Annotated in this window: 41 protein-coding genes and 1 pseudogene (1 of these 42 running past the window's edge); 24 read left to right on the plus strand and 18 right to left on the minus strand. The window is 62.5% G+C overall.

What is annotated here, in order from left to right; genetic code table 11:
* Positions 1 to 61: the 3' end of a TfoX/Sxy family protein gene (locus QRN51_RS21110; RefSeq protein WP_284991767.1), read on the plus strand. The gene continues 305 nt to the left of window position 1, outside the view; only the last 61 of its 366 coding nucleotides appear in the window; the start codon falls outside the window, past its left edge; its stop codon occupies positions 59 to 61.
* Positions 62 to 86: 25 nt separating this feature from the next.
* Here QRN51_RS21110 and QRN51_RS21115 read toward each other — a convergent pair whose 3' ends face one another.
* Together QRN51_RS21115 and QRN51_RS21120 are read right to left on the minus strand one after the other, a co-directional pair.
* Entirely contained in the window at positions 87 to 275 is a 189-nt protein-coding gene (locus tag QRN51_RS21115) for a YegP family protein (protein ID WP_059388065.1), read from the minus strand.
* Between the two features lie 455 nt (positions 276 to 730).
* The gene (locus QRN51_RS21120) at positions 731 to 1,999 is read right to left on the minus strand and encodes a multidrug effflux MFS transporter (protein WP_284991768.1); all 1,269 of its coding nucleotides are present in this window, start codon (positions 1,997 to 1,999) and stop codon (positions 731 to 733) included.
* A 145-nt stretch (positions 2,000 to 2,144) separates the two neighbouring features.
* Here QRN51_RS21120 and QRN51_RS21125 point away from each other — a divergent pair, with 145 nt between their 5' ends.
* From QRN51_RS21125 to QRN51_RS23500, 16 genes and pseudogenes are all read left to right on the plus strand, one after another.
* Positions 2,145 to 3,053, plus strand: a complete 909-nt coding sequence (locus QRN51_RS21125) for a helix-turn-helix transcriptional regulator (protein WP_284991769.1) — start codon at positions 2,145 to 2,147, stop codon at positions 3,051 to 3,053.
* Between the two features lie 186 nt (positions 3,054 to 3,239).
* Positions 3,240 to 3,974 carry a GAF and ANTAR domain-containing protein gene (locus QRN51_RS21130; RefSeq protein ID WP_284991770.1) on the plus strand — a complete coding sequence of 245 codons (735 nt, stop codon included), beginning with the start codon at positions 3,240 to 3,242 and terminating at the stop codon, positions 3,972 to 3,974.
* Positions 3,967 to 4,248 (plus strand): hypothetical protein, encoded by a 282-nt coding sequence (locus tag QRN51_RS21135; protein ID WP_284991771.1) that lies wholly within the window; start codon positions 3,967 to 3,969, stop codon positions 4,246 to 4,248. The genes QRN51_RS21130 and QRN51_RS21135 overlap by 8 nt, the downstream gene beginning before the upstream one ends.
* Positions 4,245 to 5,024: a GAF and ANTAR domain-containing protein gene (locus QRN51_RS21140; protein WP_284991772.1), complete on the plus strand. Its 780-nt coding sequence runs from the start codon at positions 4,245 to 4,247 to the stop codon at positions 5,022 to 5,024. Before QRN51_RS21135 ends, QRN51_RS21140 begins: the two co-directional genes overlap by 4 nt.
* A gap of 115 nt (positions 5,025 to 5,139) precedes the next feature.
* The gene (locus QRN51_RS21145) at positions 5,140 to 5,859 is read left to right on the plus strand and encodes a GAF and ANTAR domain-containing protein (RefSeq protein WP_284991773.1); all 720 of its coding nucleotides are present in this window, start codon (positions 5,140 to 5,142) and stop codon (positions 5,857 to 5,859) included.
* Positions 5,860 to 5,868: 9 nt separating this feature from the next.
* Entirely contained in the window at positions 5,869 to 6,201 is a 333-nt protein-coding gene (locus tag QRN51_RS21150; RefSeq protein WP_284991774.1) for a hypothetical protein, read from the plus strand.
* Between the two features lie 1,007 nt (positions 6,202 to 7,208).
* The gene (locus tag QRN51_RS21155; protein ID WP_284991775.1) at positions 7,209 to 7,979 is read left to right on the plus strand and encodes a hypothetical protein; all 771 of its coding nucleotides are present in this window, start codon (positions 7,209 to 7,211) and stop codon (positions 7,977 to 7,979) included.
* 1,240 nt (positions 7,980 to 9,219) lie between these two features.
* Entirely contained in the window at positions 9,220 to 9,810 is a 591-nt protein-coding gene (locus tag QRN51_RS21160; RefSeq protein ID WP_284991776.1) for a hypothetical protein, read from the plus strand.
* Between the two features lie 722 nt (positions 9,811 to 10,532).
* Positions 10,533 to 10,733, plus strand: coding sequence for a hypothetical protein (locus QRN51_RS21165; RefSeq protein ID WP_284991777.1), 201 nt, complete (start codon positions 10,533 to 10,535; stop codon positions 10,731 to 10,733).
* A 388-nt stretch (positions 10,734 to 11,121) separates the two neighbouring features.
* Entirely contained in the window at positions 11,122 to 12,231 is a 1,110-nt protein-coding gene (locus QRN51_RS21170; RefSeq protein WP_284991778.1) for a DNA cytosine methyltransferase, read from the plus strand.
* Positions 12,232 to 12,859: 628 nt separating this feature from the next.
* Positions 12,860 to 17,581: a DEAD/DEAH box helicase gene (locus QRN51_RS21175; protein ID WP_284991779.1), complete on the plus strand. Its 4,722-nt coding sequence runs from the start codon at positions 12,860 to 12,862 to the stop codon at positions 17,579 to 17,581.
* Positions 17,578 to 19,191 (plus strand): NERD domain-containing protein, encoded by a 1,614-nt coding sequence (locus QRN51_RS21180; protein WP_284991780.1) that lies wholly within the window; start codon positions 17,578 to 17,580, stop codon positions 19,189 to 19,191. The genes QRN51_RS21175 and QRN51_RS21180 overlap by 4 nt, the downstream gene beginning before the upstream one ends.
* The gene (locus QRN51_RS21185; RefSeq protein WP_284991805.1) at positions 19,184 to 22,321 is read left to right on the plus strand and encodes a helicase-related protein; all 3,138 of its coding nucleotides are present in this window, start codon (positions 19,184 to 19,186) and stop codon (positions 22,319 to 22,321) included. Before QRN51_RS21180 ends, QRN51_RS21185 begins: the two co-directional genes overlap by 8 nt.
* Positions 22,318 to 24,150, plus strand: coding sequence for a DrmB family protein (gene drmB, locus QRN51_RS21190; protein WP_284991781.1), 1,833 nt, complete (start codon positions 22,318 to 22,320; stop codon positions 24,148 to 24,150). Before QRN51_RS21185 ends, drmB begins: the two co-directional genes overlap by 4 nt.
* A gap of 500 nt (positions 24,151 to 24,650) precedes the next feature.
* The gene (locus tag QRN51_RS21195; protein ID WP_284991782.1) at positions 24,651 to 25,538 is read left to right on the plus strand and encodes a NaeI family type II restriction endonuclease; all 888 of its coding nucleotides are present in this window, start codon (positions 24,651 to 24,653) and stop codon (positions 25,536 to 25,538) included.
* A pseudogene (locus QRN51_RS23500) lies at positions 25,528 to 25,944 on the plus strand (hypothetical protein); the annotation flags it as partial. The gene QRN51_RS21195 and the pseudogene QRN51_RS23500, both read left to right, overlap by 11 nt.
* Positions 25,945 to 25,972: 28 nt before the next feature.
* Here QRN51_RS23500 and QRN51_RS21205 read toward each other — a convergent pair.
* Entirely contained in the window at positions 25,973 to 26,908 is a 936-nt protein-coding gene (locus QRN51_RS21205) for a 2-hydroxyacid dehydrogenase (RefSeq protein ID WP_284991783.1), read from the minus strand.
* Positions 26,909 to 27,139: 231 nt separating this feature from the next.
* Here QRN51_RS21205 and QRN51_RS21210 point away from each other — a divergent pair, with 231 nt between their 5' ends.
* From QRN51_RS21210 to QRN51_RS21220, 3 genes are all read left to right on the plus strand, one after another.
* Positions 27,140 to 27,298, plus strand: coding sequence for a hypothetical protein (locus QRN51_RS21210; protein ID WP_284991784.1), 159 nt, complete (start codon positions 27,140 to 27,142; stop codon positions 27,296 to 27,298).
* Positions 27,295 to 27,681 carry a hypothetical protein gene (locus tag QRN51_RS21215; RefSeq protein ID WP_284991785.1) on the plus strand — a complete coding sequence of 129 codons (387 nt, stop codon included), beginning with the start codon at positions 27,295 to 27,297 and terminating at the stop codon, positions 27,679 to 27,681. The genes QRN51_RS21210 and QRN51_RS21215 overlap by 4 nt, the downstream gene beginning before the upstream one ends.
* A gap of 128 nt (positions 27,682 to 27,809) precedes the next feature.
* Positions 27,810 to 28,784: an aldo/keto reductase gene (locus QRN51_RS21220; protein WP_284991786.1), complete on the plus strand. Its 975-nt coding sequence runs from the start codon at positions 27,810 to 27,812 to the stop codon at positions 28,782 to 28,784.
* A gap of 87 nt (positions 28,785 to 28,871) precedes the next feature.
* Here QRN51_RS21220 and QRN51_RS21225 read toward each other — a convergent pair whose 3' ends face one another.
* The 3 genes from QRN51_RS21225 to QRN51_RS21235 form a co-directional block, all read right to left on the minus strand.
* Entirely contained in the window at positions 28,872 to 29,978 is a 1,107-nt protein-coding gene (locus QRN51_RS21225; protein ID WP_284991787.1) for an ABC transporter substrate-binding protein, read from the minus strand.
* A gap of 66 nt (positions 29,979 to 30,044) precedes the next feature.
* The gene (locus QRN51_RS21230) at positions 30,045 to 30,899 is read right to left on the minus strand and encodes an ABC transporter permease (RefSeq protein WP_284991788.1); all 855 of its coding nucleotides are present in this window, start codon (positions 30,897 to 30,899) and stop codon (positions 30,045 to 30,047) included.
* A 26-nt stretch (positions 30,900 to 30,925) separates the two neighbouring features.
* Positions 30,926 to 31,783 (minus strand): ABC transporter ATP-binding protein, encoded by an 858-nt coding sequence (locus QRN51_RS21235; RefSeq protein WP_284991789.1) that lies wholly within the window; start codon positions 31,781 to 31,783, stop codon positions 30,926 to 30,928.
* A 216-nt stretch (positions 31,784 to 31,999) separates the two neighbouring features.
* Here QRN51_RS21235 and QRN51_RS21240 point away from each other — a divergent pair, with 216 nt between their 5' ends.
* Positions 32,000 to 32,665, plus strand: coding sequence for a response regulator (locus QRN51_RS21240; RefSeq protein ID WP_284991790.1), 666 nt, complete (start codon positions 32,000 to 32,002; stop codon positions 32,663 to 32,665).
* A gap of 82 nt (positions 32,666 to 32,747) precedes the next feature.
* Here QRN51_RS21240 and QRN51_RS21245 read toward each other — a convergent pair whose 3' ends face one another.
* From QRN51_RS21245 to QRN51_RS21255, 3 genes are all read right to left on the minus strand, one after another.
* Positions 32,748 to 33,566: a hypothetical protein gene (locus QRN51_RS21245; protein WP_284991791.1), complete on the minus strand. Its 819-nt coding sequence runs from the start codon at positions 33,564 to 33,566 to the stop codon at positions 32,748 to 32,750.
* Between the two features lie 157 nt (positions 33,567 to 33,723).
* Entirely contained in the window at positions 33,724 to 34,287 is a 564-nt protein-coding gene (locus QRN51_RS21250) for a YceI family protein (RefSeq protein ID WP_284991792.1), read from the minus strand.
* 103 nt (positions 34,288 to 34,390) lie between these two features.
* Positions 34,391 to 34,930 carry a flavodoxin domain-containing protein gene (locus tag QRN51_RS21255; RefSeq protein WP_284991793.1) on the minus strand — a complete coding sequence of 180 codons (540 nt, stop codon included), beginning with the start codon at positions 34,928 to 34,930 and terminating at the stop codon, positions 34,391 to 34,393.
* A gap of 108 nt (positions 34,931 to 35,038) precedes the next feature.
* On the opposite strand from QRN51_RS21255, the gene QRN51_RS21260 reads away from it, so the two are divergent.
* Complete coding sequence (locus QRN51_RS21260; protein ID WP_284991794.1) at positions 35,039 to 36,382, plus strand: DUF2254 domain-containing protein; 1,344 nt, start codon at positions 35,039 to 35,041, stop codon at positions 36,380 to 36,382.
* A gap of 13 nt (positions 36,383 to 36,395) precedes the next feature.
* On the opposite strand, the gene QRN51_RS21265 is transcribed toward QRN51_RS21260, so the two are convergent.
* From QRN51_RS21265 to QRN51_RS21295, 7 genes are all read right to left on the minus strand, one after another.
* The gene (locus tag QRN51_RS21265) at positions 36,396 to 37,787 is read right to left on the minus strand and encodes an amino acid permease (RefSeq protein WP_284991795.1); all 1,392 of its coding nucleotides are present in this window, start codon (positions 37,785 to 37,787) and stop codon (positions 36,396 to 36,398) included.
* A 117-nt stretch (positions 37,788 to 37,904) separates the two neighbouring features.
* Positions 37,905 to 38,321, minus strand: a complete 417-nt coding sequence (locus QRN51_RS21270; protein ID WP_059388081.1) for an ester cyclase — start codon at positions 38,319 to 38,321, stop codon at positions 37,905 to 37,907.
* A gap of 45 nt (positions 38,322 to 38,366) precedes the next feature.
* Positions 38,367 to 39,197 (minus strand): DUF2182 domain-containing protein, encoded by an 831-nt coding sequence (locus tag QRN51_RS21275; RefSeq protein ID WP_284991796.1) that lies wholly within the window; start codon positions 39,195 to 39,197, stop codon positions 38,367 to 38,369.
* Entirely contained in the window at positions 39,194 to 39,811 is a 618-nt protein-coding gene (locus QRN51_RS21280; protein ID WP_284991797.1) for a DUF1326 domain-containing protein, read from the minus strand. Before QRN51_RS21280 ends, QRN51_RS21275 begins: the two co-directional genes overlap by 4 nt.
* Before the next feature lie 235 nt (positions 39,812 to 40,046).
* Positions 40,047 to 41,414 (minus strand): MFS transporter, encoded by a 1,368-nt coding sequence (locus tag QRN51_RS21285; protein ID WP_284991798.1) that lies wholly within the window; start codon positions 41,412 to 41,414, stop codon positions 40,047 to 40,049.
* A 69-nt stretch (positions 41,415 to 41,483) separates the two neighbouring features.
* Positions 41,484 to 42,401, minus strand: a complete 918-nt coding sequence (locus QRN51_RS21290) for a glycoside hydrolase family 25 domain-containing protein (protein ID WP_284991799.1) — start codon at positions 42,399 to 42,401, stop codon at positions 41,484 to 41,486.
* Positions 42,402 to 42,631: 230 nt separating this feature from the next.
* Positions 42,632 to 43,180: a TetR/AcrR family transcriptional regulator gene (locus tag QRN51_RS21295; RefSeq protein ID WP_059388091.1), complete on the minus strand. Its 549-nt coding sequence runs from the start codon at positions 43,178 to 43,180 to the stop codon at positions 42,632 to 42,634.
* A 117-nt stretch (positions 43,181 to 43,297) separates the two neighbouring features.
* On the opposite strand from QRN51_RS21295, the gene QRN51_RS21300 reads away from it, so the two are divergent.
* Positions 43,298 to 44,707, plus strand: coding sequence for an MFS transporter (locus QRN51_RS21300; RefSeq protein WP_284991800.1), 1,410 nt, complete (start codon positions 43,298 to 43,300; stop codon positions 44,705 to 44,707).
* Positions 44,708 to 44,714: 7 nt separating this feature from the next.
* Here QRN51_RS21300 and QRN51_RS21305 read toward each other — a convergent pair whose 3' ends face one another.
* Entirely contained in the window at positions 44,715 to 45,218 is a 504-nt protein-coding gene (locus QRN51_RS21305) for a mycothiol transferase (protein ID WP_284991801.1), read from the minus strand.
* 30 nt (positions 45,219 to 45,248) lie between these two features.
* Positions 45,249 to 45,776 (minus strand): AAA family ATPase, encoded by a 528-nt coding sequence (locus QRN51_RS21310; RefSeq protein WP_284991802.1) that lies wholly within the window; start codon positions 45,774 to 45,776, stop codon positions 45,249 to 45,251.
* A 131-nt stretch (positions 45,777 to 45,907) separates the two neighbouring features.
* Between QRN51_RS21310 and QRN51_RS21315 the strand changes: the two genes are divergently transcribed.
* A complete protein-coding gene (locus QRN51_RS21315; RefSeq protein ID WP_284991803.1) occupies positions 45,908 to 46,231 on the plus strand; it encodes a hypothetical protein in 324 nt (107 codons plus the stop codon).
* Positions 46,232 to 46,253: the final 22 nt, after the last annotated feature.

A 46,253-nucleotide genomic window follows, 5' to 3' on the forward strand; every position in this document is an offset into this window, starting at 1 on the left:
GTTCGCTTACGTTGCGACTCTCCCGCCGAAAGCCGCGAAGCCGCGTTCGGCGAAGAAGTAACTGCCGCGGAGGCGGCGCTCAAAGCTCAGAACCGGGACGTGTGGTCTTCGATCAGTCCGCTTGCCGCAATCTCACGGAAGGTATAGATCCCCCGGACTGCGGCGGCCGTGTCCCGGAATGGTGACGAGACCGCAAGCTCTTTCCCGAACTCGTCAACCAGCCTGACCCTGCAGCTGCCCCCGTTGTCAGTGAACACTTCAAAGTGTCCCGCCATCAGAGAAGTTCTCCCCGACGGCGTACAGGAGCAAGCTTGGGCAGTCCGGGATGCCGAGAAGCCGGGCTGCTGTTAAGCGGTTGATGATGTCCCGATTCGCGTCGCCGCTCCAGTTCGCCCGTCACGAGGTCAAGCAACGCCTGCGCTGGTTCGGAGAGCCTGTGGGTTGCCGCCGTGTGGGCTATTTCGTCGCAGTGAAGAAGCACAAGACGGATGCGTTCCAATTCGCGCGAGGGCACGGATGGCCATTGCCGAAAGAGTTGTTGAAGCGCACTGTGCCTGGGTAGGTGGTTCCGCCAAGATTCATCGGAGGTGTCTCGCGTCCAGGATCCCCGGCGCCGTGCAGCGGGAACATGGGGGTGACTGGGTTGAATAGGTGCCATGACTGACCTCCTCGTACTAAATCGAGAAAGCCAGCTGCTTGACCCCTACCAGCATAAGTGACCCAGGTCATATCAACCAATTTCGGCTTGCTTGGAATCGCGTGGGGCTGGTGAACGCCCCGCGGGCGTGCTGGGCCGGGCCACGATGAGGAGGCCGACGAGGGACAGCAGGGCCCCGACGATCATGATGGCTGCCATCGGGACGGCTGTGTCCGTGCCGCCCAACCCTGCGATCGGCGCGATGATGCCGGCTGTGGTCCATTGCACCAGGCCAAGGACGGCGGAACTCGTGCCCGGGTGCGCCGGTACTTCGGCCGAGGCAAGGGCACCGCCGTTGGTATTGATCAGTCCCTGGGCCACCATGAGCGCGAAGAAGCTGCCCATTGCCACGAGTAGAGGAGTGCCCCACCAGAGGGCCCCGGCAAGCATGACGATGCCGGCGGCGAGCGCGATGGCCTGTCCTACGAGGATGACCCGTCGGGTGGGTACCCGGCCCGCCAGCCGCGCCGAGACGAGGGCGGCGATGGTCATCCCGCCGGCGTTCGCGGCGAAGACGATGGAGTACGCCACCGGGGAGAGTCCGTTCATGTTCTGCAGGATGAACGCGGACGTGGCGACGTAGGCGAACAAGGCGATGAATGCCGAAGATGCCACCAGGACGTGTCCAACGAACCGGCGGTTCGCCAGGACAGTGCGCGCCGCGTGCCCGAATTCACGCAGTCCGCCCGCGTGACGTTTCCCGGGCGGCAGGGATTCCGGCACGACGAACAGCGCACAAAGGGTCATCAGGACACCAAGTGCCGCCAGCGTCCAGAAGGTCATCCGCCACCCGGTCAGCTGCAGGATCACCGCGCCCAGCAGAGGGCTGATGATCGGTGCCACGCCCCCAATCCCCATCACGACGTTGAGCACCCGGACCAGCTGCGGGCCGTGGGCCAGGTCCACGATGACGGCGCGGCCGATCACCATGGCCCATCCCCCGCCAAAGCCCTGCAGGAACCGGGCAACCATCATGAATCCGATGCTCGGGGCCAGGGCGCAGCCAACCGTCGCGATGGTCATGAGTATCGTGCCCGCCACAAGCGGCAGGCGTCGGCCGCGTTGGTCGCTGAACGGACCCCCGACCAGTTGCCCGAGTCCCATCCCGGCAAAGAACGTCGTCAGGGTCAGCTGCACGGATGACGCCGAGGTGCCGAACTCTTCTGACACGCGTGGGAACGCCGGGACGTACATGTCGGTGGCGAGGGGTGCGACTGCAGTCAAGAAGATGACAGTGGCGACTAGTGCTGCCGGGACGGTCCCTGCCGTCGCAGCCCGTGTGGTTGTCGGCGTCGTGCTCACGGGCATACGCTGGTGCTCCATTTCATCGAATGCTTGACCTTCGATTTCCATGAAACCCTCGATGCGCAGGCGTAGCGAGGGCCCTGCCGAAACGGGTTATGGCAGAACCTCCCAACCGTTCGTGGTTACGTCGTACCGTTTCCATATGGATAACCGAGCCGAGGTACGAGAGTTTCTGGTCTCCCGCAGAGGACGCATCACCCCCGAGCAGGCGGGCATCGAGCCCATCGGCGGCCGGCGCCGAGTGGCGGGTCTCCGAAGGGAAGAAGTCGCCCGTCTCGCCGGGGTCAGCATCGACTACTACACCCGCCTCGAGCGTGGAAACCTCACCGGGGTCTCGGACAGCGTCCTCGACTCAATCGCTCGGGCTCTGGAGCTTGACCGCGCCGAACACGACCACCTCTACGACCTGGCACGTGCGGCCGGTCCCGCTGCGCGGAAACCCGCGAGCCCACCGGCGTCGGCCGTGCGGCCCGTGATGCAGTATCTGCTCGACGCCATCACCGGCGCCCCGGCCTTTATCGGCAACAACCGCATGGACATCGTTGCCGCCAACGCCCTCGGCTATGCCCTCTACTCCGAGATGTATCGTGGCCCGGCACGCCCCGCGAACCACTCGCGCTTCATCTTCCTGGACCCCCGCGCCCACAACTTCTACCCCGACTGGGACCGTGCAGCGAACGTCAACGTCGCGATTCTGCGCCGCGACGCGGGCCGCAACCCCCATGACAAGGACATTGCAGCACTCGTCGGCGAACTCTCCATGCGCAGCGACGAATTCCGCGCGCGCTGGGCAGCACACAACGTCCGCCGCCACTACTCGGGCACCAAGTTCTTCAACCACCCCGTGGTCGGGCTCCTGGAACTGACCTACCAGGCCATGGAACTCGAAGACGACCCAGGCCACACCCTCACGGTTTACCCCGCCATTCCCGGCAGCCCCTCCGAAGAAGCCCTCAAGCTCCTCGCCTCCTGGGCGGCCACCGAAAACTTCGCCCAGTCCCCCAACCCCACGCTGGACCTTAGAGCCAGCACCATCAAAGGTGAGGTCTGAGCCTTCTCCGCCCGCGTCCACGGGCTCTCGTGTCTTAAGTTCCCACGAGGGCGTAGTGTCGAATTAGGAGATTTCGGGATGGTCGTTCGGGTCCGGGGATTGAATATCAGGGCTGTGCGGCGCGCGAGCGGGCACGGCTGCAGGCCTGGGTCGAAGATCCCGGGCGCCCCTTGGAATCGAGGCCGCATGGCCAACAACAACGCAGTACCCACCACGGAACAATTGCAGGATCTACTGCTTGAAAGCCCGGGATTCACCGAATTTCTCCTAGGTTTGGCTACCATCTCAGCGTCGTTGTTGGACGGCAGGGAACCTCTCTTGTGCGCTATTACCGTCGAACGGGATGCCGGCCCTTCGACGGTGGCGAGCAGTACCGCTGCGGCGCAGCGCTTGGACGAGAAGCAATACGCGTTCGACGACGGCCCTTGCCTTACGGCCTTGCGTCACCAACATCGCGTGCTGATTGACGACCTGCAGGCCGACGACCGTTGGGCACAGTACGCCCACCAGGTGGATGGCGAAGGTATTCGCTCTGTCCTCGCAGTGCCTATCCAAACGGACTCTTCCTCACGCGCAGCTTTGAATTGCTACGCCTATGCGCCCGGGACCTTTAATCCGGCCATCGTCGCCCGCGTGTTGGAGCATGCGGAGACAATTTCGAAAACGCTGAGGTTGGCGCTGCGGCTTCACGTCCCGGAGCCATACCCTGAACATTTGCGCTCGGCCCTCCAATCGCGGGCCGTGGTGGACGCGGCGCTGTCCTTGATCATGCTCCAGAACCGTTGTGGGCGGGACCGCGCCATGGAACTCCTTCAGCTTGCTGCGCGGAACAACAACCGGCGTCTTCATGACATCGCCACCGATATCCTGAAAGCCTCAGGCCCCCTCGATTGGACTTCCACTGGTGCGTCCCATGAATAATCGTGAGGGGTCGGGATTGCGTCATCCTGAGTGGGCATCCGCGCAACGGAGAAGCGCCGCCGAATGGTACCGTGACGGCCGCACGGCCTTGGCTGGGGTGTGGGCCTACTTTTACGGGATTGGGGGCGATGTGGATGAAATGGCTGTGGACGCGTACCTTCATGAGCTCGGCGAGCTCCCCCCATCGCAAATGAACCTTCTGGCCTTGGCAATGCGGGAACTGGACACAGAGGCGATGCGGGAACTGGATTCGGAAAGGATGGCGGACACATGAATAGTGCGGAGCGGGGGCCCACCCGCACTGCGTCGGCCGGCTTGGCTGCCTACCCGAACCAGGATCTTGGCGTGACCCTCCAGGATCTTGTTTTGGAGAGCGTCGACCTGGACGAATTCCTTGCTGAGCTAGCGACCCTTGCAGCGGCCGCGCTGACAACTGCCTCCAACGCCGTCTCGTGCGGCGTCACCGTTGTGACAAGGAAAAAGGGCGTCACCACGGGCAGCAGCGATGAAAGAGTGGGCGCTCTCGATGAACTGCAGATTGAGTTCGGCGACGGGCCGTGCCTCACGGCGCTTCGGCACAATTCGGTGGTTCTTGTCGTCGATAGCCGCCACGAAAGCCGTTGGATCGACTACATGGAGGCTGTTTGGCGGAACGGCGTTGGAGCCATCCTGGCAGTGCCGCTTGATCTGGACGGTGAAACCGAGGCCGTCATGAACCTCTATTCGACCACCCCGCACGGGTTTACAGGACCGGACATTACGGCCGCGGAGGAATTCGCCGAGGGTGCAGCAACGTCCCTTCGCCTGGCTTTGAAGATCTCCCAGTTGCGTAACGCCAAGGACGATCTCACTGCAGCCATGCAGTCCCGCTCGACGATCGATACCGCCGTCGGGATTGTCATGGCGCAGAACCGATGCGGCCGCGACACGGCCTTCAAGGTCTTGACCAGGGCGTCGAACAGCCGGAACGTCAAACTCCGGGACATTGCCGCTCATGTCATTGCCTACGTGTCGGGCGAGACGGATCCAGAAGCTTACTTCGACGAATAGCCAAAGCGCTGGGAATGGTGCGGACTAAGCTAGGAACAGCGCACCAACTGCCGTGTTGAATTCTCTTCACAGGAACGCTGCGGCTCGATGCACTGGACCTAGATGAATGAGGACTATGGCGCGGAAACTACCGCTGGATGAACTGTCGACCGTTATCGCGCGAATCCAGGGCCTGCTGCTGACGGAAGAGAAAGTGGACCGCGCCGTGCGGTTGCTTGCCCGTGCCATCAAGGACTCCGTGCCCGGAGCGAGCGGCGCGGGGGTCTCCATCCTGGACTCGAGGGGCAGGCTGACCAGCAGTGCATCGACCGACGAGGTGGTCACCCGCGCGGACGCACTCCAATATGAATTGGGCCGGGGGCCGTGCCTGACGGCTTGGGCGATGGAGGAAACGGTGATCGTCCGGGACGTCGAAACTGATCCACGGTGGCCGGACTGGACTGACGCGGTGAAGGGCATGCCTATCCGTGCGGTGGTCAGCACCCCTTTGATCGCCGAGCAAGAATGCATTGGCGCCTTGAAGATCTACTCGGACCGTGCCGGCGCTTTCGACGAGGACGCGGCCCGGGTGCTGGAACTATTCGCCGCCCCGGCAGCGACGCTGCTGGCGAATATCCAGGCCAGCGAAGCGCCACACCGCATCAGCGAAGCCCTGGCGGAGTCCCTCCACAGTCGAGACCTCGTCAACCGCGCCTGCGGCATACTGATGCAGCGCCACTCTTTGACCGTTGACATGGCCCTTGCCGAACTGATGCGCCGGGCCCGGCTGCAGAACAGCACGCTGGGCCAGATCAGTGCCGATCTCGTCGCCGGGATTCCGGCGGCCCTGGACTAAGGCCGGCCCGTGGGCTTCGATCAGCACGAACCACAACAGCAGCGCATGCTGGCCGCTGCCATGAAGTCAGCACAAATCAACGTCGGCGAACTCTGGCTCAAGTACTTCAGCCTGGGCGGCGAAGTTGGCGAGTACGAGGTGGAAGCCTATCTCCAAGGCCTCCTCTCCCTGCCCGTCCTGCAACGCGACCTCCTGGCCATGGCCGCCAACGAACTCATCGACACGTCCCCTCACGGTCGCGCACCCTACTCCGACGAGCTCGGCAGCCCGGATGGCGAGTCTCCGAGGAAGGAACCCGGGTCCGGGACGCAGGAACTGCCGGAGCCTGATTCCGGGGAGTAGGCGGCGGCTCGCGTCGCTCCGGTTTGAGGCGTACGACGGCGGGCGGCAGCTGGGCGGTGGCGTTCAGTCCCTGCGTGGTTCAGTTGCGGAGCGCGACGGTGGTGTGCCGAACACGTAGATACACGTGGACCTAAACACGTAGACGCTGGCTCGGCCAAGGACTCGAATGAAATCCCGCCACGTGTGTTTCATGGTTGAAGCCGCTTGCTGGCGCTCGCAATAATCAGTGACCATGATTTCCTCAGCAATGTTCGCGAGTTGCTTGGGTCACTGTGGATCGGATACCCGGCATAGTATTTGCATTTATCTTTCGTGGCACCTCGGCAATTCACCGTCACAGGGGAGAAAAAGCCGGTCAAAGCCGCTCCCTCTGGGGTCGCGGGGCGTAATCCCAGCGCCATTAGTTAATTCTTCGCAATTGGGAATTGCGGGTTGCCTATTCATGTCCTCGTCTGGCGCGGAATTCGACGCTGAAGAGCTATCTGGCGTCGGGGGCCCAGTGCGGCTGAAGGAAGACGGTCTCGGTGACCGGCAGCTGCACGGAGGTGCCAGTGGGCGGTTGAAAGGGGCGCTGGCAGCCTCCGCCACACGGAGAAGCAGGCGCTGATGAACACGGAGATGGCCGCCTGCCAACACTGAGATTGGCCATTTTCACACTGATTTTTGGCGAAATGACACTGAGATTCGGTACATCGCACACGGAGACGCCCTCAGTCGGGCTTATTTTGCTGTTGATGAAATCTCTAACTCTCTTCCCGGCCACTGCTCCTGATCGTTGCCACCATTTCGTTCGGCAACAATCAGGCCACCTGGGTGCTATCTCTGGCGAGGTCGGCGACGAGTCTTGCGACATGGTTTGTCTACAGGAAGCAAAGTGACCACCTCGAATGCTTCACCACGAATCATCGAGGCCTATCTCCAATTATTTTCGGAAGAGGTGGTGTCAAGGATAGACATCAAATACCAGCGAGTTCAATAACTGTAACTTCTAAAGAAAGACAGTGAACATGAAAAAAGTAAATGGTTCTATCATTCTAACAAATCGGAACGGCATTAATCGACCAAGATTCACTTTTGTTGCCTTGGCGTTGGGGCTTCTGCTTATCAGCGCTGCTCCGACGGCCGTGGCGGCTCCCGTGGGCGATACCGCGGAGGGGTTAGGTAGATCGAATAATCTTACTGCCTCGGACGAAGCCAGAATCCGGGCGTCTTTCAACGAATTCAACGTAGGCACGGCTCAGCAGGACAAGTTGATCAAGAAGTTGCGCGCCGGGCAGCCTCTGGATGCGTTCACGGGTGTCGAACCTGTCCTTGTCGAGGATCGGTCAACCCGCACCAAAGAGATGGTTATCGAGCGGTTTGCTGATGGCTCGTTCAAGGCGCAGAGCGTGGAAAGGCCCTTGGAAGCGGCCTCCGCATCTGTCACACTAAGGGCCGTAATCACGAACTGCAGCTACTCGGGCGGTAGCGGCTATGCCGTTTATAGCGGGTGCAGCATTGCGGCTAACTGGAGCGGAATTATCAACGTTGCGTTTGTTGCCACGTATCAACATGTCAACGGCGGGCCCAGCAGCATCCTGTCCGTCGGAAACTCCACTCAGAATTGCGCGGGCGTGAGTTGTTCGTCCCCGACGGTGTGGATTGGTCGAGGAACTTCCATCGGAACCACACCAGCATGGGCCCAAGCACAATCCAGGGTCCAGGCAGCATGGGGATCGTGGGAAGTTTGGGTACAGCTTCAGGTGCGCCCGTACACAGCAACGGTGTCACAATCATAGTCATGGCCCTATCCGTGATGCTGAACCCAACTGATCCGATTAATCCAGAGGTCAACTCCTGGGCTACTCCTGCTTTTGGCATCGTCTATGTGGCGTTGGTAGTCGTCGCGCTTGCATCGCTTACCGCCTCGAAGGGGATTCCCATTCCTGTCAAAGTAGCGATTGGCGTCGCGATCTTCGTCTTGCCGTTTGTAGGCTCAATAGCCTGGATTATCTACTCACAAGTGCGGCACCGAGGGCTCGGAAGGCCGTACAAAGGATCGTAGATGCCTGGTACCGAGCGGTAGGTCCAAGTACGACCTTGGACCTACCGCTCGTCTTTCCCGGATCGTCAAACTTTGCGTATATGGCGTGCAATCGTCGCCCGACCTCGGCGATTGTTCGGATGGCCGTCTCCATCGCGATAGCTGGGGAGCAAATCGTCCTAGGCTGCGAGCCGTTCTATTCAACCGATGTGTCGATCTCAGCCATTGTGGCCGTAACGACGGCCGAGGACACATCCCTCTCTGACGGATATGGCTTCCGGGTCATGGGCAAGAACACCCGAGGATTGCTGGTTGGTGGGCCTGCAGTCACTTTGGAAACGAACAACCGCCGATGGATCGTCTCAACCGCCCATCCCGATGTGGTCACGTCAGCTATTCGAGATCAAATGACAACAAGGTAAACAACTCCACAATCCAAAGAGACAGGAGCCGTAAAGTGATCACCCCTGAACAATCCCGCCATGTGATGCTTCACGGTTGGAGCGGCTTACTGACGCTTGCAATAGCACTCTTGGGCGTAGCCATGATTTTCATTAGCCCCCTTCGGGAGATGCTTAGACCGCTGTGGACCGGATACCCAGCGATAGCCCTTGGGTACATCTTTCTTGGTGTCCCGGCAATTCACCGTTATCGGTTAAGAAAAGCGGGCCAGCGCCGTTCTATTTAGGGCCGTCGACTGGCAAAGGCGGCAACCTGGCACTCGGAGCACCAGAAACAGCCTGCCCAACCGAGCACGGCCGCCCTTGACTCTGGTGATAACTCCCACCGTGAGGTCTTGTTGCGATCAACTCACCGCGGATGACCGGCGAACGCAGGGAGTTGACTGGCGTGTTCAAGAATCTCCGCCTAAAATGTCCGACCCCGGTCCTAACGTGAGCACAGCAGGCTGCCGAGAGTAAGAGCAGGGGTAATTCAACGCTTTCGCACTCGCGGCCCTGCATTGTCTCCGAATCGCTCAACCCGAAGGACCTATCATGACCGAACCACTCGCACCGTACGCCCAGCCGGCACCGGCCTCCCCCGCGCCCTCGAAGGGCAGCGGCTTCGGCACCGCCGCACTCGTTCTGGGTATTCTCGCCATCGTCTTCTCGATCATTCCGATCGTCGGTTTCGTTGCTTTCCTGCTCGGCCCGCTTGCCATCGTCTTCGGTGTCATTGGGTTGACCCGTAAGTTCTCCAAGAAGGGAACCTCTGCTGCCGGACTTATCTTGGGCGTTCTGTCCGTGATCGTCGCCATCATCGTCACTGCCATCATCGGCGCTGCGGCTCAGAGCGTCAGCGACTCGGTGAACAAGGAACACAAGATCGAATACGTCGTTACCGTCACCGGTAAGGCTCATGTCTCCTACTGGACCGATGGAGGCACCTCCAACGAAGACATTACGGCCAACTGGAAGAAGGACGTCACCGCCAAGGGCTTCAACCTGAGCTCTTTGATCGTCACCGGTGACTACACGAGCCCGACCAATGTCACCTGCGAAATCCTGGTCGACGGTCAGAGCGTGTCAAAGAACAGCGGCTCTGGAACCACTGCCATGGCTTCTTGCAACGGCAGCAGCAAGTAGCACCTGTTTGATCGCAGGATCCGGCGCTCCTTGCCTTAGGTCAGGAGCGCCGTATCTCCGTGTATTGCACTGATTCAACGAATCATGAATGGGATCAACGATCACGGATACACCGTCTGAACCGGACCTTGGTCCCGGGCGATCCGAGCCAGCCGTACTACCCGAATGCCGACCAGGGCGCCGCAGGTCGGCTCACGATCGGACGGCGCGACGCCGGTCGGTTGCCGAAGGGTCTTCGCTCCTGGAAGGTTCAAACAGTCGCCTCGATGGGCCGGTATCGTCGTGCCCGCAGCTCTTTCCGCCGCCGGCGGGGACATCTCGAATTGGCACAGATCGACGGCGACGCGACCCACCGCGCTGATCGTGGTGGACCGCGACGGCGAGAACCAGATCGTGGTGTGCCCGGATGCGATCTCCGGGTTTCCTTGGACGGCGTGTCGTTTGCAGGGCACGAGACGGTGCTGCGCCAGCTCGAGGTCGGGCGGCCGATGGTGCTGGAGGCGGCTCACCGCTCCTCTGGCTTCGTCGTTTTGAACGCGGCCCGGCGGCGGACCTTACGGCGCAGCTGCTGCTGTAACGCCGCGACGTGGTACTCGTCAACGAAAGCGAGTACTCGCTGATCGCCGCCCTGCCGGAGGCGAAGCTGGTGGCAGTGAAGTACGCCAAGGACGGCTCTGCGATGTCCGAACATACCGGAAGGTGGCGAGGCACCTTCGGTTGCGGTGACGGTGGCGAACACGGTGGGTGCCAGCGATGCCATCTGCACCGCCCTGGTCCTGGCGCTGCGGAGCGGGCTCGATTACGCCGACGCCCCGGCGGCGGCCAATGCTTTGGGAGCGGGCGCCATGGGCGATCCCTCTTCGCAGCCGCACCTGGTACACAACATCGAGCGGGTCGGTTCTGTTTCAGGCAGGCCCCGGTGATCTATGCCTTCCGCCCGGAGATGCCCCTAATTATTCCGAGGGCCAGCGCATCACGTTGCCGCGTACCGCCGGCTCTTCCATCCCAGCAAGCTCCTCCGGCAGAAGGTGCTGCATGGTCCCAACTGCCGGCTTCGGCTCGCGCCCCCATAGGCTTTGAATGCCTCCAAGGTGGTCAGATCCATCAACACAATGCTGGCAGCAATGTGCTTGGCCGCAAGCGGCTCACCGTGGCTATCCGGGTCGCCCCAGTAGATGCACCGAACACGCGATTCCTACCACTAGTGCCATGGGTAGGAGAACCACCAGGCTGAAGAGAACTGCTCATGATCGGTTGGAATACCGGGACGCTGGTCCGCCGGTGACCTGTCGACCGATAAGATCGTGTCCCATGACCTTAGTGCAATCGGACCCATCTCCTTCTGACGCTCAAATGGTGGATCTCTTCGCCGGTCCAGGTGGATTGGATGTCGCTGCACGCTGGCTGGGATTGACCGTGGCTGGAATCGAGTGGGACGAAAATGCCTGCGCAACCAGACGGACCGCCGGGCTGGGAACCGTGCAAGGTGACGTACGGGAGCACGGTCCGGCCGAGTTCCCCCATGCGACGATCCTCGCCGGGGGGCCTCCGTGTCAGACGTACACCGTTGCCGGGGCAGGCGCCGGTCGTAAGGCACTGGACCAGGTCCTGTCGTTCATTGCGCGCATGGCCGATGGGGACGACGTCACCACCGAGCTAGCCGCGCTGGATGATGAACGAACCGGGCTGGTGCTGCAGCCGCTGCGATGGGCACTGGAGGCCCATCAGGCGGGGAACGCCTACGAGGTGATCGTCTTGGAGCAGGTGCCGGCGGTCCTGCCCGTCTGGGAGGCCATGGCGAGGGTCCTGGAACCACTGGGCTACCAGACCGTGACCGGCATCCTCCACGCGGAGGAGTACGGGGTTCCGCAGACCCGCCGCCGCGCGATCCTGATCGCGAACCGGGACCGCGTCCCCGTACTTCCAGCCCCAACGCACCAAAGATTCAGAAGAAAAGCAGTGAACGAATCCCCAGACCAACCTGCGTTGCTGCCGTGCCAGAGCATCGGCGAGACCCTGGACCGGGGGGAGCCATTCGTACTGGTCTCCAATTATGGAACCGGTGGGGATCCGAAGGCCCGCGGTCGACGCACTTCCAAAGAACCGGCTTTTACGGTTACAGGGAAAGTCTCCCGAAATCGCCTGTTCTCCGATAAGGGTGAACTCGATCGCCTCAAAGTGTCAGAGGCAGGCCGGCTCCAGACGTTCCCCGTTGACTACCCGTGGGCGGGCAAGGACGTCGCCCAACAGATTGGTAACGCCATTCCTCCCCGTCTCGCGGCTCACGTCCTTGCTGCAGCTCTCGGTCGAGAACTTGCCCCGGAGTTCCTCGACACGATGACAAGAACAAAATGGATCGACACCGACGACGTATTCGCAGACATCATCGACGAAGCCCTAAGCCTCGTGTCGCACGTCTGAGCGTCTCCTCAGTATGAAGATCCTCTTTCCGGATCCGTTTGTCTGGTCTCGTCCGTTGTAAATCAATGGGACTGAGGACAGCGAGTGGTAACCGTGGCGGAGATCAAAACTCAGCAGGAACCGGACGGAGCGGGAAGGAAGGAAGGAAGGAAGGACGCCCGTCGTCGGGTAGACCTGATCCGCGGGAGGGGATCCGGTTGTCGTTCATTCGGTCGGTGTCCAGATCTGGAAGCAGCGCTGTAGGGGGAACGCTCCCGAGTTGCGATTGAGGAAGTCGTTGTTCGCGCGCTGTGGGGCGAATACCCTCTTCACCAAAACACGTGACGGTGTTTGTCGACAGCTATTTCTGGCATTCTTGCCGGCTACAGGGGAAACTGCGGTGGTTCAATTATGACGGTTCGGAGGCTCGAGAAGAATCTGTCACGGGACCGATTCTCATCTGCTGACCACCGGATGGGTGGTCCTGGTTCTGGGAACAAAAGGAGTTGGACCCGGCGCAAAGGTCACCAGGTTCCCAATACCGGTGAGAGCATTGCAGTGGCCACACGGCGAGTGTAAGGGTGGCGGTGCGCTTGAAGTCCGGTCGGCCTCGTTAGGATCGAGGAGCCGACTGGGGAAGGGAACAGCAGTGACGCAGGATTTTATTTGGAGCGAACCGGATCAAGTACTCCTCAACTTCCTTGAGACATGGCGGTCGGTGGTCCCACGCATCTACCGGGAGGACCCGAAGATGCTCGAGGAGCATGTGGGGCAGGAGAACTCGTTCCGTACGAGTGGCTACTCACGTCGTCAGATCACCGAACTAGTCCAGAATGCAGCCGACGCGATTCTCAGGTCGGGAAAAACGGGAAGAATCAAGCTCATCCTGACTGATCGCTACCTTTACTGTGCGAACGACGGCAAAGAGTTCAACCAGGCAGGAATCGACGCGATTACTCATGCTTACCTCAGCGACAAGAGGGGCGAAGAAATCGGTCGGTATGGCAACGGCTTCAAGTCCGTCCTGGCCGTGACCGAAAACCCGCAGGTCTTCAGTCGTTCGGTTAGTTTCCACTTCGGGGCACCTGAGGCTCGTGCAATCCTAACGGAGGTTGGCGCGCGCGGGAACGACCTGCCGATACTGCGCCTACCCACGGTCTTGAATGCGGCGGACGCGATCGCCGAAGATGCCACGCTTCAGGAATTGACGGAATGGGCCAGTACAGTCGTGCGACTTCCGCTTCAACAAAACGTGGAGCTGGAGGATCAGCTGCGCGGTTTCCAGACCCAGTTCCTGATCTTCACGCCCCATGTAGAGAAATTGACGATGATCATACGCCGGAATGGGGGCCAGCAAGAGATCGAGCATTCGTGCCGATCAGTAGGACACTCGTCCTACGAACTGCAAGGCCCCGGGCTCGCTGCCCAGAAGTGGGCGATCTTCAAGAGGGAACACCAACCCTCGCTAGCGGCACGACAAGAGGTGGATGATGCTATCGCCCGGAAGTCGATCCTCGTAACCTGTGCCATGCCTTTAGACACCTCAGGCAGGGAAGGTGAATTCTGGGCCAACTTCCCACTGTCGGACCGAACCTCCGCCGTTGGTATCTTCAACGCACCTTGGGCCTTAAGTGAGGACCGAAGCCACATCTTGACCGAAAAGAAGTACAACGCGGAGATTTTCGACGCCCTGGCTCAGCTGTTCGTTGATGCCTTGCCGGACCTTCGGACGCAGGAGCAACCCGCGCGGCATCTCAGATATCTACCGAGCCGGCCCCAGGAGTACCACTCCCTAGCCGACAAGGCATTGATCTCCCACATCCACCGCAAGGCTTCGGAAGCGGCTTTGATCCCAGACGCCAATGGGCGGCTACTCCACGGATGCGATATCATCGCTCTCCACTACGGGGTCGTATTACCAGAAAGTGCGATGGCCGTGTGGGCTGCTGCTCCACACACACCTGACAATGTACCTCATGTGTCGTGTTACCAAGACGATAAAAGCGGGACTATCAGGGTCCGCCTACGAGAATTGCATCGACGGGCGTTCGCCGACGCCGGAGCGCTCCTGCAACGGGATTTGCCTCCGTCGAGGAACGAGCTCCACCCCTCAACGTGGTTGGGCATGCTTGGCGATGTTGATGAACTTAGGTATTCACAGGCAGCCCTCGGTTTAATTCCCAGCATCGAGTTCGAGAAGGCGCGGGTAAGCTTCTCCGCGGCCCGCATCGTTCCTACTGACAGGGGCCGACGAGTCGCCCTGAACGAGCATGCGAAGGTTTACCTTCCCCCCGAGGGCGGACCAGAGCTACCAAGCTATGAGCTCATTGTTGGCGACATCGCCAAAAACGTCTCCTTCCGCAAGATTCTCGAGAATTTCGGATTCAGGACGCTCGATGCTGAGGTCGTCTTCACCTCAATGCTCTCTAGCATGGGGCCAGATTCCACGGATCGTCAGTGGGAAGACCTTTGGGACCAAGCACTCAACCTCGAACCTCGTCGATTGGCTCTCATACTCAAAAGCTGGAGACATGAGGGCAACATCGTCAAGGTCATCACGCAGGCCTCGACGTGGCGCGATTCTGAGGAGGTCTTCGCTCTTCAGAACCCCGCCGTAGACATCCCGTGGCCGGATCGAGTGCTACTACCTAACTTCCTTGCCAAGGAACTTATTGAGGTGCTCGGCATTGTGACCGGTTTCTCACATTGGTATCCAGTGATCGAGGAGCCTGAGTTCACGCGGTATCGCGTCTGGGCAGTTGAGCATGCCCGGGAGGCAGGCGCCGAGGATAAAGATTCAGCACCGGAAGACTGGTACTTCGCGGAAGAACGAGGGGCCGGCCCCATAGGACTCCTCAAAGATTTGTCCCATGTGAACCCTCAACCTACGGGTGACCTGGTGAAGTTGACTTCCGCCCTGCTTAGGACGAGTACGTCTCGAGAGTGGAATCTTCACAGCCCTGACGGATCCGAGTGCTTCCCGGTACCTGCCCCGCATCTGTGGGCCGTAATGACATGGGGTCTGGCAGACACGTCCTTCGGTGTCGTCCGTCGGGCCTCGCGCGTGGTGTCTCCCCTCCTGCAGCAGTATCTTCCTTGGGTACCCCTTCCCAAGGATTCGCACTTCGGTATCCTGCCGTTGCCTGGGTCGATCGAGGCGATCGACCCAGAAATTCTCGTCGAGGGCATGAAAGCAGGTCGGGGCATGCAGGCCACGGCCGCAGTGACCAGCTCCCTCGTGAGCTTCCTGTCCAAAGCTCTTCCGAGAACGCGCGACGAAAACCGTTGGGCGGGTGAGGTTCCAGCGGTCGTCGGTACTGAGATCGATCTTGTCCCCGCAGGGCAGATCTTCATCGCCTCCCAAGAGGCGCAGGTCCATGTCCTAAAACGATCAAAGAACCCCTACCTCTTCGTCGAGGACGAGACTGTCCGGAACGTCCTTTTCGAGCACGCTGACTTCCAAGACGCCGCGAGCGCCATTCAGTTCGAATTGATTCCCCAGCAGCCTGCCGAGCCGGTGCTGCTCACAGACTGCATTCCGACCGTATATCGTCTGCTTGACCGCAAGGATCGACGGCTTACCATCACGGAATGCTCCGGAATCGTGGCCCGTCAGTTGACGCCGGCTGGTACCCAGGAGCAGCTTCTGATGCGGGCGTTCCACGACGGGACGGTATATGTAACCAGTGATCCTTCCGTGAGGAGGAATGCTCACGACCTGCTTGCCTGGATCAATCAGGAAGTCGGCCTGAGGTTGAGTGCTGCGGACGTTCAGAATGCTGTACAGGCGCTCTTCGACGCTGATTTAGACGAGTTGAGGCAGCGGTCTCGTGCCGCATCCTCCAACGAGGACCGCTTGAAAGTACTGGTGTCGCCGGATCAGCTGAATGCGAAGCTTCCTCCCGGTCTTACAGATACTCTTCGGGCGATGGGAACCCCTGTGCAGGATGGAGATCTGGCAGGGCTGTTCCTCGATTCCTTCGGGACCGACTCTTTGAGTCTTCTGATAGATGAGTTGAGGGCTCTCGGATTGACGCCACCTGACAAGTGGGGAGGTCTCGGCCCTGCTCGCAGGTTCGTAACCGATCTAGGGTTTACGCCGGACTTCGCTGGGACGTCCAAGCCTTCGCGGCCACCGGCGGAGATCGTGATGGGTAAACCTGGACTCGGGGCGTTACATGACTACCAGCAGGAAGCTCTGCGTGAACTCCGTTTCTGTCTTCGTTCCAACCCTGGTAATGCCGACAAGGCCCTTTTGGAATTGCCGACCGGTGCGGGAAAGACCCGCGTCGCTGTGGAGTCGTTGGTCAAGGCGTTCTTGAACAACGATTTCGGGACCATCGGCCCGGTGTTGTGGATCGCGCAGTCCGAGGAACTGTGCGAGCAGGCAATCACAACGTGGAGCGAAGTATGGCGAGAGTTCTCCGATGAGAGATCGTTAAGCATCAACCGATTCTTCGGCACGCATCGACCGCAGGCGCCCGAACTGGAGTTGAGCGTGGTAGTGGCGACCGATGCGATGCTCTACGAGCACATCGGCGACGATTCGTACGACTGGATCTATGCTCCTGTCGCCGTGATCGTCGACGAGGCCCATCGGGCGGCGGACAACAAGATGTACAGGAGGATCTTCCAGAGGCTCGGGGTGGACCTTGGGAACCGCGAGCGTCCACTAATCGGTCTTTCGGCCACACCCTACCGGGGACGGAACCCTGAGGTGACGAGTCTGTTGGCGAAGCGGTTCGGGAACAACCTTGTTCAGACGTTGGGCCCCGATCCCATCAAGGAGCTCCAAGATCGTGAAGTGCTCGCGCGTATCGATCATCAGGTCCTTCCCGGTACCCGTTTGGCCGTCGGCGTGTCGGAAATCGAATTCAACAACTTGTCGCAGGACACGTTGAACCGGGTGGGTGAGGACCAGGAGCGGACGATGGGCATCGTCAATCACATCATGGCGTTGCCGGAGGAGTGGAAGGTTTTGGTGTTCATGCCTTCAGTGCTCTCAGCTCAGGTATTGGCGACGATCTTGAAGAGCAAGAGCGTGCAGGCGGCGTCGGTAAGTGGTCGGAGCTCGCGCGGGGAGAGGGCGAAGGTGATCTCCGACTTCAAGCGCGGCTCCCTTCAGGTCTTGGTCAATTGCGAGCTGCTGACGCAGGGTTTCGATGCACCTCAGATCCGCGCCCTTTACGTTGCCCGGCCGACCTTGAGCGAAAGCCAGTACGTGCAGATGGTCGGTCGTGGACTGCGAGGACCCAAGAACCGCGGATCCGAGCGGTGCCTGGTGGTGAACCTCGAGGACACGATCGAGAACGTCGACGTCGACCTGGCATACCGGGGGTTCACCCAGTACTGGGGGGTCGAGGGGTCATGAGGTTAATCCCACCGACGGAGTACATCGACGCCCAGAGTCATGCGGAGCGCAAGGTCGCGGAACTCCTCACGGCGATCCGATCCAACGAAGAAGGTGTCGCCTATCATTCGGTCCACCTTCCTCGGCACCGCAAACAGGTAATGGGTGAGGCGGACTTCGTGGTGCTGTGGAGGGGGGCGATCCTCGTACTGGAGGTCAAGGGAGGGCGGATCGGGCGGACCGAGGACGGCCTCTGGTACTCCGTGGACCGGCAGGGCACCCAGCACCCTCTTCGGCGCAGCCCATGGGTGCAGGCCAAGGACGCTTCATTCGCGTTGCTCGATATCCTCACCAGGCAGTCGGGTGAGGGCGGGTGGCCGTTCGCCTATGCGGTGGTGACGCCTGACCAGAATCTGACCGCGGACGCGGAATGGGTTCCGCAGCAACACATCGGGTTGGACCGGATGACTCCCGCCGGATTGGAAGGGAGCCTGGACGCGTTGGCTCGTCTGGCCCGTACACCACCGGGTGACTCCGACTACTCCCGGCGCCAGGGTCTACGTCCGATGGCGAACCTCTCGACCGTCTTCACCCTCCTGCGTCGCGAGGTGGACGCCATGCGAACCGTGCCGGACACCGAGATGCTCATCGACCGGAACATCGTAACTATGACCGATGAACAGGTCGACGCGATGCGGTCCTTCGAACGCAATCCACGGGTTCTGGTCCTGGGCGGAGCCGGTACGGGCAAAACCGTAGTGGCGATCGAAGCGGCACGTCGGGCGGTGGCCGACGGCAGTTCGGTGGCTTTCGTCTGCGGCTCCCCCGGCGTTTTGGGGTTCGCGTCGGAATTGTTGAGCGACAGCCAGGTGCGATTGGTACCCTTCGATTCGATTCCCGGCGAAGCCGTCTTCGATGTGGTGGTAGTCGACGAGGCACAGGACCTGCTGAACCTGGAGGACATGAGCAGACTCTCTGATTCTGTCCGCGGCGGGTTGCAGGACGGTCGGTGGTGGATCTTCCTGGACCCGAACAATCAAACTCATCTGAGCGGGGTGTTCGACGATATGGTCTACCACGAGATCCAGGCCGGTGCCATCATCGTCGATCTGACGAAGAACGTCAGGAACGCCCGCACGGTCGTGACTGCGGTGCAGTCCCATCTCGGGGCGGACCTGGGAAGCCCACGCATCGGTGAAGGACCCGACGCATCGATCGTTCAGGCCCGCACACCGGAAGAGGCCCGCCGTCTTCTGGACGGTCGCCTCAGGACTCTCCGAGACCAGGGCGTCAGTCGGAAGAAGATCACCATCATCAGTGCCGCCGCCGACCCCTCGGCGTCAATCCTGGCCGTCGAAGGCCGACCACCGTCGAACTACACCATCGAGAACCAGTCCTACGAGTTCGTCACAGCAGCGAACATCAAAGGTCTGGAGCGGGAGCACGTGATCGTCGTGGACGTCGCGGACCTGGACACGGCCGGGGGTCGGGCCGGATCCTATGTCGCGATGACCCGGCCTCGTTACTCTCTCTACGTCGTCAGTTTTCCCGGCGCCTACCAGATCATGGAACGAAACGCGCAGCAGTACATACAGCAACAGGTAGGAAAGGCCGGTGCCCGCAATGAATGAAGCCGTCGAACGCCAAAAGCGCGTGGTCGAGCACCTCGAACAGCAATACTTGGGCCCAATCGAGGGACCGGAGGAACTACTCAGGAACCGGCCGAACGCCACCTACCTCGTCGGAGTCCTCTACCCCGTCGGTATCGGGGTAGAAGTCGAAGAACCGCAACCCTCCGCCGAGGAGAACACCGGTGAGGCAGAGATCGACGGTACCGAGGAACTCTCCATCGACATGGCGAACGCCTACCAGCCCTCCTCCAGCGCCCTGTCGTTCATCCATGACGGCGAGGCAGTGAAGATCGACCTGGGATACGCCACCTACAGCGAGGAGAAGACCGACACCCACATCGCATGGCGGCGTCAGGGCCACCAGTTCTTCGGCATCCGCTGCGAGCAGCGAGCCGTCGCGGAGCCCCCCGGGGACGGGCGTGTAGCACTGGACGTACGATGGCGGCCTTTCGGCCAGAACAGTTCACTGGTCACCGTTGCCGTCAGCAACACCCGCGTAGCCCCGAAGAATGACGAAGGAGAAGGACAACTACGCACCGAGGACTGCTTGTACCAAGTCGCCATGACCGTACGCTCGATCGGGGGCCGGATCCTTCCCTACAGGTCGGTCGAGGACCTCCGACTGGATCCGGAACAGGAAGAACTCGCGGTGCGCTACCGACACCGTCAGATCTTCGCCGTGGGCCACGGGACATCGGTGCGCTGGGAACATGACGGGACCGGCGGGTGCTCCTCTGTGTCCCTGGACCCCCTACCCCGCCATACCGTTCCAACCGTCGAGGCCAAGACAAGTGACGCCGGTATCCTGCGGCTGGACCGACTCACCCAAATCCAGGACGACACCGCAGACGTCCTCGCGGAACTCAGGACCTTCGTCGACGAATACCGGCTTTGGACCCAGGAACAGCAGGACCAGGCACGAGGATTCGACGAACACCATCGGCCGGCAGCCGGGAGGATCACCGACCGACAACGCGACGCCGTCGACCGTATGCAGGAAGGAATCACCTTACTCGAAGGCTCCTCGAGCGCCAGGGACGCCTTCCGCCTGGCCATGTCCGCCATGCATGAGCAGATGCTCCAATCAGATCGTGCGAAAGCCACCGACTCAGAAGGAAATAAGCCCAGACGCGAGCCGACGTGGCGGCCGTTCCAGTTGGGATTCATCCTCGTCGCCCTCACCAGCACAGCGGATGCCAATCACCCGGACCGGGACCTCGTAGACCTGATCTGGTTCCCCACCGGTGGAGGTAAGACAGAGGCCTATCTCGGGTTGGCGGCCTTCGAGATCTTCCGGCGCCGTCTCGAGCACGGGATCAAAGGAGGCGGTACAGCCGTCATCACCCGCTACACCCTGCGCTTGCTGACGACACAACAGTTTCAACGCGCCGCGACCCTTGTGTGCGCCATGGAACGCCTCCGGGCGAGTGATCCACTCGCGCAGGGCATGGCACCCTTCACCATCGGGCTCTGGGTCGGCAACGCCACAACTCCCGGAACCCAGAAGGAGGCGATCAAACGCCTGGAGCTCACCAGGAGACGGGAGATACCCGACAACCCCTTCCAACTCACCGAATGCCCTTGGTGCGGGCACCGCATGATGCCAGAAGCCAGGTCCGAACAGGCCGGGGACTACGGGGCCGTCCACTCGGCCGGGGACATCTGGCTCCGCTGCCCAGACCGGACCTGTCTCTTCCATGACCGACTTCCCGTCGAAGTCGTCGACGAGAGGATCTACAGGTATCCACCCACTATCCTGCTGGCGACCGTCGACAAATTCGCGCGACTGCCCTTCAAACAGGAGGCAGGGGTCCTGCTCGGCGCTGGCACCACGGCGAACGAACCACCGTCCCTGATCCTCCAGGACGAGATGCATTTACTATCCGGTCCTCTGGGCACCACGGTCGCGATCTACGACGCTGCCGTCCTGGGCATCATCGGGGAGGTCGGCGGACGCCCGAAGATCGTCGCCTCCACCGCGACGATTCGCTCCGCCCAGGACCAGGTGAAAGGCCTCATGGCCCGTAGCGTCCAACTGTTCCCACCGTCGGGGCTCAATGAGGAGGACAGCTACTTCGCCCGCCCAGTGCAGGACCCCAACGCCCCGGGCAGGACCTACATCGGGCTCATGCCTCAGGCCTTCACGCAATCGACCTCGGTAGTGCGTGCGATGGGCGCCATGCTGGAGGCACCCTCGCGGGCCGCCCAGGGAGCACAGGACCTCGAGGGAACCGATGCCTACTGGACGGCCGTGGCCTACCACAACAGCCTGCGCGAACTGGGGCGCACCGTGACCCTCGTCCGCGACGACGTCAACAGTCTCCTGGCCACCCGACGTGGACCCGAAGGCAGGACACGCCAGATTCGCGGTGACGGAATGGTGGAGCTGACCAGCCGCGTGGATGCCGAGGACCTTCCCAAGGCCCTGCGACGATTAGGACGCGGCCTCGACAAAGGCGATGCCGTGGACGTGGTCGCCTGCACGAACATGCTGTCGGTGGGAATCGACGTCCCACGGCTGGCTCTGATGCTCATGAACGGTCAGCCCAAGACCACCTCGGAGTACATCCAAGCCACCAGTCGCGTCGGACGCGGTGACGTCCCGGGCGTCATCGTCACGTTGTACCGAGCCTCGCGCCCGCGCGATCGTTCTCACTACGAGTCGTTCCTCGGTTACCACCAGGCGCTCTACCGCAGTGTGGAACCGACCAGTGTCACCCCCTGGTCCGCCGCGTCCAGACACCGATCCCTAGCAGCAGTCTTGGTAACAATGGTCCGGCACCTTAGCCCGTGGCGCGAGGACTCCCAGGCCGTACTCTTCCGGGCCGATTCCAACGTGGTGCGTAACGTCCGGGCGCTGATCCTGGACGTCGTGGAACGTTCGGACCCGGACGAGTACCAAGCCACGCAGGAGCATCTTGACCGGTTGATCGACCAATGGCGTATCCGCACCTCACCCGACCCCGACACTGGGCAATCGATGCTGCGGTACCAGCCCCTGCGAGCGAAGAACGAAGAGCCTGCCCTGATGCGCGCTTTTGACGAGGACCGGGATGGGTGGGCGGTGATGAATTCGATGCGCAGCGTCGATTCGAACATCAATATGAAGATCATCGGGGAGAAGGCATGAATCCCAAAGCTAAAGCAGGGCAGGACAAGGCACCTGAGATGCGTCAGCTCAGACTGCAGGAGACCATCTACCCGTTCGGAGTCGGCGCCATAGTCGATATCAAAAGCGAATCGTTCATCGGAATGGATACAGGGACGTGGAACGAGAAGACCTGCGAGCCCCTATCCTGCCCGCCATTGGAACGGGCACTGGGGGTCCTGCAGCTGCGTCGGCCCCCGACCGCGGGGGAATACAGTCACAACGCAAATTACGCCCTGCCCTACCGGCGGTTCCCGAAATGGCGCTTCTGTCAGGACTGCACCCTGATGTCCAACCGGATCCATCACAAGAACGGAGCCAGTACCAACAGCTGCTCCAGATGTGCAGGACCGATGGTCCCGATGCGTTTCGTCGCCGTCTGCAACGCTGGAGGCCATGTCCAGGACCTCGACTGGCGGCGGTGGTCCCATTTCGAGTCCTCGAACGACGAGCAACGCCAGTGCAAGGATTTTGAGCACCTGGAACTTCGGACCACGCCGGGGTCAGGCGAAGGCTTGCGCTCGTTGCGGGTCCTGTGTCGCTCCTGTGACGCCTCGAGGCACCTGGGTTCGCTGGGACGCAATACGTCCTTGTCCGAGGAAGGGTACAAGTGCTGGGGCCTGCAGCCGTGGGAACCGCAGGACACCGCCAAAGAATGCACAGAGGAACTGCGGGTTGTCCAACGCGGCTCCACCAGCGTGTACCAGGCGGAGACAGCTTCGGCGATCGACATCCCGGAAGTGGAATCGGCAACGGTGGCGCTGCGGGACAAAGTCCTCCAGAACGACATGTTCAAGGCCGTCTTCGGACAGCAGGCGGGACCATTGCTGGACCATGCAGTCCCCGTCGTTTCCGCCCAAACCGGAGCCCCGGAGCACATGGTCCGTCACTTGCTGACGACCGACCCCGCGGCCGACACCATACAGCTGCAGAGCAACTTGCACTCAGGAGAATGGGCGGCGTTCGACAGGGTCCTGGCCGGGGACATGGAAGTGACGAACCCCGATTTCGACGTGTGCCCTTCCGACTACCCCCAAGAACCGGGCGTGCTGCCGTCCCTGGCCGGATTGGTTTCGGACGTCGGCCTGGTGCGCCGGCTACGGGAGGTACGAGCCTTGCGGGGTTTCCGCCGCTACGAGCAAGAAGACTTCACCCGGGTGGACCTCGGAAGCATCGACGGCCTCAAGTGGTACCCGGCTATCGAGCAGTTTGGGGAAGGCATCTTCCTCCGATTCAACGAGCAGGCCCTCCGTGCATGGGAGGAGGACCCCGCCGTCCAGCGACGGACCCAGCACTGGATCGATCGAGGGGCGAAGCTTGCGAACCGTAGAGGAATCATCGCCGATCTCCACCCCCGCTACGTGCTCCTGCACACCCTGGCACACCTGTTGATGCGGCGATTGGAGTTCCAGAGCGGGTACTCCGCGTCGTCCCTGTCCGAACGTATCTACGCCTCGAACGACGGCCCGGACCCCCAAGGCGGTCTGTTGATCTACACGAGCAGCGGGGATGCCCAGGGCACACTCGGTGGTCTTGTCCGTCTGGGAGAGGCACGGTACTTCTCCCGGCTGCTCCTGGGCGCGGTCGAGGACGCAGACCGGTGCTCCAACAACCCGGTGTGCGCCGAGAGCCGGGGACAAGGTATGAACAGCCTCAACCTGGCCGCCTGCCACGCATGCAGCCTCATCTCCGAAACCTCCTGCGAGCGCAACAACATCTATTTGGATCGTAGGCTCCTTGTGGGCGATGAGTCCGTGCCAGGTTTCTTCCGCACAGTCCTGATGGATGCTCGGGCGAGCATCCAGGGGTGAACCAGAGGGTGGAAAGAGGCGGGTAGCGGTGTTGGGACCTTCAACGACGCCATGAACCTCGAGGACACGAAAGTTAAACACACCACGATAAGACTGAGGGGACGATGATCCCGAATAGTCGACCGACCATCAACTACAGACTACGCCAGGACATGAACATGGTCACGCACAAGACCTACCTTTCGTTCTGGCTCCGTACACGACAGGAATTTCACAATGATTCGTCACCACCGCTTCGACAATGAGCATTTCCGGTGCATGTAAGGTGATGGACGATGACAGCTAACGTCTCTGATGACCCATTCGCTCTATTCGGCGGCCCGCAATGGGAAGCCGAAGGCCAAGGGAGTGCGAAAGACAATGTTGGATCCCGGAGGACACGACGGGCCCGTCCTACATCCCCGGACCCGGGCAAACGACCCGAACCGGCATTGAAGTCGCGCCCCCGCAGGACGACAGCTGTTCCACCTACTCCCTCCCAGGACCCAGAAATTCACCACATGAAGGGCTCGATTCAAGCAGTCGACCCAGATGGGACTGGGTGCGGGCGTGCTATCCGAAATGCTCTGGACCAGGCCTACGACGGTCGGCGGACGGGGCGCTGGGACTTGACCCAGCTGACGAAAGCAGAATCAGCTCATATTGGACCACTCATCGAGGTCTGGCTGCAACGGGTACTCGATCTCGACGACGGCGTCACTACCTCTCTCCAGATCGGCGGGTCCGACGTCGCCTGTATATGGAGTGAGAAGCTCGACGGCTGGACACTCGACCGCTCTGTTCCCGAACAACGTGAATTGCCCTACTTGGTGATATGGGCCAACGAGGAGACCTCACGATTCAGCCTTGGGATCCTTCGCCCCGGCCCTGACTCGCGAGGAGTGGCATCGATAGACCGAGGACGCCCCCGATTGTCCCAGGTCGGGATCGACCAGATTCTATGGGTCTTCGACGGTTGTGCCCTACCGGCCAACGTACTTATGAAACATCCCGAAACGGCGATCGCGGCAGTAAGTCAATCCTCGGGCCAGACAGCCGTCAACATGTTGTTCCGTCAATTACAAGGTGAGCTGGTGCATCATTCCGCTGTGGAGACGGTCGCCCAGCAGATCGACTCCTCGAAGCGGATCCGTGATGCCCGAGCACACCTAAGAAACGAGGGAATCGTCATTCTGGGGCACTATCATCCTCAGCCCGAGATCGCGGCTGCGCTCGGGCTGCCGTCCCCACGAGCGGGAACCTTCGTAAGTCACCGTTTAGCCCCCATGGAAGCCGGCGAGCTCGGAACCGGCGCGGAAATCGACGGGGGTCGGTGGCGTCTTGCCGTCCCAGCTGATCCCGTTACCATGGCACCGGCGCTCCCCGTCCACGGCAAACAAAGAACCTGACGCTGACGAGCACGCCATCAGCCTCTCCCTCACCGTCCTCGGCGCCTCCGGCCTTATCGGCATCTGGATCGCGGTCATCACCGTTGACTCCCGGCATCACCGTTCACTCCTAGTCACGGCAGCGACACCGTCGTCCTCATGACCGTCTGGGGCGCCGACCCAGGTGCGATCGGCATCTACAACCAGGCCGGCATCCTCCGCGCCGGGGGGGGAATACCGGGATGCTGCCAACGGCTTCACCGTCCTGACCGTCCAACTCGGCATCACCATGGGCGCACTCGACGGCTCCGCCGCCCTTGTGATCACGTTGGTCGGCAAGCGGCACGCGTACCCGCCTGAGCCAAAGAATCCGGCCGGTCAGACCACAAACTCAAGGAACTGTGGGCCAGGATTAACCCAGTGGTAGAAACAAAGAGCGGTGGACCTCCTGGCGCCTACTCGCCCACTGACTCCGTACCCAGCACCACGTTCACCGGCGCCTCACCAGCCAACAGCAACGAAATCTGTTTCCGGATCAGCCGGACCATCCGGGGGAACATCGCCGAACTTGCCCCGCCCACGTGGGGCGTGATCAGCACGCCAGGGACCGTCCACAAAGGATGGTCGGCCGGCAGCGGCTCCGGGTCGGTCACGTCCAAAGCAGCCCGCAGCCGTCCCGAAGACGTCTCCCGCAACAAGGCTTCCGTATCCACCACAGGACCCCGCGCCACGTTTATCAACAACGCGCCGTCCGACATGGCGGCGAAGAACCGAGCATCCACGAGCCCGTGGGTGGCCTCAGACAGCGGTACGCTGACCACCACGATCTCGTGCAGCGGCAACTGGTCATACAGAGTGTCGATGCCTAAGATCCGTCTGTGGTCATCCTCGCGTTCTCGGCTTGCCATCCGCGTCACGTGCGTTTCGAACGGCAAGAGCCTGGCTTCAATGGCCTTCCCCACTCCCCCGTAGCCAAGCAGGAGAACCCTACGGTCCGCCAAACTTGGGCGCAGGCCGTTGGCCCATGTTCCAGACGCTTGGTTACGCACAAACTCCGGAATCCCGCGCTGGCTGGCGATCATCATCCCCAAGGCGAGTTCCGCCGTCGACGTCTCATGGACTCCGGCCGCGTTTGCGAAAGCGCAACCCGGCGGCAAGACGTCAGCGACGCCGTCGTACCCTATCGACTGGCTCTGCACGAGCCGGACCGTCACGCCATCCAGCGCCGCGAGCGCGTCTGGCCGGCCCATGTAAGGCGGCACCAGCAGGTCGAAGCCGGCCGCGGGGGCTGGACCAGTCAAGTCCCACATCACGAACTCGACGTCGGCGGAAGGTTCCATGGCGTCTAGGAGTTTCTGGTCGGGCAGGCACACCCGCAGCCGGGCCGTCACCGCGCCACCATCAGATTGACCTTCGCAGCACGCAGCGCAGTTCCGCTCATTTCCCTATTCCTATTCCCGTTGCGGGTCGATTTAGCCAGACGGCATCTCGTGTTCCCACACCAATTTACTTTCCCGCCGCGGTCCTGCGGCCCGTTCGGACATCAGCACCGGTGGGGCCACGTCCGGGACAACGGGTGGGACCCGGGCCTATAGTGTGGGATGACCGGGAAGCAAGCCAGGATGAAGCGTCTGCTGACAACCGCCCTCGGGTGTGCAGTCAGCGCCGCTTTTGCTTCGATCGTCCTGCTGTCGCTCGGCTGGGAAAAACCCAACTCACTTCCCATTTTCTTCATCACTTTGGTGGCCGCTTGGCTTGTTCGCCAGTGGCAACCCGCGTGATTGACCGGCTCAGATTCAAGCTATGGCGACGGCGCGGGTGGACGGAATTCTGGGTTCGCTCGCCCGAACCATTGCCCGGCGGCCTGGCCAACGGCTGGGTGCGGGGCCTGCTTTCCGTACGCGCACCGCTTGTTGACTTCGTGACAAATGAGTCCCGGGACGGATCATGGGTCAATCCAGCTACTTTCCTCGTCAATGGGCGCATCCCCGCGGACCGCGGGCACCTGGAGCTGTCGGATTTCGCGGAAGTCAACTTCGGCCCGGGATTCCGAGTGGTCTCAATCCAGACCACATACGGACCCATCGATGTGGCCGGGTATCCCGAAGCCCTCGACCAACTCGAAGCAGAACTGTTCGGCCAATCCGAGGTTGCCAGTCAGTAGGTAGGCCGCCCTGCCTGCCTCAACGTTGTCCCTCCTCCACCGACGTGCCTATAGTGGCCCTACCCGCACCCCTCCCTGAGCACCGTCCTGCCGTCCAGCACGTTCTGCCACCTACAGGAGAGAACCCCATGGAAAACCGCACGCTTGGTTCATTGACCGTTTCTGCCCTCGGCCTCGGCTGCATGGGCATGAGCGAGTTCTACGGCGAAGGGGATGACCACGAATCCCTCGCCACCATCAACGCCTTCCTCGACGCCGGCGGAAGCCTCTTGGACACCGCCGACATGTATGGGCCCTTCACCAATGAAAAGCTCGTGGGCAAGGCCATCGCCGGCCGCCGTGGCGACGCTGTTGTGGCCACGAAGTTCGGAAACGAGCGGCGCGAGGACGGATCCTTCCTGCGCGTCAACGGCAGACCCGAATACGTCCGCTCCGCCTGCGACGCCAGCCTGCAACGCCTCGGCGTCGACTACATCGACCTCTATTACCAGCACCGTGTGGACAAGACCGTCCCCATCGAAGACACCGTGGGCGCCATGGCCGAACTTGTCCAGGCCGGAAAGGTCCGGCATCTGGGACTCTCGGAGGCAGCACCGGACACCATCCGCCGCGCCCACGCAGTCCATCCCATCACCGCTTTGCAGACTGAGTACTCCCTCTGGGAACGGGAACCCGAAACAAAGGTCTTCCCTGTGTTGGCCGAGCTGGGCATCGGATTCGTTCCGTACAGCCCCCTCGGCCGCGGGTTCCTGACGGGCCAATTGCGCAGCGAGGCCGACTTCGCGGAGAACGACTTCCGCCGCCACTCCCCTCGCTTCCAAGGCGAGAACTTCGAGCGCAACCTGGAACTCGTGGACCGGGTGAAAGAACTCGCAGACCAGAAGCAGTGCACCCCGGGGCAGCTCGCCCTCGCCTGGCTGCTGGCACAGGGCGAGCACATCGTCCCGATCCCGGGCACCAAAAAGCGCGAACGCCTGGCAGAGAACCTGGGGGCCACCGCCGTCGTACTCTCCGAAGAAGACCTGAAGCGCCTTGACGAACTCGCCCCGGCAGGGTCCGCTGCAGGATCCCGCTACCCGAACATGGCCAGCATCGACACCTAAGCCCGAGCGTCCTCAAAGCAGCCAGAAACAAAACAATCGGCCTGCGTGGATTACCACGCAGGCCGATTGTTTGGGAGCTAGAAGAGATTAGCCGTCGTTGCCGGCAGGGGTGGTGGCGGCGGTGTAGCCTTCGAGCTTCAGCGCGGCCTGGGCGTACTTCTGGGTGAACGTGTCCGCGATGTTGACCTTGGAGGTGTCAACGCCGATGGTCTTCTCTTCGTCGAAGATCGTCTTGGGGCCACCTGCAGGCATGATGCCGTCCGGGAGGAACTGACCCTTGTCCTGGTTCAGTGCGGCGACGTACTGGTCCTTGGAGATGGTGCTGTTCTGGACGTAGGACTGGGGCAGCTTATCGGCGATCTCCTGGGCGGAGTGGGTGCTGATCCAGTGCATCGTGTCCACCAGGGCGTTGACTACCTTCTGGGCTGCGTCCTCGTGGGTCTTGACCCAGTCCGACTGGGCCAGGAGGCCGGCCGACGGCAAGGTGCCGCCAAGCGCTGCCTTGGCCCCGTCGGAGGTGGCGAGGTCGATCGCGGAAACGGCGAGGTTCTTGTTCTCGAGGGCGCCCACGGTCGGCTGGGTGGTCATGACGCAGTCAGCGGACCCGCGCTGGATCGCCGCGATTGCGGTTGCTCCGGCGCCGACGGCGATCGTGTGGTAATCGCTCTTCGCGAGCCCGGCCTTTGCAGCGATGAACTGGGTCAGCTCATCGGTCCCCGAGCCGAGGTCGGTGACGCCCACGGTCTTGCCCTTGAGGTCTGCGCCCGTCTTCACGTTCGCCTTGGGGTTGCACATGATGCGTTCGCCCGGTGCGCTCGAGAGCTGCACGAGGTTGATGACGTTCTTGCCCTTGGACTGGAAGTCGACCGTGTGGACGTACCATGCACCGGCCATGTCCACCTGCCCGGATGCCATGGCGTCTTCGGCGCCCACGCCACCCTGGGACTCGGTGGAAAGCTCCATCTTGACGCCGTACTTCTGGTAGAAGCCGAGCTGCTCTGCGAGCTGGTACGGCAGGTAGATCTGCTTGTCGATGCCGCCGACCATGAGCTTCACGGTGGGCATCGAGGCGGTGTCCGCGGCAGCACTGCCGCTTGCCGTGCTGTTGCTGCTTGCGGTGCTGGTGCCGCAGGCCGCGAGGCTCAGGGCGATCACTCCGGCAGCGCCGACGGCGTAGATCTTGTTCTTCATCATGGTTGTGCTTTTCCTTCTATTGTGAGGATTCGAGCGTTGGGTGAGTTGAATGGAAGACGGCGAGCGTCAGATCGCCTGTGCTTCGGAACGGTTTGGTGGCCGCCACTTGAGCAGGGTGTGCTCTAGCAGGGCGATGAGGTATTCCGCGCCGAGCGTGATGACTGCGATGATCACCATGCAGGCGAAGACCGTGTTGGGATCGAAGGTTCCCTGCGCCTGGCTGATGATGAGGCCGATTCCCTGCTGGGCGCCGAGCACTTCAGCAACAAGGGCACCGATGATCGCGAAACCGAACGCCGTGTGCAAGCTGGCGATGATCCAGGTCATTGCCGAGGGGATGGTCACGTGGATCGCAACCTGAAGCGGCGATGCGCCCAGGACGCGGACGTTTCCGACCAGGTTCTGGTCCACTTCACGGACGCCCTGGAAGGCGTTGAAGAAGACGACGAAGAAGACCAGTACCGCCGCGAGGAGCACCTTCGGGAAGACGCCGAGGCCGAACGCCACGATGAAGATCGAGCCGAGGACGATTCTGGGGATCGAGTTCACGATCCGGATGTACGGGCCGACAACTTCCGACAGGTACTTGTTCGAGCCGAGGAGTATTCCGAGCACGACGCCGACCAGCGTTCCGAGCGCGAAGCCGTAGATGGCTTCCTGCATGGTGACCCAGAGGTTCTCCCAGATGGTGCCGAATGCCGTGCCCTTGGTGAAGAGATCCACCAGGCTGTTCCAGATTTCGGACGGCTGGCCGAAGAAGAACTTGTCCACCCAGCCGGCCGTGGTGAACCACTGCCAGCCGCCGATCACGATGACCGCGAGGATGGCGCGGCCGGCCCAAACCCACGTGGTGCGGCGGTTCATGGCACGCCGGGCGGAATTCTTAAGCTCACTCGCTTGTGCTTTTTCTTGCTCTTGCACGGGAGCACCCCTACTGATTGTGGTTGTCATGCTGCTACACCCGCCGATTGCTTGTAGGCGCGGGTAACTTCGTCCTTCAAGGACTCCCAGATTTGGCCCTGCAACTCCAGGAACCGCTCCTCGTGCCGGATCTTCTGGACATCTCCACGCGGCCTGGGCAGGTCGATCTCGAAAACATCCTTGATGGTGCCGGGGCTGCTGGTCATGATGACCACCTTGTCGGCGAGCGCCACTGCCTCGTCGAGGTCGTGCGTGATGAAGAGGACAGAGGGGCGCAGTTCCTCCCAGAGCTGCAGCAGTTCGTTCTGCATGATGGCCTTGGTCTGCACGTCAAGTGCACCGAACGGCTCATCCATCAGGAGGATCCGCGGGTTGTTGATCAGCGCGGCCGCCATCGCGACGCGCTTGCGCATACCGCCGGACAACTGGTGCGGGTAACGGTCCTCGAACCCGGCCAGGCCCACGCGGCGCAGCCAATCCCTTGCGAGCAGCGTGGCTTCCTTCTTGGGTGTCCCGAGCAGGACCGGGCCGATCAGCACGTTTCCGAGAACGGTCTTCCAGGGGAAGAGCGCGTCCGCTTGGAACATGTAGCTGACGCCGTTGGTGATGCCGTCAACGATCTGGTCGTGGACCTTCACCGAGCCGGCACTTGGCCGTTCGAGTCCGGAAACCTGGGCCAGGGTGGTGGACTTGCCGCAGCCCGTCGGTCCGACGATCGCGCAGAACTCGCCGGGTTCGACCCTCAGCGTCACATCGCGGATGGCAGTGAAGGTCTCGTTCTTGGGAGTGAGGTAACGCTTGGTCAACCCGACAATGTCGATGCCCGCGGCGTCGTCAGCCCTCTCTGGGGCCCCGGGCGGCCGGTTGGGGTGGATGGCATTCATTTGCTAAGACCTCTCTGTCTTACGGATCCCTTCCTTGGGAGTCCGACGAATTCGTGATGTGGATCACTGAAACTATGTAAAGCTTAGGAAGCGATCATCAGGCCCAGAAGTCTTCAGTAAGTTGTGCGCCTTAGCCGCAAAAGTGCACGTTTTGTGCGTTTTCTGCTGTCGCCTCACCTACTGGGGAAATGCCCGGGAAAGGAGCCCAAAACGTTGATGAGGACATTGGTGGTTGACGACGATTTCCGGGTCGCCGGAATCCACGCCGCCCGGGTGGCCAGGGTTGACGGTTTCGAATGCGTCGGTCAGGCATACACCGCTGCGGCCGCGCGGGAGGCGATCGAGCGCCTCAACCCGGACCTGCTCTTGCTGGATGTACACCTGCCGGACGAGGACGGGATCGCGATGCTGCGATCCCTGCAGGCCGCCGGTACCGAGGTAGATTGCATCGTCATCACCGCGGCCCAGGACCTGGCCACCGTCAAGTCAGCGATGACCAGCGGCGCGGTCTACTACATGGTCAAGCCGTTCAGCTTTGACCGGCTCCGAACGCAGTTGGAGGCTTATCGGAATTGGCGGCAGGAGCTGGATTCCGCTTCGACTGCCGACCAGGCAACTATTGATAGCCTCTACAACGCGCGCTCTGCCGGGGTCAGGCCCGCGGCCCCGGCGCCTCGCCTGCAACCCACCATGCAAAAAGCGTTCGACGCCGTCCGCGCCGCCGGGGGTCCCATCAGCGCCGCTGAAATCGCCGGACAGCTCGGTGTCAGCCGCCCAACGGCCCAGCGCTACCTCAGTGTCCTGGAACAGAAAGGCCTTCTCGTTTTGGACCTCACGTATGGCGGCACCGGCCGCCCGCTCAACTCCTATACGGTGAGTTGAGCGGGCGGCCGGCTACAAGAAGCGCTACGTCCGGCCGAGAACCTGGCCGCCACCGCAGGCTCGGCAGCGCGAGCGACCCTGCTCAGTGGCAGGAATAGTCGTAGTCGAGTCCGGCGGACACGTACTGGGTCACAGACACCGGGCTCCCAGGCGTAAGGCCAGGCGAAGAACAAATGGACTTCGCTCCGCGCAAGGTCTTGGCACCGGCAAGCCAACTCGGCAGCCCACCGAACGGACTGCTGACGGGCACGGTTCCGGCGATAGTCCCCCACTGATTGGCCGTCGAATAGATCCCGACACCTGCACCGGCAGCGCCGCCGGAGGTGATGCTCGTGAAGTAGGCGACCATTCCTTCTAGGTCGGCCCTGTTCAGTCCGGTGTTGGTCTGCCAACTGTTGCCGGTTTCTACGTCCAGCCACCAGAAGTAGTCTCCGGGGTTGCTCACGCCGCGGATCGTGGCATCGTCATAGGCCTTCGCGTAGCCGTACATGTAGGAGCAGGCAAGATCGACCCCGCCGCCGCACGTCCCGTAAGGATTGGCGACCTGCGTGCCTGCGTAGGAGTTCGACGACGGCCACCATGAGCCGGCGAGTCCTGGGTTGGCAGTGTTCACGTACAGGGCGACCTTGGGCTGCGCTGTTCCCCCAGTTGAGCCAGCCGCCCAAACCAGTTGCTGGGCCAAGCAAGGGTTGGTGTTATTGGCCAGACCGCCAGTCACGCCCACGATCGCGAAGGCTTGCCCCGCAGGGAGGGTTTTGCCGCACTGTGGCCAGGAAACATCGTTGCCGACCAAGTCCGTAGTTCGCGTCGGTGCGGCCGCTGCTGCGGGAGCCATGCCCGCGAGCGACAGTCCAATAAGAGCCAGGAACGTGCATGCCATCTTCATTCCAAAACGCGCCATGGCACATAGTACGCCCACCCTCCCGCACCAAGAAGCGCGAACGCCCCGCCGGGAAGCTGGGGCCACCGCCGTCGAACTCTCCGAACAAGACCTCAATCGACTGGACGAGCGGGCTCCGGCGGGGTCAACTGCCGGAACCCGCTGCCGTGCCCCGCGGCTACTCGGCCGCTTCGGGCTCGGCCTGCTTCACAAGGGCAGCCTCGAGGTTGATCTTCACCTTGTCGCTCACCAGGAAACCGCCGGTCTCCAACGCTGCGTTCCACGTCAGCCCGAAATCCTTGCGGCTGATCTCGGTTTCGGCGGAGAACCCGGCGCGGGTCGCGCCGAAAGGATCAACCGCGACGCCGGTGAACTCAACTTCCAGCTCCACCGGCTTGGTGATCCCCCGGATGGTGAGGTCGCCCGTGAGGGTGTAGTCATCGCCGTCGCCCTCTACGCTGGTGGCCCGGAAGGTCATCTCCGGGAACTTCTCGACGTCGAAGAAGTCGGCGCCGCGGACGTGGCCGTCACGGTTGGCATCGCCGGAGTCGAAGCTCGCGGTCTTGACGGTTGCGTGAAGGGACGCGTCGGCCAGGGACTCGCGGACGCGGGCCTCGGCGCTCGCTTCCGTGAAGCGGCCGCGGACCTTGCTGATGCCGGCGTGCCTGACGCTGAAGCCGATCTCGCTGTGGGACATGTCCAGCAACCAGGTGCCTGAAGTCAAACCTGCGGGAAGAGTCATTTTTGGATCTCCTGATTCGAAAGAATTTCGCGTGGATCGATCCCTTCCACCCTTGTTGAGCCTCGGCATGAAGTCAAGGATTCTGGTGCGATCCGGCCCTTGGCTAAGCCACGTGTGTAGCCAATCCAGCCAGGAAGTCCTCGGTGAACCGCCTCACCCCGTCCCACTCGGTGTAGACGTAGTCGCGCGAGGTATCCGTGTCCAGGCTGCCCTTGTCGCGGGCGATCTTCTTCATCATGGCGCGTTTGAGGAAACCGTAATGGGTGTAGAGGAGGGCGCCGCTGAAGAGCCCCACGTGGGCCGGACGCCACCCCGTCTCAGCCTCGAACTTCTCCACATAACCCTCGGCGTTCACTTCATCGCCCTGGGCGGCAAGGCTGACCGAGAAGAAGGCGGAGGGAAGGCGCTCAAGCGCGGCGGTGTTCTTCCGGACAAAGTCCCGGACATAGCCCTCGTGCTTGCCCACATGGACGGACGCCCCCACCAGGACGGCGTCGTAACCGTCCGGCAAGGTATCTCCGGACTTCTTGATGTCCGCCGTCTGCACCTCGTGGCCATGGCCACGAGCGACGTCGGCAATATATTCAGCAATCTGGGCCGTCTGTCCTTCAACGGTCCCGTAAGCAATGTAGATGTTGGCCATATGCCAGTCTGTCCCGGCTCCGGGCGGCCGTTATAGGGTCCAAGGTCCTCCGGATATTCACCATGCCTCCCCTTGACTGGCGAGCACCGTCGGCAGAGAGTGTCACATGTGAGGCGTGATGCCGTTCGGGAGTATCTGGCAAGTGCCCTGTGGGCGATGCCGACCTGCGCCGTCGTCCTCGCGATCATCGCGGGCGCGGGCCTTTCCGCGGTGCAGCTCGACACTACGTCACCTTTCGCCGTCCTCCTCTTCCAAGGGACATCCGACGACGCGCGGAACCTGCTCATCGGGATCGCGAGCACCATGGTGACGGTCATCGCCGTCGTGCTCGGCCTCACTGTGGTGGCACTGCAGCTCGCGTCCACGCAGTTCAGCCCGCGGCTGCTGCGGAACTTCCTGCGCGACATACCCAACCAGGTAACCCTCAGCGCCTTCGTGGCCACATTCGCATACAGCACGGCGGGCCTCTACACGGTAGGCATCGCCGCCGGACAGCGCACCCAGGACTACCCTCGCCTCGCCGTGAGCGGCGCACTCCTGCTGCTGTTCGTGAGCATGGTCATGCTTGTCTTCTTCGCCCACCATCTGTCCCACTCGATCCAGGTGGACCAAGTCATGAAGGGCGTTGAGAAGGCCACCCTCAAGGTGATCGCGCGGTCCTTCGTCCCTGGTGATCCCGGAATCCGCATGCCAGACCCGCCGCCCGGCGCCACCGCTTTGCTGGTGCCGCAGTCCGGATATGTCCAGGCATTCCATGCAGAGGCGTTCGTCGAAGTGCTCGCGAGCCGGGGCCTCACGGCCCTGATGGTGCCCATGATCGGCCGGCACGTCGTCGCGGGTTCCCCGCTCGCCTGGGTGTGGGAGACCGCCGGCGAGCGCGTGCGTCCCCTAGCCCCCGACGGCGGCACTGAACTGCGCCGGGCGCTTGCCCAGAGCGTGCGGATCGGTTACGAACGGACCCTCGAGCAGGACGTCGCCTTCGGGATCCGGCAACTCGCCGACGTCGCGTCCAAGGCGCTCTCGCCCGCCATCAACGATCCCTACACCGCGAACCAAGCGGTGGACCACCTCGGCTCGATCCTCGCCGCCCTCTCACTCCGGCAGCACGGGCCGCAGGTCGTGGCGGACGCGCAAGGCACGGTCAGGCTGCACGTCCCGGGCCGCGATTTCGCCTATCTCGTGGATCTGGCCCTCGGACAGGTGCGACGGTACGGCGCGAACGAGCCTCGCGTTGTCAGGGCCCTGTTGCGCGTGTGCCGTGAGCTCGTGTGGTTCGGCGACGCGGCCCACCACGCCGTCGTGCGGCGCTACGTCGAGACCCTCATGAGCGACGTGACCCGGCTCGTGGCCCAGCCGGCCGATCGCGAACCCCTCCTCGCGGAGGGCGCGGCGCTGCTCCAAGCGTTCGACGTCGCGGACGGCACGGGCGACGCGGGCGACGCCGGCAGCTAGCTCGGTGCGGGCATCACTCGATTTCTGCTTCCGCGGCTACATTGCGGATGCCGCGGGGGCGTCCCGCTTTGGTCCAGAGCCGGTAGAGGAGCCCTGCGACGGCGAGGGCGGCGGCGAGGCTGACGATCGGGAAGCCGCGGGAGAGATTGGCGATCAGGGTGAAGGCCACAGCGACGGCTCCGACGGTGTTGAGGATGACGGCTGGCGGCTGGCGGTCCCTCCGGGCCAAGAGTGCCATGGAAACCAGGCCGCCGAGGAAGCTGAGGAAGACCGCGACGGCGTAGAACAGGACAAGCTCCTGGTCGTCGCCGCCGGCGATGGCTGTCACTGCACCGGCCAGGACGATGAACACCGCCACGCCCCAATAGGGCGTGTGGTGGCGGTTGGTACGGCCCAGGAAGAGCGGAAGGACGCCGACGGTCTCACCGTGGGGGTTGATGTGGCGCGCCAGGGCTTTGAGCAAGCCCGGTCCCGCTTGGAAACCCGAGGAAGCCGCTGAGAGGAGCAGCAGGGCAGTGAGGAGTTGGAAGGCGGCGAACACGGGCGCCGGGGCAGCGAGGCGGGCGAGTTCGGCGATCTGTGTGCTGTCCTTCGGCGGAATGCCGATGTGCAGCTGCGCGGCCTCCACGGCGAGGCCCAGCGTGATGGAGCCGACGATGCCGAGGGTCAGCCAGAGAGTGAGCTGCCCGAAACGCCGCTTCCCGTCATTGTCGAGCTGCCCGAGCTGGGCAACCGCCGAGGTCGCCGCTTCCACACCGGTGGCCATGGCCATGGCGACCGGGAACGCAAGCACCACGGCAAGGACCGGTGGATGCCCGGGAGCGCCGACGATCGTACTGAGCGGTTTAGGTGCTGCGCCCAGGCCGTAGAGAAGGACGACCACGGAAACGACGATAAAGGCCATTGTCATCGCTGCGAAGACCAACCTGCCAAGGTGACCGAACCAGGTCGCCGCACCGACGAGGACCACCAAGCCGAGTCCGAGCAACAAACGCCAGGGAGCAAGGGCGGGGAAATAGGCGATCACCGCCGAGGACCCCGCCGAGACGCTGATCGCGATAGTGAGCAGGAAATCCACCACCAGCGCGCCGATCGGGATGAAGGACCAGCCGTCTCCGAAGGCCTCACCCACCGCGGCCGGCGCCCCGCCGCCTCTCGGGTAGCGCGCGACGAGTTGCCGGTAGTTCACGATCACCAAGGCGACGATGGCTACCACCAGGACCATGGCCGGGACCAGCAACGCCAAACCGCCGTTCAGGGCGCGCAGGGCCGCTTCGATGGCGTACGCGACGGAGGAGACGGGGTCGGCCATGACCGCGAAGGCAAACGCCAAGAGCAGTGCGGTGCGGGAACGCAGGCCTCTTCCCAGTCCACCTCCGGGGGACGTTCCGCTCGGAATTTTCACTGGGATCTCCGGTTCCATGACAGCCGTATCGAGCTGCCGACCAGACTTCCCGGCTCACCTCCGAATGCCTTCCGCCCGCAGCTAGGAGCGCGGGCGGGAGACGCTATCGCGGAATCGCTACTGGGGAATAGCGCCGATCTGCTGCATGAGGCTGAGGGTGTCAGTAGATCCCCAGTGCTCGGCAACCTTGCCGTCCTCGACGCGGATGATGTCGGTCCCGCCGAATTCGACGGTGTTGCCCGACGCTGGAACGCCCGCCATGTCCCCGCGGTGCGTACCCGTCATCACCACGTGGCACGCCTCCAATCGTCCGTCAGTCAGCCACGGCTCTATCGTCTTGACCTTGATGTCCGGGAACGCCGCCCGGATGGCGGTGACGAAGAACCGGACGCCTTCCTTCCCAGGCGGCTGCCCGGGGAGAGCCTCTTCGTGGTCCACCAGGTTGTCCGTCGCCAGTTCATCAATGAGATCGAGGTTTCCACCCTCGATGATTTCCTTGTAAAAACGCCCGATCAGTCCAGTGCCATCTGTCATTTCCGTCTCCTTAATGAACGAGACCGTCCCATTTTTCCCCCGCACTTACATCCCGACGCCGGGCACCATCCACGGTGCAACGGCGATCGCCACCGCGATCAGGGCCAGCGCGACGGCGACCAATCGGTTGGCGATCCGTCTCCACGGAAGCATCTTCTCCAAAGCAATGAATGCCCCCACCACAGCCATCCAGCCGACGCTCATCACGCCGAGCGCGAAGAGTGCCACCATCAGCGCCCAGCAGCAGGCAACGCACCATGCACCGTGCTCGAGTCCAAGACGCAGCGCGCCAAACCGTCCATAGCGGATGCGGCGCAGGATGAAGTCCATCGGCGTCCGGCATTTCATCAGGGAGACGTTCTTGGCTGGCGTGAGTTGGTAGACGGCCGCCAGAAAAATCACCCCGGCTGCCAGGTAGCGACCGCCCGGATCGGAGGAAAACAAACCGGGGATGAGGGACGCGACCATCGCGTAGAGCGCGTACGCGGCGAGGCCGAAGATCGTCCAGGAGATCAGGTAGCCGGCCACGAAGACTGCCGTGGAACCTGCCGGAGCATAGCGTCCGGTCTCCCGACGGTGGTGGGTGATCCGGGCGTAAGCAACCACCATGGGCGCCACCGACGGAAACATCATGGCCGCCAACATGACCACCCAGGTGGTGAGGAAGAAGCCGAGCGGTCCCGGATCTGTCCAGCGCCCCATGTCCATCCCGGATGTTTGCACGGCAGAAACGATCCAGCTCACGGCCGCAAGAATCAGCAAAACAGCAACCAGGCCGGCCTCGCGAGGATCCAAGTTGAAGGCTGTGGCGCGCGACGTGCCGCCCGCCACAGCTCCGCGATTCAACTTTCTACGAGGCAGGTTCCCGGCTGTCATGCCCTGCCCTTGGGGGAGCCTTCAGCCATTTCGCTTGCGTAGGTGAATTCTCCGCTCTCGCCATAGATCCCGTCGAAGTCCAGGCCGAAGAGATCCGAGTGCCCCGGCGCCTTCCCGATCATGTAGCTGGCAGCGAAGGCGTACATCGCGTTCGTGACGGTGGTGACGCCGCCACCCGGCCCTGGCAGCGTTTCCAGTGTGTAGTTCACGCTGTCTCCCACCGAGGCGGACGGGTTATCGCCATCCGAGAACGTGACGCCGGCTCTCTGCACGCCCAGCCATTCGCCGTACAGGGCAGCCAGATCCCCGAACGGTCCGCCGACTTCGCCGTGCAGGATGCTTTCGAGGGCGGTCGCCTGCCCGTCCGAAGGGCCTTCATCGACGACGACGCCGATCTTCCAACCGCCCGCGGTCAGGTTCGACGGGAAGAAATTGACGAAGGCGAAGTCGACACCCGAAAGGTCGGTGTCATCGAGCTTCCCGTTCGCAACATGGAACACTGCCACGCCGCGGCATTCGCCGTTAGCGCTGTTGGGCCTGGCGTCCACCGGGCACGGACAAATCAACGCGCAACTGCAATTTGCAACATATTTTCCGGACATTTCCCAAGACATTGAGGACTCTCCTCGCTAGTTCATTCGACTAGCGGAGCTCCCCCAGAGGCAGCGCCGAAAACACTCAATACGAGACCACGAACCTCGTAAGGCCGAGATTATTCCCACCGGTTATAGGTGTCAACAAGCTCTGCGAGGCCAATCGGCGAGCGTCTCAAATACCCACTCAAAGGTGTGCGGCTGAGGAGTCGAGGCCGGAGATCCGTCGCCAGTCATGCAACGGACATCGGAACACTTAACCCACTGCCCCCGGCTTCCGCCAAGCCAGCGCCAACACAAACACCACCGCGCTCAACCCCAGCATCACCAAGACCATGAGCCCCCAGTTTGCCTGGTTGACTCCGGGACCGTACAGCACACCAATGAGCACCGTCGCCGTAATGGCCCCGAGGTATCGGCACGTCTGGAAGATCCCGGCCGCCACTCCCCTATCCTCGGGCCGCGCGGACACGTACAAACCTTGGTTCGATGCCGTACTGACCACGCCATATGGCACACCCATCAGCGCCGTGAGCACGAGCACCAGCGGCGGCCAGAAGGACAGCGTCAACACTCCGAGCGCACCGGAAGCCAGCGCCAAAAGCACGACGCCGGCGATCATCACGGACCGCACGCCGAACCGCTCAATGAACCGCACCGTCACCGGCGTCATGAAAACCGACATGGCAGCAAGGGGCAGCATCAGCAGGCCGACCACGCCGGCGTCGTACTTTCCAGCCTGCTGCAGCAACTGCGGAAGGCCGAAGAACGCAAAATAGTAGACCGCACTGAACACCGCGAAACCCAAGTACAACAGCAGCAGCGGCCGGTTCCGGCCGAGCAGCCGCAAGTCCAGGAACGGCGGACTGAACCGGAACTCGCGCCACGCGAACAGCCCCGCAAGGACAACCGCGACGGCGATGAACCACCAACGATAAGCCGGCATCACGTTAAGCAGCGCCATCATGGCGAGCGTCAGTGAGGCGATGAACGCCAGGATGCCCGGAATGTCGGAATCGCGCAGGAGGGCGGAGAGCTTGCCGCTTTCGCGTCCGACGTCGGGCGGCGCCACCCGCTGCACCACAATGAGGGCCAGAAGCGAGATCGGCACGTTGATCGCGAACAGCGCCTGCCAGCCGACCAGGCTCACCAGGAGGCCGCCGACGACGGGTCCCACCGCCGCTGCCGACGTGTTCGCCATCTGGATCCGCCCTAAGGGTCGGGTTGAGCTGATGTTCGCCTGCCGGCTGAGCGTCGAGACCATGACAACGGCGCACGGGTACGCCGTCGCGGTCCCTACCGCCATGAGTGCGCGGGCCACGCAGACCAGTGCGAAGTTCGGCGAGAACGGCGCCAGAAGGCAGGAAACGGCGACCACCGCCATACCGAAGGTGAACAACCTTCGCGGACCGAAGCGGTCCGCGAGCCGGCCCATGAGCGGCTGGCCGGCCGCCGAGGCGAGGTAGAAGGACGTGATCACCCAAGTGACGGTGGCGACGTCGAGCGCGAAGTCCTGGCGCAGCACCACCAGTGCGACCGCGATCATCGACGAGTTCAGCGGATTCAGCGCCGTCCCGAGACTCAGTGCAGCGATCGCTAGGCCGGGGCGGGGTTTGTTGGTCACGTCCCTAAGTCTGGTCCATCGTTGCCTGAGGTCACGAAACGGCGCGTCACGAACCTCGGCTGGGAGCCGTCAGCTCTGCGCTACGGACAGTACCGGCTTCTTTTTGCCGCTGGCGTCTTGGGTCAGCGTCGGGGCCGGAGGCTTCGGCGGGGCCACTACCGGCGCAGGTGCCGGTGGTGGCGGCGGCGGTGCGGGCGGAAGGCAGGAGTAGTTGTAGTCGAAGTCCGTGGTGAATTGGGTGAGCACAACCACGCCGCCGGCAGTCAGGGGCGGGGCCGAGCAGAGTTCCGCCGCAGTCTCTGGTGATGTTGCTCCGGCAAGCCAGCTCTTAAGCCCGTTCAGATTGCTATCGGGATGAAGCTGGCCGGCGATGAGCCCGAACTGGTAAGAGGTTGAGTAGATGCCAACCTGGGCGCCGATGCTTTGCAGGAACGCGGCCATGCCTTCAATGTCGGCGGCGTTGGCCACGGTGTCCCAAGACCATGCATTCCCCGTCTCCACATCCAGCCACCACAGGCGCTTGGCGGGATCGGGCACGCCGTACCGGGTGACGGCGTCGAAGGCCATTCCGTAACCGTAAAGGTAGGCGCACGCCGCCGAAGCTGACCCGTCGCAGCTCCCATACGGGTTGGGCCCGGCCAGACCCACCTCCGCATCGGATCCGGGCCACCACGCGCCATAGCCCGCGGGATTGGCGGTGTTGACGTACACAGCGGCTGCGGGTTGGCTTGTCCCGCCCGCCGAGCCGCTGGCCCAGCCCAGCTGCTCGGCGAAACAGGGATTGGCGGTGCCCGGACGGCCGCCGTTCACGCCGACAATTCCGAACGCCTGGCCGGAAGGAAGTCCGCCACCACATTGGGGCCAGGAAATGTCGCTGCCCAAGGAGATCCCAGAAACTTCCATGGGAGCGGCATTAGCGGCGGATAATGGTGTGGCGGTCGTAGCTAACAAGAGGCAAGCAACGGCCATGATTTTTGCAGTTTTCATGATGTGCGTCCTTGGCATGGTTCAGGGCCCTGCCGGGGTTGGTACTGCCGCACATTGCATCCCAAAAGCAATGGCAGTGAGCCATCTTCGGCTCACTACGGATCCTACGGACGGGCTTCTGGGCAGCCTTGAGTGATCTCTACTGGACTTGGTTAACGAATTTGCGAGTAAGTGGCGTGGTGCACTTGGAGTACAGCTCAGACGCCGGAGTACTCAGCCCTAAACCTTCGTCAGGAAGCGACGAGTCCATCCGCGACTACCGCCAGCATTGATGCTGCCGCATCGGCGGGAAGTTCGCTGTTATCCACTACCGCGGCCACGCCGCCGACGAGCCTGCTGATCTGCATCGCATCGACTCCGGGGCGCAAGGCCGAGTCCAACGCTTCGATCACGCGCTGATTGGCGCCGAGGTAGGTCTGGCACTTCGCGGCAAACGGGGATCCGGGGTCGCCCAGCGCTGCGGTGATCCGCGCGGCGGCGCCTTTGTGTTCTGTCAGCATCGACGCATAGTCGGTTAGCCAGCTCAACAACCGTTCCCGTGCCGGGGCGTCGAGGGACAGGGCCCGGTCGACGGCGGTGCGGACCTTCTCTGCCCACGCCTCGAGGACCGCGTCGTACAACGACTCCTTGGTGGGGAAGTGCCGGTAGAGCGTGCCGGGTCCCACCTCGGCCGCTTTGGCGACTTCGTCCATCGAAACGGCTTCGAAGCCTTTGACGCGGAAGAGTGCACGCGCAACCTCCACGATCCGGTCGCGGTTGCGTTGAGCGTCAGCGCGCACAGAGAAACACCTTTCGATTCACCCTTGAAAAACGGAGAGTGTCTCCGTATAGTTCTAAACGGAGCAACTCTCCTCTTAGTGTACGTCAGCCCCCTCGGCTAGAACAGGACACCTCCCATGACACCCACAATCGCCACACGCGCCCCAGCCGGGATCGTTTCATCCGGCCGTCGGGCCGGCAGCATTGGCCTCTGGCTGGTCATGCTGGCCCAACTCATGCTTGTCCTCGACGCGACCGTCGTGAACGTCGCGCTCCCCCACATCGCCACCGACCTCCACTTCGACCGGGCCGAGCTCAGCTGGGTCCTGAACGGCTACGCCGTCGCTTTCGGCGGCCTCCTGCTGCTCGGCGGACGGATCGGAGACGTGATGGGCCGCCGTCGCACCTTCCTGGTGGGCGTCGCAGCCTTCACGCTCTTCTCACTGCTTGGCGGGCTGGCCACCTCGCCCCTCCTCCTCGTTATCGCACGGGCGCTCCAGGGCCTCGGTGCCGCATTCGCCGCCCCGAGCGTTCTCGCGCTCATCACCACTAGCGCAAAGGACGACGGCGCGCGGAACCGGGCGCTCGCCCTGTTCTCCGCCATTGCCTCAATGGGTGGCGCGCTCGGGCTCATCCTCGGCGGGCTCCTCACCGACACCACCAGCTGGCGGTGGACCCTCTTCATCAACGTGCCGATCGGCGTCGTCGTCCTCATTGCGGTGCCGCGCCTGGTCGCGGAAACTCCCCGGCGGCCCGGACGCTTCGACATCCTCGGAGCTGTGACCGCCACGGGCGGCGCCATCGCCATCGTCTGGGGTCTCATCCAAGCGGGCGACGTCGGATGGTCCAGCCCGCGCACGATCGGCGGCCTGGTTGTCGGGGCCGCACTGATCGCAATTCTCGCCGTTACCGAGCGGAGGGTGGCCCACCCGCTGCTTCGTCCGCAACTGCTGCGCAGCCCGAGCCGAGTGGCGGCGCTGGCAGCGATGGCAGCAACCTACGGCGGGATGCTGGCGATGTTCTTCCTCATGGTCCAGTACCTCGAAGACGATCTGCACCTCACGCCGATGGTCACCGGACTGGCCTTCCTGCCGATGCCGCTCAGCATCTTCGCGATGTCGCGGATCGTCCCGCGCCTACTTGAGCGCTTCGGGGCCGTCCGGCTGGTCATCTTCGGTACCGCTCTCCGCGTCGTCGCCTTCCTGCCGCTGACGCAACTGAACACGGACACCCCGCTCGCCCTCGTTTTGCTTGCACTGCTGGGCACTGGAATCTCGGCCGGCATGACGTTCATGCCGCTCACCACGCTCGCGCTGCGCAACGTCGAACCCGAGCACGCAGGGTCTGCGTCCGGACTCTTCCAGACGATGCAGCAGCTGGGCGGAGCTGTCGGCCTGGCCATCGTGGCTTCGATCTACGCGGCCTTCGCGATCCCCGGCGACTTCCTGACCGGCGGGCGGGCCGGGTTCTGGTCTGCAACTGTCCTGTCCGCGCTCGCGCTGGCAGCCGTCCTGGGGTTGATCTTCAAACCCCGGAAAGCTGTATGAACGGTTTTTACCGGCCGCCTAGGCCTTTGGCGTAGGCGGCCTGACCCGCATGCTGAAGGCAATCCGCAATCGTGCTGACCAGGCGCACGCCGAGAGTGACGGGCGGATCCCAGCGGGTGTCGACGATGCGATCAAGGTCCGTGTCACCGAGCGTTTTCAGAAACGCAACCGTCTGCCGGTGCACGGCGTCGTAGTATTCGAGCAACAGCTCCGGCGGAGCTTGAACCGCATCGACTTTATCGCTCGAGTGGCCATAGCCGGTGTCGCGTTCGGGTAGCGGCAGCTTGAAGCGGCCCGCGAACTCCTGCGAAGTCCACACCTGTTCGACGCCGGCGGCGGACGCGACTTGGACGTCCTCCACCCGGCTGAGGTGCCAGATCAACCACGCAATCGAATTTCCGGTGCCGGCGGGCCTGTGGATCAAGGACTCGTCGTCGACCCCTTCCAGCGTTGCGGCCACGACGTCACGGATCCGGCCAAAGGAATCCAGCAGCAGTTCGTTGGATCTCATCGCGTCCTTTCAGTGGTGCGTTGGCTACGCCTACCACCCAATCAGAGCCCGAACCGCCTGGGCAACCTGTTGTGGGGTTCGTGGTCCGGTCGCGACCACATAAGTTTCGATTTGGGTCTCGCTCAGGATTTCACCGAGCTCCACGCTGCGATCCAGGTGCCAGGTCAGCTCCTGGCTGTTCGGCTCGTGTCTGTTTCTGAGCCGCTCGTGAATCGCCTCGATGGACGCGTCCAGCCGGATCACCGTGAGTTTCCCGCCGCCGAGGGCCGCACGATAGCGATCCACCTCCGAGGGTTGCTCAATCACCCCTGCCAGAATGAACCGCCGAACGCCGACGTCACGATAGTTTCCCGCGACAGCTTGGAGGTTCCGCAGTTCAAGCTCGTGGTTGAACCGGTCCGTGGCCGGTGCGGGCCAGCTCCGCCGCAACTCATCGAGGTCAATCACGGCGTTGCTGATTCCGTCGTCGGCGAGAAGCCAGTGCAAGGCTTCGCCGGTGGTCGTCTTGCCGGCACCAACCGTGCCGTTGAGGAAAACACTCTCAAGGTCCAGAGCCATCCAAGGAGTCTAGGCGGCAGATCGGGCGCACCCTGCCCGGGTATTCAAAATGGCCACGTATGCAGCGACGGGAGGCGATCCGCGGGCATAAGCTACAAGCAGAACGTCTCTTCCGACGCCGGGGAGCTCAAATGGACACTGAATTCGCTGATGTCATCGGTCATGATGTCACGACGATCACTTGCCTGTGCGGAAACACCGTCAGTAAAGAGGGATTGATTCAGGCCAACTCGCAGGGCGTCCCTGTTTTCGCCGGGGCCGACAAGCCCGTGCCCGCCGGACTCGCCCCGTGGCCCGACGATGAGGACCTCTACACCTTGTGTCCGTCCTGCGGCCGGGTTTACCACGACACCGTCATTGAAGCGACAGGGACCGCCCCCGTGGCCTTCCAAGTTGACGTCACCGCCGGCCCGATCGCCGAGGCGATCCGGGTTCATTGGGAGCTCAGCACCTGATTCTTGGGACGTGTTTTCCTTG

It is taken from the genome of Arthrobacter sp. efr-133-TYG-120, assembly GCF_030209785.1.
GTDB lineage: Bacteria > Actinomycetota > Actinomycetes > Actinomycetales > Micrococcaceae > Arthrobacter.

Coding starts and splice junctions, on each gene's coding strand:
- QRN51_RS21300 (WP_284991800.1), top strand. CDS start 43,298: ATGACACCCACAATCGCCACACGCGCCCCAGCCGGGATCGTTTCATCC.
- QRN51_RS21240 (WP_284991790.1), top strand. CDS start 32,000: ATGAGGACATTGGTGGTTGACGACGATTTCCGGGTCGCCGGAATCCAC.
- QRN51_RS21305 (WP_284991801.1), bottom strand. CDS start 45,218: ATGAGATCCAACGAACTGCTGCTGGATTCCTTTGGCCGGATCCGTGAC.
- QRN51_RS21135 (WP_284991771.1), top strand. CDS start 3,967: ATGAATAATCGTGAGGGGTCGGGATTGCGTCATCCTGAGTGGGCATCC.
- QRN51_RS21210 (WP_284991784.1), top strand. CDS start 27,140: ATGAAGCGTCTGCTGACAACCGCCCTCGGGTGTGCAGTCAGCGCCGCT.
- QRN51_RS21220 (WP_284991786.1), top strand. CDS start 27,810: ATGGAAAACCGCACGCTTGGTTCATTGACCGTTTCTGCCCTCGGCCTC.
- QRN51_RS21195 (WP_284991782.1), top strand. CDS start 24,651: ATGAAGGGCTCGATTCAAGCAGTCGACCCAGATGGGACTGGGTGCGGG.
- QRN51_RS21275 (WP_284991796.1), bottom strand. CDS start 39,197: ATGACAGCCGGGAACCTGCCTCGTAGAAAGTTGAATCGCGGAGCTGTG.
- QRN51_RS21170 (WP_284991778.1), top strand. CDS start 11,122: ATGACCTTAGTGCAATCGGACCCATCTCCTTCTGACGCTCAAATGGTG.
- QRN51_RS21315 (WP_284991803.1), top strand. CDS start 45,908: ATGGACACTGAATTCGCTGATGTCATCGGTCATGATGTCACGACGATC.
- QRN51_RS21245 (WP_284991791.1), bottom strand. CDS start 33,566: ATGGCGCGTTTTGGAATGAAGATGGCATGCACGTTCCTGGCTCTTATT.
- QRN51_RS21160 (WP_284991776.1), top strand. CDS start 9,220: ATGACCGAACCACTCGCACCGTACGCCCAGCCGGCACCGGCCTCCCCC.
- QRN51_RS21270 (WP_059388081.1), bottom strand. CDS start 38,321: ATGACAGATGGCACTGGACTGATCGGGCGTTTTTACAAGGAAATCATC.
- QRN51_RS21280 (WP_284991797.1), bottom strand. CDS start 39,811: ATGTCTTGGGAAATGTCCGGAAAATATGTTGCAAATTGCAGTTGCGCG.
- QRN51_RS21225 (WP_284991787.1), bottom strand. CDS start 29,978: ATGATGAAGAACAAGATCTACGCCGTCGGCGCTGCCGGAGTGATCGCC.
- drmB (WP_284991781.1), top strand. CDS start 22,318: ATGAATCCCAAAGCTAAAGCAGGGCAGGACAAGGCACCTGAGATGCGT.
- QRN51_RS21310 (WP_284991802.1), bottom strand. CDS start 45,776: ATGGCTCTGGACCTTGAGAGTGTTTTCCTCAACGGCACGGTTGGTGCC.
- QRN51_RS21235 (WP_284991789.1), bottom strand. CDS start 31,783: ATGAATGCCATCCACCCCAACCGGCCGCCCGGGGCCCCAGAGAGGGCT.
- QRN51_RS21155 (WP_284991775.1), top strand. CDS start 7,209: ATGAAAAAAGTAAATGGTTCTATCATTCTAACAAATCGGAACGGCATT.
- QRN51_RS21130 (WP_284991770.1), top strand. CDS start 3,240: ATGGCCAACAACAACGCAGTACCCACCACGGAACAATTGCAGGATCTA.
- QRN51_RS21250 (WP_284991792.1), bottom strand. CDS start 34,287: ATGACTCTTCCCGCAGGTTTGACTTCAGGCACCTGGTTGCTGGACATG.
- QRN51_RS21140 (WP_284991772.1), top strand. CDS start 4,245: ATGAATAGTGCGGAGCGGGGGCCCACCCGCACTGCGTCGGCCGGCTTG.
- QRN51_RS21115 (WP_059388065.1), bottom strand. CDS start 275: ATGGCGGGACACTTTGAAGTGTTCACTGACAACGGGGGCAGCTGCAGG.
- QRN51_RS21185 (WP_284991805.1), top strand. CDS start 19,184: ATGAATGAAGCCGTCGAACGCCAAAAGCGCGTGGTCGAGCACCTCGAA.
- QRN51_RS21180 (WP_284991780.1), top strand. CDS start 17,578: ATGAGGTTAATCCCACCGACGGAGTACATCGACGCCCAGAGTCATGCG.
- QRN51_RS21255 (WP_284991793.1), bottom strand. CDS start 34,930: ATGGCCAACATCTACATTGCTTACGGGACCGTTGAAGGACAGACGGCC.
- QRN51_RS21125 (WP_284991769.1), top strand. CDS start 2,145: ATGGATAACCGAGCCGAGGTACGAGAGTTTCTGGTCTCCCGCAGAGGA.
- QRN51_RS21290 (WP_284991799.1), bottom strand. CDS start 42,401: ATGAAAACTGCAAAAATCATGGCCGTTGCTTGCCTCTTGTTAGCTACG.
- QRN51_RS21145 (WP_284991773.1), top strand. CDS start 5,140: ATGGCGCGGAAACTACCGCTGGATGAACTGTCGACCGTTATCGCGCGA.